The organism is Pseudomonas sp. Irchel s3a18 (assembly GCF_900187535.1).
In the GTDB taxonomy this organism is placed as follows: Bacteria; Pseudomonadota; Gammaproteobacteria; order Pseudomonadales; family Pseudomonadaceae; genus Aquipseudomonas.
Map to the genome: position 1 here is coordinate 576,148 of NZ_FYDV01000001.1, position 57,449 is coordinate 633,596.

Genomic DNA, 57,449 nt, shown 5'->3' on the forward strand with positions numbered 1-57,449 from the left:
GATGAAAGCGCATTAGGTAGGAGCGAGCACGCTCGCGATGGACGTTAACGATTACGCGTATTTTCTGAATAAGCGCGTAGATCTTGAGTTCATCGCGAGCGCGCTCGCTCCTACAGAGGTCGCGTTCGTTTAATTGAGCCGCACGCCGATAGCCGGTGGTTGTCCCGTCGGGTATCGGCACGGGCGGCGTGACTCAGCCCTGGTCGCCGCCGCCGACCGGCATCACCAGCCCGGTGATGTAGGCTGCGTCGTCGGAGGCCAGGAACAGGATCGCCCCGACTTGTTCATCGATGGTGCCGTAGCGCTTCATCAGCGTGCTGTCGACGGTCTGGTCGACAATCTGCTGGTACCAGACCTTCTCCTGCGGACTCTGCTCGGCGCTGTTGCGCGGAATCCGCCGGGGGGGGGCTTCAGTGCCGCCAGGCGCCGTGGCGTTGACCCGCACCCCGCGCTCGGCGGTTTCGAACGCCAGGCACGCCGTCAGCGCATTGACCCCGCCCTTGGCCGCGCCATACGGCACGCGGTTGATGCTGCGGGTGGCAATCGAGGAGACATTGACGATGGCGCCGCTGCCCTGCTCCAGCATGTACGGCAGCGCGGCATGGCAGCACCACAGCGTGGGGAACAGCGAGCGGCGGACTTCGGCTTCGATCTGCTGCGCTTCATAGTGTTCGAACGGCTTGGCCCAAATGGTCCCGCCGACGTTGTTGACCAGGATGTCCAGTCGGCCGAAACGCTCGATGGCTGCCTGCATCACCCGGTTGCACTCGGCGAACTGCTCGAGGTCGGCGGTGAGGGTCAGCACTTCATGGTGCTGGCCTAGTTGTTCCTGCAGCTCGAACACCAGTTCGGAACGGTCGACCAGCACCAGTCGCGCGCCCTCGGCCGCCATGCGTTCGGCAACCCGGCGCCCGATGCCTTGGGCAGCACCGGTGATCAGCGCGACTTTTTCGTGAAACCTGTTCATGCCGATCTCCTGTGCCTACGCCGCGCTGGCGGCGAATTTTTCGTAGTAGAAGTTTTTCGGGGCAATACCCTGCTCACGGATGTACTGGCTGACCGCCTCGACCATCGGCGGCGGGCCGCAGAGGTAGACGTCGACGTCACCGTCGTTCAAATGGCGGGGCTCGATGTGCTGGGTCACGTAGCCCTTGAGCGGGTGGACGCTCTGCGGGTTGGCCACGCAAGCACTGAAGCTGAAGTTGGGGATCCGCGCCGCAAAGCCTTGCAGACGGTCCAGTTCCACCAGGTCGAAGTCGTTGGTCACGCCATAGATCAGGTGCAAAGGATGCGCGCTGCCCTGATCGGCGATTTTCTCCAGCATCGCGGTGAACGGCGCCAGCCCGGTGCCGCCAGCCAGCAGCAGCAAGGGGCGCTGAATGTCCCGCAGGTAGAAGCTGCCCAGGGGTCCGGCCAGGCTCATGCTGTCGCCCGCCTTGGCGATACCGGTGAGGAAACTGCTCATCAGGCCGCCGGGGACGTTGCGGATCAGGAAGCTGACCTCGCCGTCACGCTGCAACGAGCTGAACGAGTAGGCGCGTGTCTGCTCGCTGCCAGGAATGCCCAGGTTGACGTACTGGCCCGGCAGAAAGGCCAGCTTGCTCAAGGCCTCGCCCTTGATCGACAGCGCGATGGTGCTGTCCGACAACTGGCGCACCTGGCTGATCGCCGCGCTGTAGCTGGCCTGCTGGGTCCGGCACACGTCCGAAGACACCGGCACCCGTACCACGCAATCGCTGAGGGCGCGCATCTGGCAGGTCAGCACAAAGCCGGCGTCGGCCTCTTCGCTGCTCAGGGCGTCCTCGATGTACTCCTCGCCCAGCTCGTAACGGCCGGCTTCGGCAAAGCATTTGCAGGTGCCGCACGCGCCGTCGCGGCAATCCAGGGGGATGTTGATGCCCTGGCGGTACGCCGCATCGGCCACGGTCTCACCGGGATTGGCGTCAACGAACCGAGTGACGCCGTCTTCAAAATTCAGTGCAATGGAATGAGCCATGGCGAGCGCCTCACAAATGGTAGACATCGATGACCTGGCGAACGTAGTCGTTCTTCAGGATCACTTTCTTGGCCTTGATCAGCGGGCTGTCGCCGCGCACGTCGAGGGTGTAGAAGCTGCTGCCGAAGTAGCTGTCGACGGTCTTGTAGCGAAAGCTCAGGGTGTGCCAGTTGAAGCGCACCTTGCACAGGCCGTCGACCTGTTCGAGCAGCTCGATGTTGCTGATGTTGTGAGAGGTGCGGGTGTCCGGCACGCTGGCACTGGAACGCTCGGTCTTGATCCGGAAGATCCGGTCTTCAAGCCCCATGCGGTTGCCGTACCAGATCAGCGAGATTTCCCGTTGCGGATCGCAGGTCAATTCGTCGTTATCGTCCCAGGACGGCATCCAGAAGCTGGCGTCGGCGGCATACAGCTCCAGCCAGTTGTCCCAGTCCTTGTCGTCGAGGTAGCGCGCTTCGCGGTAGAGAAAATCGCGCACGGCGTCGTAGGTCATGTTCATGCCAGTTCCTCCACCTTGATCAGCGCCGACTGCTCTTCGCTCAAGGCCTTGAGCATGGTTTCCTGCCAGTACTTGTGTTGCAGCACGAACAGGCCCTCGTCTTCGGTGCGCACGCCGCTGAGCAGCGGATGCAGGTCGATTTCCCTGGCCGCCTCGTCGGCGCCCTCGATCCAGTGCTCGGCGCCACGGGACATATCGTTCCAGGCGCTGGCACTGCCCTGATAACCCATCTGGCAGGATCGGAATTCTTCCAGGTCGTCCGGGGTGGCCATGCCGCTGACGTTGAAGAAGTCTTCGTACTGACGAATCCGGCTCGAACGCGCCGAGTCGCTTTCACCTTTGGGGGCGATGCAGTAGATGGTGATCTCGGTGCGGTTGACCGAGATCGGTCGGGCAATGCGGATCTGCGAGCTGAACTGGTCCATCAGGTACACGTTGGGGTACAGGCACAGATTGCGCGAATTCTCGATCATCCAGTCGGCGCGGGCCTGGCCGAAGTCCTTGGCCAGTTCGTCGCGGCGCTCGTACAACGGACGGTCCTCGGGGTTGGACCAACGGGTCCAGAGCAGCATGTGGCCCTTGTCGAAGGAGTAGAAACCACCGCCCTGCTTGGCCCAGGTGCCGGCGCTCATGGTCGGGTTCTCGTCACCGCATTCGCGCTGCTTGCGCTGGTTCTGGGTGGCGGCATAGTTCCAGTGCACGGAACTGACATGGTAGCCGTCGGCGCCATTTTCAGCGGTGAGTTTCCAGTTGCCTTCGTAGATGTAGCTGCTGGAGCCGCGCAACACTTCCAGACCATCGGCAGACTGGTCGACGATCATGTCGATGATCTTCGCCGACTCACCCAAGTGCTCGACCAACGGCACCACGTCGGCCTTGAGGCTGCCGAACAGGAAGCCGCGATAGGACTCGAAGCGAGCCACCTTGGTCAGGTCGTGGGAGCCTTCGCAGTTGAAGCTGGCCGGATAGCCCGCCGCAGCCGGGTCCTTGACCTTGAGCAGTTTGCCGGAGTTGTTGAACGTCCAGCCGTGGAATGGGCAGGTATAGGAAGATTTGTTGCCGGTCTTGTGTCGGCACAGCATCGCACCGCGGTGACTGCAGGCGTTGATGAAGGCATTGAGCTCGCCGTCTTTGTTGCGCGCAATGAAGATCGACTGGCGGCCCATGGTGGTGGTGTAGAAATCGTTTTTGTTCGGAATCTGGCTCTCGTGGGCGAGGTACAGCCAGTTGCCTTCGAAGATGTGCTGCATCTCGAGATCGAACAAGCGCGGGTCGGTAAACATCTCCCGCTTGCAGCGGAAGAGGCCCTGTTCTTTGTCGTCTTCGAGCAGGGAGTGAAGGTATTCGGGTCGCAGGGACATGGCCGCCGCCTCCATTGTTTTTATTCAGGCAGGCTCATGCTAGGGCGGGGGGCGGCGCGGCAATATCCGCTGGGTGCAGATCGTTATCCGTTTTGTGCAAGGCGCACGAATGGCTTGGCAAGTGTCGGGCCGATCGTTCCCATGCTCCCTGCGTGGGAACGATCAATCAACGAGGACGCGATCAATGCCGGCGCTTGAGGGTGTCGGAGGGCAGTTCGCCGAACTGCTTGCGGTAGCTGTCGGAGAACCGCCCCAGGTGCAGGAAGCCATAATCCATGGCCAGTTCGGTGACGTTGCGCACGGTGCAGGTCGGGTCGCTGAGGCAAGCCTGGACCCGCTCGAGCTTCTTCTGGCGGATGTAGTTTTTCGGCGTGGTGGCGGCGTTGCGCTCAAACAGGCCGTACAGCGAGCGCAGGCTCATCTGCGCCTGGCGAGCCAGCTCCTCGCTGCAGATGTCCTGCTTGAGGTTACGTTCGATATAGTCGGCAATCCGCTCGAAACTGGCCGACTGCGAACCCAGGCCGGCGCGGCTGACGTTGGTTTTCATCAGGCTGAGCATCTTGCTCACGATGATGTGCGCGTAATGCTCCTGGACCCGCGGCATGCTCTCGGCCGCCTCGGCCTCCTGACAGACCATGCCCAGCAAGTTGACGAACCCTTCAAGCTCGTCCAGCTGGTAGCGATTCTCCAGGAACCGCACGCCCTGCCCCGGGTGAATCCAGCGTTGCTCCTGGCAGACCGACTCCAGCAGGCTGGCGGGCATTTTCAGGATGAATTTTTCGCAATCGTCGGAGTACGTCAGGTCCACCGGATCGTCCGGGTTGATCAGCAGCAGCTCGCCAGGGGCGAAGTAGTGCTCCTGGCGATGGCCGCGCCACAGGCAATGGCCCTTGAGCAGCACTTGCAGGTGAAAAATGGTTTCCAGCGCCGGCGAGGTCACCCGCACGCTGCCGCCGTAACTGATACGGCACAGGTCCAGGCTGGCGAATTTGCTGTGATTGAGACTGGCCTGCGGGCTACCGCTGCGGGGCAGGCGGATGCAATGGCTGCCCACGTGCTGATTGACATAGCCCGACACCGCGTAGGGGTCGGCCTGGACAAACACGCTGCTGCGCTCACTCAATAGATGCGCTTGCATAACCGGTCACTCTCATTGTTTTTATAGGCTGTGGCGGGTCGCGAGTGGCGCCCGCCCAGTACATCGGGCCCGATCATTCTATGGGTGTCATTCCATAACGCAAAGCCACGAGATAAACGGTGGGTTATCTCGTGGCCAGGACCTCAGCGACTTCAGGCCTCCAGTGCGCGAACCCGCTCGCTGCGCTGTTGTTCTTGCGGCTGTGCCGTCGACTGCAAGGTGAAATCGAAGTCGATCTCGGCGAAACGCCCGCTGACGCCATGCTCGGCCGCACGCTGCTGATCGTCGCTGAAGGTGATCCTGGCGATCAGTTCGTCACGGGTGGCGTAGGCGAAGTCATCGTGCAGGTACTGGTCACCGTCCAGGTTGATCTGGGTGGTCAGGTGGCGATGATCGTCCGCCGAGATGAAGAAGTGAATGTGCGCCGGGCGCTGGCCATGACGGCCCAGTTGATCGAGCAGTTGCTGGGTCGGACCGTCCGGCGGGCAGCCATAACCCGACGGCACGATGCTCTGGAGGCGGTAGCGGCCTTCGGCATCGGTGACGATCCGGCGACGCAGGTTGAATTCCGACTGGCTGCCATCGAAGTACGAATAGGTGCCGCCGGTGTTGGCGTGCCAGACATCCACCACGGCGCCGGCCAGCGGCGTGCCATCGGTGTTCTTGACCTGGCCCTGCATGAACAGCACCACGCCCGGATCGACCCCGTCGTCCAGTCGCGCAAAACCTTCGGCCAACGGCGCGCCGGCCACGTACAGCGGGCCTTCGATGGTGCGCGGGGTGCCACCGGCCTTGCCGGCCTGCTCGTCTTCGGCGTCCATCAACAGGTCCAGGTAGTGTTCCAGGCCAAGGCCTGCAACCAGTAGACCGGCTTCCTGGCGTGCGCCCAGCTCGTTGAGGTAGTTGACGGCTTTCCAGAACTCTTGCGGGGTCACCTGCAGGTCTTCAATGATGTTCACCGAATCGCGCAGGATGCGGTAGATCAACGCCTTGGCCCGTGGATTGCCCTGGTCGTTGAGCAGGCCGCTGGCGTCTTCGAGGAACTTCTGGGCGCTGGCAGTGTGGGAAATTCTGACGTTCATGATTAATCCTCATCTTGTATTTATTAGAGTACAGAACAGGCAAACAACGAATCAGCGATCATCCTCATGAATAGAGGAAGGATGCCTGCACATCGCGTTCACTTCGATAGCCATGTAGGGATACAGCGGCAGTTGCATCAGCAGGTCGTGCAGCTCCTGCACGCTGTCGACGTCGAACACGCTGTAGTTGGCGTACAACCCGGCGATACGCCACAGGTGCCGCCACTTGCCCTGTTGCTGCAGGCGCTGGGCCAGGGCCTTTTCATCGGCCTTGAGCTGGGCGGCCTGCTCGGGATTCATGTCGACCGGCAGGTTCACGGTCATCTTTACGTGGAACAACATGCGCATCTCCTCAGGCGGAATGAATGGCAGTGGAGGTTTTGTCGCGGCGGAAGAACGCCAGGCGCTCCTCGTCCAGAGTCAGGCCAAGGCCAGGCGCCCTGGAAACATGCAGGTGGAAATCGCGGTACACCGGCGCTTCGCTGAGGATGTCCTCAGTCAGCAACAGCGGGCCGAACAACTCGGTGTCCCACGCCAGCTTATTCAAGGTCAGAAAGGCATGGGCCGAGGCCAGGGTGCCGATCCCGCCTTCGAGCATGGTGCCGCCGTACAGGCCGATCCCCGCCGCCTCGGCAATTGCCGCTGTGCGCAACACCGCGCGCGGGCCACCGTTCTTGGCGATCTTCAGGGCGAACACCGACGCCGCGCCTTCACGGGCCAGGTTGAACGCATCTTCGACGCACTCGATCGACTCGTCCGCCATGATCGGTGCCGGGCTGATGGCATTGAGGCGCGCCATACCGGCGCGGTTGTTGCGGGAAATCGGTTGTTCGATCAGGTCGATGCCGTTGCCACCCAGGATCCGGCAGGCCCGCAGCGCCACCGCTTCGTCCCAGGCCTGGTTGACGTCGACCCGCACGCTGGCACGGTCGCCCAGGGCTTTCTTGATGGCAATCACGTGCGCCAGGTCGCGGTCGACTTCGCCAGCCCCGATCTTCAACTTGAAGATCCGGTGGCGCCGCAGGTCGAGCATCTGCTCGGCTTCGGCGATGTCCTTGGCGGTATCGCCGCTGGCCAGGGTCCAGGCCACTGGCAGCGAATCACGTACCCGCCCACCCAGCAACTCGCTGACCGGCAGCCCCAGGCGTTTGCCCTGGGCGTCGAGCAAGGCAGTTTCGATACCGGACCTGGCGAAGGTATTACCGCGAATGCTGCGGTCCAGGCGCAGCATGGCCGCGTTGATGTTGCACGCATCCTGGCCCAGCAGCAGCGGCGCGAAGTGGCGATCGATGTTGGTCTTGATGCTGTCCGGGCTTTCATTGCCGTAGGCCAGGCCGCCGATGGTGGTCGCCTCGCCGATGCCTTCGATGCCGTCGGCACAGCGCACACGGATGATCACCAGGGTCTGGTTCTGCATGGTGTGCATGGCCAGCTTGTGCGGGCGGATGGTCGGCAGATCGACGATGATCGTTTCGATCGATTCAATGGCAGAAGAAAGCATGTCCATACCCGTCAGGTTCTTGAAGTTCTGGGATGGATTCTCGTACGGCTTTTTTCCGGGTTCCAATATAGAATTGGTCTTGATCGATACCTTAAAGGTATACACCACCCTCGACGAGTGAGAACCCATGGAACTGCGTCATCTGCGGTATTTCCAGGTGCTGGGGCAAACCCTGAATTTCACCCGCGCCGCCGAGCGCCTGCACATCGCCCAACCGCCGCTGAGCCGGCAGATCCAGCAGTTGGAAGACGAACTCGGCGTGGTGCTGCTTGAGCGTGGGCGGCCATTGCGCCTGACCGAGGCCGGGCGGTTTTTCCTTGAACACTCCACAGCACTGCTGGAACAGCTGAACAAGGTCTGCGACAGCACCCGTCGCATCGGCCTGGGCGAAAAGACCTGGCTGGGCATCGGCTTTGCGCCTTCGACCTTGTATGGCGTGCTGCCGGAGCTGATCCGTCGCCTGCGCAGCAATGACGCCATGGAGCTGGAACTGGGGCTGTCGGAAATGACCACCCTGCAACAGGTGCAGGCCCTCAAGGCAGGCCGGATCGACGTCGGTTTCGGGCGGATTCGCATCGATGACCCGGCGATCATCCAGACCGTATTGAACGAAGACCGGCTGGTGGCGGCCCTGCCCGCTGGACATCCACTGCTGGCTGGCCCCATCAGCCTCACCGAGCTGGCCGATGAGCCGTTTGTGCTCTACCCCGGCAATCCCCGTCCCAGCTATGCCGACCATGTGATCGCGCTGTTCGAGTCCTACGGTGTGAGCATCAAGGTCGCGCAGTGGACCAACGAACTGCAAACCGCCATCGGCCTGGTGGGCGCCGGGATCGGCGTCACCCTGGTGCCGGCCTCGGTGCAGTTGTTGCACCGCGACGACATCGGTTTCACTCCAGTGCTGGAAACCAATGCCACCTCGCCGATCATCCTGAGTCGGCGCGTCGGCGATGTGTCACCGGGGTTGAGTCATTGCCTGAGAATGATCGAGGAATTGCGTATGCGTCCCCGACTGTGACGACCCTGCGCAGTTTTTAACATTCAGTAGCAAACCTCACGCTGTAAAAACACCTGAATTGACGGCCTGCTGCTTCGTTCATGCATCATGGGCAATGAATACTCCGATTTCGCCATGCCTGAGGTGAGTAAGCCCTGATGACCACGCAACGAATTTTTTGTCTGCTGATTGCAGCGGTGCTCGGCACCGGTTGCTCCTCGCGGCCGAACACCGCGCCCGACGCTCGCCTGGTCGAGCATCTGCCCTTGATCGTCGCTCACCGGGCGGGTACAGCGGACTATCCAGAAAACACCTTGCTGGCCATCGAAGCCGCGCTGCGCAATCACGCCGACATGATCTGGCTCACCGTGCAGCTGAGCCGCGACGGCGTACCCGTGCTGTATCGCCCGGCGGACTTGAGCGCCAATACGCAGGGTTCCGGTCCCGTGGCGCAAAAAACCTTTGCAGAGTTGCAACAGCTCAATGCCGGATGGAACTTCAAGCAGCCCGCTGAAAACAGTGCCTATCCCTATCGTTCACGACAGATGCCGATCCCTTCGTTGCAACAGGCCCTGAAAGCAATCCCACCGTCGACCCGGGTCATTCTCGATATGAAGGCGCTACCAGCGCCGCCTCAAGCTCATGCAGTGGCCAAAATACTGGACGCCACCAGACGCTGGGACGACGTGCTGATCTATTCGACCGACGACACCTATCAACAAGCATTTGCCAGTCACCCTCACGCCAGGCTGTTCGAGTCCAGAGACAACACCCGCGACCGACTGGCAAGCGTTGCACTCGCGCAGTCTTGCCCCGCACCACCTTCTCCCGGAACCTGGGCGGCGTTCGAATATCAGCGCAAGGTTGCCGTGGTTGAAACCTTTACCCTGGGTGAAGCCAGGTCCCAGGTAAGCGCCAAATTCTGGACACCCGATGCAATGCGTTGCTTTGCATCCCGGGGCAAAGTGAATGTGCTGGTTATCGGCGCTGAAACCGCAGAGGACTATAAAGCGGTGGCCTGTCTGGGAGTCGACGCGGTACTGGTCGACTCGCCAGAGAAAATGAAAACGCTCAAGCAGCACATGGAACAACCACTGCGTTGTCCATGACCAGGCAGCCTCACAACAGCCTCAGTCCTGCTTGTAACCCCGGACGTCATCGACGCCACGGTTGGCCAACTGGTCAGCGCGTTCGTTGCCCGGATGGCCGATGTGTCCGCGAACCCACTTCCAGGTCACGTTGTGGCGGTTGACCTGTTCGTCGAGCTGCTTCCACAGGTCGGCGTTCTTCACCGGTTCCTTGGCTGCGGTTTTCCAGCCGCGCTTTTTCCAGTTGACCATCCACTCGTTGATGCCCTTCATCACATACTGCGAGTCGGTCACCAGCAGCACGTCGCAGGAGCGCTTGAGCTCCTCCAGGCCGCGAATCGCCCCCATCAACTCCATGCGGTTGTTGGTGGTGTTGGCTTCGCCCCCCCAGAGTTCCTTTTCAACGCCCTTGCACACCAGCAGCGCGCCCCAGCCGCCAGGACCAGGGTTGCCCTTGCAGGCGCCGTCGGTGAAGAGTTCTACGCTATCGCTCATGCCAATCTATCCAGAAAATGTCTGCGGCTTGCCAATCGAGGACCGACAACGCCTGAGGCCGGGCAAGCCCGGCCGGAAAAATAAAGGGAGTGTTACGGCTTGCTGTCGCGGCGATTGACCTTGGCCATCGGCAGCGGAATCAGCTTGCCCATCGGTTCGCGGCGTGCCTGGCGAACCGGTCGCAAGCCGACGACGATCTTGCGCGCCACTAACAAATAGAAGCCGCCCCCGGACCACTGCCAGTCACCGGCCCTGCGTTCCCAACCGGCCAGGCGAGCTTGCCAGGCGGGGGATGCGAGCGGCGGACGATAGCACCCGAAGCGGCGTTTCTCCAGCGCAAAACCCAGCAGATTGAGCCAGTCGGCAACCCGCGACGGCGAAATGCAACGGGCCTTGCGCAGGGCGTCCTGGGCAAACACATGGCGTAGCCCCCAACTGCTCCAGGGGTTGATGCCGACAATCAGCAAGTGCCCACCGGGGCGCACGGCACTGGCCGCCTCGCGCAGCAAGCCATGGGGCGACAGGCAGAAATCCAGCCCGTGCTGCATCACCACCACGTCGGCGGCATGCTCGCTCAGGGGCCAAGCCTGCTCTTCGCAGACGATCTCCACCCCCGGCAGTGGTGCGCCAAGCCGCACATTGCGTTGCACCTGGGGTGCCGTGGGCGGTGCTTCGGCCGACGGGCCGTAGTGCACCAGGTAACCACCAAAGAAGCGCCCCAGTTCGTCTTCGAGCATCCGGCGCTCTTCATCCAGCAGAAATTGCCCGAGGGGACCGGACAACCACTCGCGGGCTGCGCTGATCAATGCCAACCAGTCCGGATCCGCCTGAGCGAACGCTTTATCGGTCATTGCATTCTCCAACTCGCCAAGAATTCCAGTGTCTGTAACCCAAGGAGTAACCATGGGCGGTATCCCGCGGCTAGCCACCCAACGTCAACAGCCCCTAAGATGCGCTAATGTTTACCGCTTGGCGAATCCCGCGATGATACAGATCAGTGCTCTTCCCGCCTTTACCGACAACTATATCTGGTTGTTACAGGATCACCGCAGCCAGTGCTGCGCCGTGGTCGATCCGGGTGACGCCGCCCCAGTGCAGGCCTGGCTGGCCGAACATCCGGACTGGCGCCTGAGCGATATCCTGATCACTCACCACCACCATGATCACGTCGGCGGCGTCGAACGGTTGAAAAAAGCGACGGGCGCCACGGTCTACGGCCCGGCCAGTGAAAACATCCCGGCGCGGGACGTGGCGTTGCACGACAACGACCGTGTCACCGTACTGGGCTGGGCGTTCGAGGTGTATGCGGTGCCTGGCCACACCCTGGGCCACATCGCCTACTACCATCATGGCCTGCTGTTCTGTGGCGATACCCTGTTCGCCGCCGGCTGCGGGCGTTTGTTCGAAGGCACGCCAGAACAGATGCACCACTCCCTCGGCCGGCTCGCGGCCCTGCCTGAAGACACCCTGGTGTATTGCACCCACGAGTACACCTTGAGCAACCTGCGCTTTGCCGTCGCCGTCGAGCCGGACAACGCCGCGATCGCCGAGCGTTTCGAGAAGGTCTCCCAACTGCGCGAGGCCGGACGCATGTCCCTGCCCTCCACCCTGGCCCTGGAAAAACTGACAAACCCGTTTCTGCGTACCGGAGAAACATCTGTTAAAGAAAAAGTAGACGAACGGATCGGCCGTAATAACCGGTCTCCGAGTGAGGTTTTTGCGGCCCTGAGGGCTTGGAAAGATACGTTCTAAACAGGCCGGGCATAGGCCGGAAAATTCTGAATGGTTGACCGCACCCGGTACGCTTTCTAGAATCGCCCGACATTTTTGCCCGGAACTTACTTCCAGCCAATGTCGTCATCTATTCGTAAGTCCATCAACTCAGACGCATTGACCCGCCTGGCACAAGCCATCGCGGTGGCTGTGTCCGCCACCCTGGCGGGCTGCCAAAGCACCAGTCAAGTGCCGCAAACCGACGCGGCCCACCTGGCTTCTGCCCGCGCCAAACAGAAGCCGGTCTGGCTCAGCGAGAAGCCGACGCCAGAGATTCCCCAGGACGTCTGGGAACGCATGCGCCAGGGCTACCAGTTGCAGGACGGGCTGGGCGTCAACCCACGCATCGAGCAACAGCGCCTGTGGTTTGCCAGCAACCCGTCAGTCCTGGAAAACGCCGGCGAACGCGGCAGCCTGTACATCCATTACATCGTCGAACGTCTCGATGAACGCAACATGCCGCTGGAACTGGCCCTGCTGCCGGTGATTGAAAGCTCCTACAACCCGATGGCCTATTCGCGTGCCCATGCCGTGGGCCTGTGGCAGTTCATCCCGTCCACCGGGCGCTACTTCAACCTGCGTCAAACCCGCTTCTATGACGGTCGTCGCGACATTACCGCTTCCACGACCGCGGCCCTCGACTACCTGAGCCGCCTGCACGACATGTTCAACGGCGACTGGCTGCTGGCCCTGGCGGCCTACAACGCCGGTGAAGGCACCGTCAGCCGGGCCATCGAGCGCAATGAAAGGCTCGGCCTGCCCACCGACTACTGGAACCTGACGCTGCCCTCGGAAACCCAGGCCTACGTGCCCAAGTTGCTGGCCCTGTCGCAAGTGGTGTTGACCCCGCAAGCCTACGGCGTGAACCTCAACCCGATCGCCAACGAACCCTACTTTGAAGTCGTCGAAATCAACCAGCGCATGGACCTGTCCAAGGTTGCCGCGGTGGCCAACATCGACGAAGACGAACTGTTCCAGCTCAACCCGGCCTTCAAGCAACGCACCACCATCGACGGCCCCCAGCACTTGCTGGTGCCGACGTCCAAGGCGCAACTGCTGACGGCCAGCCTGTCGACCATGAAACCCGAGGAGCTGATCAGCAAACGCTCGTTCAAACCGGTTTTCGAAGGGGCCGATGGCCCGGCGCTGGCAGGCGCCAAACGCAGCTATCGGGTCAAGCGTGGCGACAGCCTGTCGTCCATCGCCAAGGCCAACAAGGTCGAGGTCAAGGACCTGCAACGCTGGAACAACCTGACCGGCAAGCACCTCAAGGCCGGCCAGACCCTGGTCATGCAGGACACCCGACGCAGCGGCCGGACCACCACGGTGCTCGCCGCCAACACCAAGAAGCAGACCCAGTACAAGGTCAAGCAAGGCGACTCGCTGTACATGGTTGCCAAGCGCTTCAACGTCGAGATGCAGCACCTCAAGCGCTGGAACCCGCGTGTGGGCCAGGCCCTCAAGCCCGGGCAGATGCTGACGGTTTACCAGCCGCACTGATCCGGCACCTGTAGGAGCGAGCGTGCTCGCGATGGACGTTAACGATAACGCGTGTTTTCTGACTAAACGTGTTGTTTTTGCGTTCTTCGCGAGCTGGCTCGCTCCCACGAAGGTCCACGTTCGCTTAACGTTGACCCCTACCTTTTTCCTGTGCATACAAGCTGTTACTGTACGATCCACAAAGCCCAAGCCGCCTGGATCGGATCTCTGACTTGAAGCGTCCCCTCCCCCTGTTCCTGATCAGTCTGGCCTTGAGCTCCCCGGTAAGCGCCACGATCAGCGAAAGCCATGGTTATGCGCAGTTCGGCACACTCAAGTACCCGACCCGATTCACCCACTTCGACTGGGTCAACCCGCAAGCGCCCAAGGGCGGCACCTTGCGGGTCATGGCGTTTGGCACCTTCGACACGCTCAACCCCTACACCTTCAAGGGCACCAGCCCGGTTGCCACCCCGAATTTCCTGCAATACGGCATCAACGAGCTGAACGAGCCGTTGATGGTCGGCACCGGGCAGTACGCCCCCTCGGGCGATGAACCCGCCTCCAGCTATGGCTTGATCGCCCAGTCGGTCGAATACAGCGAAGACCGCAGCTGGGTGGTGTTCAACCTGCGGCCCGAAGCGCGCTTCCACGACGGCAAGCCGATCACCGCCTACGATGTGGCGTTCTCTTACCGCTTGCTGCTCAAGCAGGGCCACCCGCGATACCGCACCAACCTTCAGGAAGTACAGCGGGTCGACGTCCTCAACCCGCAGCGCATTCGCTTCGTGTTCAAGCGCGCGGGCAACCCGCTGTTGATCCTGCGCCTGGGCGAGTTGCCGGTACTGCCGCAACACTACTGGAAAGGCCGCGACTTCCAGGCCACCACCTTCGAGCCGCCCCTGGGCAGCGGGCCCTATCGCATCACCCAGGTCCAGCCGGGGCGCCGACTGGTGCTGGAACGGGTCAAGGACTACTGGGGCAAGGACCTGCCGGTCAATCGCGGCAAGTACAACTACGACCGCATGGAAGTCGAGTTCTACCGCGACAGCGCGGTAGCGTTCGAAGCGTTCAAGGCGGGCGAGTTCGATATCTACATCGAGCACCAGGCCAAGAACTGGGCCAATGCCTACAACTTCCCGGCGGTACGCCGTGGCGACGTGATCAAGGCCCAGGTCAACCACCAGATTCCGACCCAGACCCAAGGTTTGTTCATGAACACCCGGCGCGGGGCCTTCGCCGACACCAGGGTGCGTGAAGCCCTGGGCCTGATGTTCGACTTCGAATGGACCAACCGCACACTGTTCAGCGGCGCCTACAAACGGGCCACCAGCTACTACCCCAACAGCGAGTTCGCCGCCGTCGGACTCCCGGTCGGCCACGAATGGCTGATGCTCTCGCCCTACCGTGAGCAATTGCCCGCCAAACTGTTCACCGTGCCCTTCAGCCTGCCGCAAACCGAGGGCCGCGGCATTCCCCGACACACCCTGCGCCAGGCCCTGGGCCTGCTCGCGGAGGCCGGCTGGACACTCAATGGCCAGCGTTTGCAAAATGCCGCCGGCCAGCCGCTGCGCCTCGAAATTCTGCTGGTCAACCCGAACCTGGAACGCATCCTCCAGCCCTACGCCGAAAACCTGGCCAGCATCGGCGTCGATGCCCGCCTGCGCACGGTGGACCGTGCCCAGTACAAACAGCGACTGGACCAGTTCGATTTCGACATGATCCTCATGACCCTCGACCAGACCCTGAGCCCGGGCCTCGAGCAGTGGCAGTACTTCCACTCCAGCCAGGTCGGGGTCAAGGGCAGCAAGAATTACGCAGGCGTGGCCAACCCGGTGGTGGACCACCTGCTGGAACAACTGCTGGCGGCCAGGTCGCGCGACGAACAACTGGCGGCCGGCAAGGCGCTGGACCGGGTGCTGCTGTGGCAGCACTACATGATCCCCAACTGGTATATCAATTATCATCGCCTGGCGTACCGCAACCGGTTCGCCTTCGTCACCACGCCGCCCTACACCCTCGGGCTGAATGCGTGGTGGCTGAAGACTTCGGAGAAAGCCCAATGATGCCTTTGCGTACCCTGCTGGGCCTGCTGTTTGCCGGGATGTGTAGCGTTTCCCTCGCGGCCCCGCAACATGCCCTGACCCTGTACAACGAGCCACCGAAGTACCCGGCAAACTTCAAGCACTTCGACTACGTCAATCCAGACGCGCCCAAGGGCGGCACCTTTCGCCAGGCCGGCTTCGGCGGCTTCGACAGCCTCAACCCCTTTATCAGCAAAGGCGTGGCGGCCACCGACATCGACCTGATCTACGACACCCTGGCCCGGCAGAGCCTGGATGAACCTTTCACCGAATACGGCCTGATCGCCGGCAAGATCGAAAAGGCCCCGGACAACAGTTGGGTGCGTTTCTACCTGCGTCCCGAAGCCCGCTTTCATGATGGCCATCCGGTGCGTGCCGACGACGTGGTGTTCAGCTTCCAGACCCTGATGAAAAGCGGCGCCCCGCTCTACCGTGGCTACTATGGCGACGTGCAAGAAGTGATCGCCGAAGACCCGCTGCGGGTACTGTTCAGGTTCAAACACAACAACAATCGCGAACTGCCGCTGATTCTCGGCCAGCTTCCGGTCCTGCCCAAGCATTGGTGGGAAAACCGAGACTTCTCCAAGGGCAACCTGGAAATCCCCCTGGGCAGCGGCCCGTACAAGGTCAGCGAGGTCAAGGCCGGGCGCTCGGTACGCTATGAACGCGTCAAGGACTACTGGGGCAAGGACCTGCCGATCAATCGGGGGGTCTACAACTTCGACGTCATGACCACCGACTACTACCGCGACAACACCGTGGCGCTGGAAGCCCTCAAGGCCGGGCAGTTCGACTACTGGCTGGAGATGACCGCGAAGAGCTGGGCCAACGCCTACAACATCCCGGCGGTCACCGAGGGCCGGCTGATCAAGGAACAGATCCCCAACGGCAACCCGACCGGCATGCAAGGCTTCATCTTCAACTTGCGTCGTCCGGTGTTCCAGGATGTGCGCGTGCGCCAGGCCCTGAGCCTGTTGCTGGACTTCGAGTGGACCAACAAGCAACTGTTCAACGGCGCCTACGCCCGCACCCGCAGCTACTTCGAGAACTCGGAAATGGCCGCCACCGGCCTGCCGGACGCGGCACAACTGGCGATCCTCGAGCCGTTGCGCGGCAAGATCCCCGACCAGGTCTTCAGCGAAGCCTTCCAGAATCCGGTATGTGATGGCAGCGGGATGATCCGCGCCCAACAGCGCCAGGCCTATCAACTGCTGCAGGAGGCCGGCTGGCGGATCGTTGATGACAAGATGGTCGATGCCACCGGTAAACCGGTGACCATCGAGTTTCTGCTGGCCCAGACCGAGTTCGAGCGGGTGCTGCTGCCGTTCAAGCGCAACCTGAGTGACCTGGGGATCGACCTGGTGATTCGCCGGGTCGACGTATCGCAATACATCAATCGGGTCCGCTCGCGGGACTTCGACATGGTGGTGGGCAGCTTCCCGCAATCCAGTTCACCGGGTAACGAACAGCGTGAGTTCTGGAAGTCCGAAAGCGCCGACAAGCCCGGTAGCCGCAACTACATCGGCCTCAGGGACCCGGCCATCGACCAGTTGGTCGAGGAGCTGATCAATGCCGACTCGCGCAACAGCCTGGTGGCCCATGCCCGGGCGCTCGACAGGGTGCTGCAATGGGGCTATTACGTGATCCCCAACTGGCACATCAAGACTTGGCGCGTGGCCTACTGGAATCACATCGGCCATCCGCAGGTCCCGCCCACCTATGACGTGGGCATCAACACCTGGTGGATCAAACCCGACGCCAAACCTGCGATCGAAGTCCTGAGCAAAGAGCAAACGGGCGTGGAGCAATAAGATGCTGGCGTACATATTACGGCGACTGTTGCTGATCATCCCGACCCTGTTCGGCATCCTGCTGATCAACTTCTTGATCATCCAGGCCGCACCTGGCGGCCCGGTGGAGCAGATGATCGCCAAGCTCGAAGGCTTCGAGGGCGCCACCAGCCGCATTGCCGGTGGCGGCGCCGAAGTCTCGGTGGCGGGCTCCAGCTATCGGGGCGCCCAAGGCCTGGACCCGGCGCTGATCAAGGAAATCGAACACATGTACGGTTTCGACAAGTCGGCACCGGAACGCTTGTGGATCATGATCAAGAACTACGCCCGCCTGGATTTCGGCGACAGCTTCTTCCGCGACGCCAAGGTCATCGACCTGATCAAGGAAAAGCTGCCGGTGTCGATCTCCCTCGGACTGTGGAGCACCCTGATCATGTACCTGGTGTCGATACCCCTGGGGATCGCCAAGGCCACCCGGCATGGCAGCCACTTCGACATCTGGACCAGTTCGGCGATCATTGTCGGCTACGCGATCCCGGCATTCCTGTTCGCCATCCTGCTGATCGTGGTGTTTGCCGGTGGCAGTTACCTGGACTGGTTCCCCTTGCGCGGCCTGACCTCGAACGACTTCGACGAGCTGAGCCTGGGCGGCAAGGTCCTCGATTACTTCTGGCACCTGGCGCTGCCTGTGACCGCGCTGGTGATCGGTAACTTCGCCACCATGACCCTGCTGACCAAAAACAGCTTCCTGGATGAAATCAACAAGCAGTATGTGGTCACCGCCAAGGCCAAGGGCCTGACCCGACACCGCGTGCTCTATGGCCATGTGTTCCGCAACGCCATGCTGCTGGTGATCGCGGGCTTTCCTTCGGCCTTTATCGGCATTTTCTTCACCGGTTCCCTCCTGGTGGAAGTGATCTTCTCCCTCGACGGCCTCGGTCTGATGAGTTTCGAGGCGGCGATCAACCGCGACTACCCGGTGGTCTTCGGCACCCTGTTCATCTTCACCCTGCTGGGGCTGGTGGTGAAACTGATCGGCGACCTGACCTACACCCTGGTCGATCCACGTATCGACTTCGAAACACGGGAGCATTGAGATGCGCCTTTCCCCTCTCAATCGCCGACGTTTCGAGCTGTTCAAGGCCAACAAGCGTGGCTGGTGGTCGCTGTGGCTGTTCCTGGTCCTATTCGGCGCCAGCCTGGGCGCCGAACTGATCGCCAACGACAAACCGCTGGCCGTGCATTACGACGGCCAGTGGTACTTCCCGGCCCTCAAGCGCTACCCGGAAACCACCTTCGGTGGCGAATTCCCCCTGGAAGCCAACTACAAGAGCCCGTACATCCGTGAGCTGCTCAAGGCCAAGGACGCCTGGACCCTGTGGGCGCCGATCCCGTTCAGCTACCAGAGCATCAACTACGACCTGAAAGTACCGGCCCCGGGCCCGCCCTCGGCGGACAACCTGCTGGGCACCGACGACCAGGGACGCGATGTGCTGGCGCGGGTGATCTATGGGTTCCGGGTATCGGTACTGTTTGCCCTGACACTGACCCTGCTGAGCTCGATCATCGGCGTGATCGCCGGGGCCTTGCAGGGCTTCTATGGCGGCTGGGTCGACCTGGCCGGCCAGCGTTTCCTGGAAATCTGGTCCGGATTGCCGGTGCTGTACCTGCTGATCATCCTCGCCAGCTTCGTACAACCCAACTTCTGGTGGCTGCTGGGCATCATGTTGCTGTTTTCCTGGATGAGCCTGGTGGACGTGGTGCGTGCCGAGTTCCTGCGCGGGCGTAACCTGGAGTACGTGCGCGCCGCCCGGGCGCTGGGCATGCGCAATGGCGCGATCATGTTCCGGCACATCCTGCCCAATGCCATGGTTTCGACCATGACCTTCATGCCCTTCATCCTCACGGGCGCCATCGGCACCTTGACCGCGCTGGACTTCCTCGGCTTCGGCCTCCCTGCCGGCAGCGCGTCGCTGGGCGAGCTGGTGGCCCAGGGCAAGTCCAACCTGCAGGCGCCCTGGCTCGGCATCAGCGCCTTTGCGGTGCTGGCGCTGATGTTGAGTCTGCTGGTGTTTATCGGCGAGTCAGCTCGCGATGCCTTCGACCCGAGGAAGTGAAATGAATCAGGACAATCTGATCGAAGTGCGCGACCTCTGCGTCGAGTTCACCAGCGGTGAGTCTCGACAACGGGTGGTCGAAGGCGTCAGCTTCGACATCAAGCGCGGGGAAACCCTGGCGCTGGTGGGCGAAAGCGGCTCGGGAAAATCCGTGACGGCGCACTCGATCCTGCGCCTGCTGCCCTACCCCCTGGCGAGCCACCCCAGCGGCACCATCCAGTATGCCGGGCATGATCTGCTGAGCCTGAAAGAGAAAACCATCCGGCACATTCGCGGCAACCGGATTGCGATGATCTTTCAGGAGCCCATGACCTCGCTCAACCCGCTGCACTCGATCGAGAAGCAGATCAACGAGGTATTGGGCATTCACAAAGGCCTGACCGGCAAGGTGGCAACCCGGCGCACCCTCGAGCTACTGGAGCTGGTGGGCATTCCCGAACCGCATAAACGGCTCAAGGCCCTGCCCCACGAGTTGTCCGGCGGCCAGCGGCAACGGGTGATGATCGCCATGGCCCTGGCCAACGAGCCGGAGCTGTTGATCGCCGACGAGCCAACCACCGCGCTGGATGTGACCGTTCAGCTGAAAATCCTCGAACTGCTCAAGGAATTACAGGCCCGCCTGGGCATGGCCCTGCTGCTGATCAGCCACGATTTGAATCTGGTGCAAAGAATTGCGCACCGCGTATGTGTCATGCAGCGCGGTTGCATCGTCGAACAGGCATCGTGTGAACAATTGTTTCGCGCGCCGCAGCATCCGTACACGCGGGAGCTGCTGGCAGCGGAGCCCAGCGGCAACCCGGCGACCAATGAAATTGGCCCGCCGTTGCTGCAGGTCGAGGACCTGAAAGTCTGGTTCCCGATCAAGAAAGGCTTTTTGCGCAGCACCGTCGATTACGTCAAGGCAGTGGACGGTATCCACTTCAGCCTGCCCCAGGGCCAGACCCTGGGCATCGTCGGCGAGAGTGGTTCGGGCAAGTCGACGCTGGGCCTGGCGATTTTGCGCCTGATTGCCAGCAAAGGTGTGATCCGCTTTGAAGGCAAGCAGCTAGACTGCCTGTCGCAGCAACAGGTAAGGCCGCTTCGGCGGGAAATGCAGGTGGTCTTCCAGGACCCCTTCGGCAGCCTGAGCCCACGGATGTGCGTGAGCCAGATCGTCGGTGAAGGCCTGCGGATACACAAGATCGGCACGGAGGCCGAACAGGAACTGGCTATCATTGCAGCCCTTGAGGAGGTAGGCCTGGACCCGGAAACCCGGCACCGCTACCCCCATGAATTTTCCGGCGGGCAACGGCAAAGAATCGCCATTGCCCGGGCTTTAGTGCTAAAACCGGCGTTGATTTTGCTGGACGAGCCGACCTCGGCTCTGGACCGCACCGTGCAACGCCAGGTGGTTGAACTGCTGCGCAGACTGCAAAGCAAGTACAACCTGACGTATCTGTTCATCAGCCATGACCTGGCTGTGGTGAAAGCGCTGAGCCACCAATTGATGGTGGTCAAGCATGGCCAAGTGGTCGAACAAGGTGATGCGCAAGGTATCTTTGCCGCACCGCAACATCCTTATACCCAGCAGTTGCTGGAGGCCGCTTTCCTGGCCCCAGCAATAGCCGAATAACCTGAAAGAGGAGCAACACATGGGTTTTCTCGCCGGTAAGCGCGTACTGATCGTCGGTGTCGCCAGCAAGCTGTCCATCGCATCCGGCATTGCTGCCGCCATGCATCGCGAGGGCGCTGAGCTTGCCTTCACTTATCAGAACGACAAACTGAAAGGTCGTGTCGAAGAATTCGCACAAGGCTGGGGCTCGAGCCCTGAGCTGTGCTTCCCGTGTGACGTGGCCAGCGATGAAGAAATCGCCAAGGTCTTCGAAGCACTGAGCAAGAAGTGGGACGGCCTGGACTGCATCGTGCACTCCGTGGGCTTCGCCCCGGGCGACCAACTGGACGGCGACTTCACCGAAGCCACCACCCGTGAAGGCTTCCGCATCGCTCACGACATCAGCGCCTACAGCTTCGTGGCCCTGGCCAAGGCTGGCCGCGAAATGATGAAAGGCCGCAACGGCAGCCTGCTGACCCTGTCGTACCTGGGTGCCGAACGCACCATGCCGAACTACAACGTGATGGGCATGGCCAAGGCCTCCCTGGAAGCGGGCGTACGTTACCTGGCCGGCTCCCTGGGCCCGGACGGCACCCGCGTCAACTGCGTATCGGCAGGCCCGATCCGCACTCTGGCTGCTTCCGGCATCAAGAACTTCCGCAAGATGCTGGCCGCCAACGAAGCGCAAACTCCGCTGCGTCGTAACGTCACCATCGACGAAGTCGGCAACGCCGGCGCCTTCCTGTGCTCGGACCTGGCTTCCGGCATCAGCGGCGAAATCATGTACGTGGATGGCGGCTTCAACACCACCGCCATGGGCAGCATCGAAGAGTGATCTTCGCGGTGTGACAATGAACCCGCCGATTGAGGCGGGTTTATCAGAAGGTCACCCCCACACCCTGCGAGGGCCACGCTTTCGCAGGGTGTTTTGTTTTCATGAGTACTTCAGCACTGATCGGGGTCGGTCGGCGTCAGACACCCTGCAAACAACTGCTGGATGGGTTGTGTACGCTGGCTGTAACGCTGCAACAGCACGATCTCCCGGTAAAACGTCAGCTCACCCATCTCGACAACCCTGACCTTCATGCTGCGCTCAAGCCAGAGCCCGGCCAGGGGCAGCAACGACACCCCAAGCCACATTCGACCATTTTCACGATGGCCTCCAGTTCGTCCAGCTCCAGAGCCACTTTCACCTCGATCTGCTGCTCACGCAAAAACCGTGTCACCAGCCGGCCACCAAATGAATTACGGTCGTAGCGGACATGGGGATGGTCAGCCAGCAACTGCAACGGATCGTCGCCCTCAAGGTTCGACGGAACGATCAGTACAAAGGGTTCCTTGCGCACGACCTGGACCGACATCTCCTTGGGCAGATCGAAGGGTGGCTTGATCAGCAGTGCCAGGTCGACTTCGCCCGTGTCCACCTGACTCAACAGGTCAAGGGAAACCCCGGGCACCAGCTTCACCTCAAGCAATGGCGCCTGTTGTCGCAAGCGTAGCAACGCCTGAGGTAACAATCCGGTCTGCACCGTCGCCACGGCGCCGATCTTCAGTTCGCCACGAAACTCACTGACGTCGTCGCTGACCGCCATGCGCTGGAACAGCTCAAGCATCTCCCGCGCCATCGGCAATGCCCGCTGTCCGGCCGCATTGAGAATCGCCTGGCGCCCGGTACGGTCAAACAAACGGATCCCCAGCGCCTGTTCCAGATTGCGCATTTGTGCACTGACCGCCGACTGGGTCAGGCCTATGTGCATGCCGGCCGCAGCGAAAGTGCCATAGCGGGTCACCGCGATAAAGGTTTTCAGTTCACGCAGCATGAGGGTTCCGATTGATCGATATTATTTGAGCTGGACGCAAAAATTATCGTCTTTTAATCGAAATTAACACCACTAGAATCAGCTGACTCCCCTACCCCGAGGCTGATCGTCATGAGCATCTCTCCTTTCCATCTGGCTATCCCGGTCTATGACCTAAACGCTGCACGGCGGTTTTACGGCCAGGTTTTCGGCCTTGAAGAAGGCCGCTCAAGCGAGCACTGGGTGGATTTCAATTTCTTCGGCCATCAACTGGTCATCCACCAACACCCTGAAACCGCCACCCAGGAAGCCGCCCACACCAATGCGGTGGACGGCCATGACGTGCCGGTTCCGCATTTTGGTGTGGTGCTGTCGATGACGGAATGGGAGTCCCTGGCCGAACGCCTCACAACGCTGGGCACACGCTTCGTGATCGAACCCGGCATCCGCTTCAAGGGCCTGGTGGGCGAGCAGGCGACGATGTTTCTGTTCGACCCCTGTGGCAACGCGCTGGAGTTCAAGGCGTTCAAGCATATCGACCAGTTGTTCGCCAAATGAGCGTCCGTCCCTCGCCGCTCCTGGCAAACGCCGATGACCGCGATGCGCCGCTCAACCAACTGGATGCCAGCGGTATCAGTGATTCGGTGCGCAGTGGTCAAACGTCCTGCAACCGGGTTGCCGAACATTTCCTGCGGCGGATCGAAGCGCATGAGCCCTGCGTGCAGGCGTTCGCCGCTTTCGACCCACAGGGTGTGCGCGCTCAAGCCAACGGGCTTGCGCTAGAGGGCCATCAAGGGTTGCTGGCCGGCGTACCGGTGGGCATAAAAGACATCTTTGACAGCGCCGACCTGCCGACACAGTTCTATTCGCCTCTGTATGCCGGCCATCAGCCTTCCCGAGATGCCCATGTGGTCACCCTGTTGCATCAAGCCGGCGCGTTGATCATGGGTAAGACCCACACGACGGAATTCGCGTATATGCACACGGGGCCCACGCGCAACCCCCACAACCTTGCGCACACGCCCGGCAGCTCCAGTGCCGGCTCGGCCGCCGGGATGGCCGCGGGTTTCTTTGCACTGGCTCTGGGTACCCAGACAGCCGGATCATTGCTCAAGCCCGCTGCCTATTGCGGCCTCCATGCCTTCAAGCCTTCCCTTGGGCTGGTTTCCCTGGAAGGTGTCAAACCCTTGGCCCAGAGTTTTGACACGGTCGGCTGGTACGGTCGCTCGGTACGCGACCTCGAACGTGTCGCGCGCGTGCTGATTCCCGGTTTTACCGTCGTCACCGGCGAACACCGCCCGTTACGCCTGGGCCTGTGCCGGCCCCCGCACGGGGAGCAGGTCGAGCCGTCCGTTGCCGACACACTGCTGGCCGCTATCGCCCAACTGCGCGCCGCCGGGCACCAGGTGGAAGAGGTGCAACTGCCCGTGTCATTCGCGGGTGTATTCGATGATCACGCCTTGATCAATGATTGCGAAGGTGCGCGCTCACTCGCCAAGGAATTCCACGCCCGGCGCGAGCAACTCAGCGACGCCCTGTTGGCAATGTTCGAGCGTGCACAGGCCACGACCTGGGAGAAAGAGTCAGCAGCTAAAGCCCGCCTGTCCCGGCTCGCCCCACAGTTGGCCCGGCATTGCCAATCCTTCGATGCCATGCTCGACGTCAGTTGCGCCATGGTCGCGCCAGCCGGTCTGGCATCAACCGGCCCCTCGGATTTCATCAAGTTCTGGGGCGCGTTCGGCTGGCCGCAATTGAACCTCCCACTGAAGCGCGCAGAGGGTCTGCTACCGATCGGGTTGCAACTGATCGCTGGATTCAGAAACGACCGCCAACTGCTGTGGGTCGCCCGCCAGGTGGCCGCAACCTTGAACAACACCCCAGCGGCTCCAAACCTCGAAACCCGCCGCACCGAACTGCAGGGGTGAGTCGCCAGGGATATGGCAGTTCTGGCAGCGCGGGTTCTGGAAGACCTTCTGCACCGTGGCAAACGCGGTCAATGCCGCCTGGTCCTCAGCAAACAGGTCCGGGGCGTAACCGCCCATCCCGAACAGCAGCACGGTGCCCAAAAACAGGTGCCGCCGCATCTCACACCCCCGCCAGTTGCAAGGGCAGTTCACGCAGCCGTTGCCCGGTCAGGGCGAACACCGCGTTGGCCACTGCCGGCGCGGTCGGCGGCACACCGGTCTCGCCGATACCGCCCGGTTTGTCGGTGCTGGGCACGATGTGCACCTCCACCACCGACATTTCGTTCAGACGCAGCACCTGATAGTCATGGTAGTTGGACTGCTGAACCTGGCCGTCCTTGAACGTCAGCTTGCTGTGCAGGGTGAACCCCAGGCCAAAGGTGATACAGGACTCCATTTGCGCGGCAATGCTCGCAGGGTTCACCGCAATCCCGCAGTCGACCGCACAGACTACGCGGTGCACACGGATTTTCAGGTTGTCCTGCGACACCTCGGCCACCTGCGCGACGTAACTGCCAAAGGACTCGTGTACCGCCACGCCCAAGGCATGCCCCGCCGGCAACGGCGCCTTCCAGTTGGCCTTCTCCACCGCCAGGTTCAGTACGCCCAGATGCCGTGGATGCGCCTTGAGCAAGGTGCGTCGGTATGCCACCGGATCCTGGCCCGCCGCCGCGGCCAGTTCGTCGATCAGCGACTCCATGACGAAGGCCGTGTGGGTGTGCCCCACCGAACGCAACCACAACACGCTGATCCCGGTCTGCGGTGAGTGCAGGTCCACCCGGTGGTTGGCCAGCCCGGTCAGGTAAGGGCTGTCGGCCACCCCTTCGACCGAGGTCTTGTCGATGCCGTCCTTGACCATGGTCGCCTCCAGCATGGTCCCGGCCATGATCGACTGGCCGACCAGCACATGCTTCCAGGCCTGGGGCAAGCCATCGGCACCCAGGCCGATACGGGCCTGATGCACAAACGCCGAGCGGTAATAGCCACCGCGAATGTCATCCTCCCTCGACCAGACGGTTTTCACCGGCGCGCCCGCGGCCTTGGCCACCTGCACCGCTTCGCTGACAAAGTCCGAGGTCGGATTGGCCCGCCGGCCAAACCCGCCACCGAGGAACTCGGTGTGGATCACCACCTGCTCGGGTTTGAGCCCGGTGATTTTTGCCGCGATCATCTGGTCCAGGGTCTGGAACTGGGTGCCGGTCCAGATCTCGCACTGGTCCGGGGTAATCCTGACAGTGCAGTTGAGCGGCTCCATCGGGGCATGGGCCAGATAAGGCACGCTGTACTCGGCCTCGACGGTTTTCACCGCCTTACCCAGCGCTGAATTGACGTCGCCGGCCTGGCTGGCGGGCGTCCCCGGGGTGGCGGCCAGCTTGCGGAAGCTTTGCAGCAGCGCCAGGCTGTCCAGCCCCTTGTTGGGGCCAAGGTCCCAGTCGATTTTCAAGGCATCGCGACCCAGCTTCGCCGCCCAGTAATGATCGGCTACCACCGCGATCCCGGTCGGCACTTGCACTACTTTATGCACCCCCGGCAGGGCCAGCGCGGCCTGGGCATCGAATGACCTGACGCTGCCGCCAAACACCGGCGAACGGGCGACCATGGCGGTCAGCAAGCCGTCGAACTGCACATCCATGCCGAACTTCGCCTGCCCGGTGATTTTCTCCGGAGTGTCCAGGCGCTGGGTGGGTTTGCCGATAATCCTCCAGTCCCTGGCCTCCTTGAGCTTGATCGACGCCGGATCCGGTGCCGGCAGTTGCCCGGCCTCATTGGCCAGTTCGCCATAGGTGGCACGCTGGTCACCGGCGATGACCACCCCCGACTCCGTCCGGACCTGCGACAGTGCAACATTGAAGCGCTTGGCGGCCGCCTGGATCAGCATCAACCGGGCGGCGGCACCGGCCTGGCGGTAACGGTCGAACTCCATCCAGGTCGAGGTCGAGCCCCCGGTAATCTGCATGCCTCCGAAGGCCGGCAGTCCATAGTCAGCCGCCGATGCCGGCGCGTGTTCAACACGGATGCGGCTCCAATCGGCATCCAGTTCTTCGGCGATCAGCATGGTCAGACCGGTCCAGATCCCCTGGCCCATTTCCGAATGCCCCAGCAGGACCGTCACTCGGCCATCGGGAGCGATGCGAAGAAAGGCGTTGGGGGCGAACACCGCATCCGGTGCCGCTGCAGCCTGGGCAAAGCGATTGGCCCCGGGGATGAAGAACCCCACCACCAGGCCCGCACCCAGCACAGCGCTGCCTTTCAGAAAGGTGCGCCGGACGTATCCATGACAGGACCCATGTTCAAGCCTCCCCAAGGTCGGCAGCGCGTTTGACCGCGGCACGAATGCGTGGATAGGTGCCGCAACGGCAGAGATTGCCCGACAGCGCCTGGTCGATGTCGCTGTCCGTCGGTGCCGGTATTTTTGCCAGCAACGCCACGGTCGACATGATTTGCCCGGATTGACAGTAGCCGCACTGCACCACATCGATCTCGGCCCAGGCGCGCTGCACCGGGTGCGAACCGTCGCTCGACAAGCCTTCGATGGTGAGAATCTTCTGCCCGTTGGCCACCGCCGCAGCCGGCGTGATGCACGAGCGCAACGGCGCGCCATCGACGTTGACCGTGCAGGCGCCGCACTGGGCCATGCCACAGCCGAACTTGGTCCCGGTCAGGTGCGCGACATCACGCAACACCCACAACAACGGCATGTCGCCAGGCACTTCCAGGGGGTGGTCCTTACCATTGATATTGAACGTCAGCACGGCAATCTCCTCGGGGCGGTCAGGACTTTCTGTCCTTTGATCGCGTCGCTGTGGCAACGGATGCCTACGCGCGCGTCGGGTTGTTCATTGAGCTAAGCGCAATTTCCCTGAGGCTCGGGGTTGAGCGACCACCGGTCACCCAACGGCCAGCACAAAAACGGGGTCACCTCTTCAAAGCCCCATGAAGTTGTCACATCGACAGCCAACAACGCTCCACCCACACACCCGCCCGACACGCCACCCAAAAGCAAACCAATATCATTTGCATCGCCGAAGACCTTTTGTTTTAATCGCGACCAATTCCCATTTGCAGCCTTGGCGTTACGGCGCCTCCTGGACATGCGCACTCAATGATGGTCGTCGAAACCTCCCTCGTGCAGAACCTCTACACCAGCCACCATCGCTGGCTGTACGCGCTATTACGCCGACGTTTGAGCGATGCGTTCGATGCGGCCGACCTGGCACACGACACCTTTGTCCGCGTCCTCAAGCGCCCGCAGGACTTCGAGTGCGAAGTGCATGAGCGCTCCCACCTGGCGACTATTGCCCGGGGCCTGTGCATTGATCACTGGCGCCGCCGGCAGCTGGAACAGGCCTGGCTGCAGGCATTGAGCGAACGCCCCCAGGCCCTGCAGCCCTCCCCCGAGCAACGCTTGATCATCGTCGAGACCCTGCACGAAGTGGATGCCATGCTGCAGCGCCTGCCCCAGCGGGTCAGCGATGCGTTCATCCTCGCGCAACTGCATGGCATGCCCTACAAGGCCATTGGCCTTGAGATCGGGGTGTCCGAACGCATGGTCAAGAAGTACCTGGCCCAGGCCCTGATGCATTGCGCCCTGCTGGAGGCCGAGCTCGACGGCCTGCTGATCGAGTAAGCGCCCTTGCCTGGAGCCTTGAAAGCACTCAGCCACGCCAGCCTGCAACAGGCGGCCCACTGGTATGTGCAACTCAACGACCAACAGGTCGACGAACACGAGCGCCTGCGCTGGCAAGCCTGGCTGGCCCAGAGCGGCGAGCACCAGGCGGCCTGGCGCTACGTGGAGCGGGTCGGCGAGCGCTTTGCGCCGCTGCACGGCGACGGCGCATCACCCGCGGCCAGCCAGGCCTTGCGGGGTACCGGGCGTACCAGCGTCACGCGCCGCCAGACCCTCAAGTCCCTGCTGATTCTCACCTCCGGCAGCCTGCTCGGCTGGAGCGCCTGGCACCAGACATCGCTGCCGGACACCCTGGACCGCTGGACCGCCGACCTTTCCACCGGCACCGCAGAGATCCGCGAAAGCCGGCTCAGCGACGGCAGCCAGCTCTGGCTCAATGCGCTCAGCGCGCTGGATGTGCGCTTTGACGCCCGTGAACGCCTGCTGCGATTGCGCGCCGGCGAAGTGCTGATCGACACGGCCAGGGACCCGTTGCGACCGTTTCGGGTGCAGACCGCACAGGGCCTGTTACGGGCATTGGGCACGCGTTTCAGTGTGCGCCAGGACGATGAGCGGACCTTGCTCAACGTGTTCGAAGGGGCCGTTGAGGTGCGCCTGGCCAACGATCAGGTCAACGTGGTGCAGGCTGGGCGGCAAATGGCTTTCAGCCAGACGGCCTTCGAACCCGGGCGCGCCGTCTCTATGGCCCGCGAAGCCTGGCGCCGTGGCGTGCTGTTGGCGGATAACCTGCCGCTGGGCCAGTTGATCGAAGAGCTGAGCCGCTATCGCCAAGGCTATCTGGCCTGCGACCCGGCAGTGGCGCAGTTGCCGGTGATGGGTTCTTTCCCGCTCAAGGACACTGACCAGGCCCTGCGCCTGCTGGAAGCGGCGCTGCCGATCCGCGTCGAAAAGACCCTGGCCTGGTGGGTCAGCGTCGGTGCCAAAGCCTGAACCATCGCCAGAATCGTACTGCTGATCAATCAAGCGACACCGAGCTTTGTAGGAGCGAGCGCGCTCGCGATGAACTCAAGAACTACACGGTTACTCAGAAAATACGCGTAATCGTTAACGCCCATCGCGAGCACTCGAGCGTCGACCGGCTGCTCCTACAAGTGCAGTCTCATCGCCTTAACTGAACTGCATTACACCAGAACCAGATTTTTTTCAGATCGCGGTTCCCTTTTGCGTTTTTCGTTCGGTTAACCCCAAGAAGCACTTCAATTGCCGATCGACTCGATCCAAAGGGACCTCCATGCCGCACCACGTCGCCGCCCGTTTTCGTTTCGCCTTGCGCCCCTTGGCACTGGCCCTTCCCGCCGCCCTGCTGAGCCTGGCCCCTGTGGCCACCCAGGCGGCTGACACCGCCAGCCGCGAGCAGTCCAGCAGCCAGCGCCAGTACCGCATTGCCGCGGGTTCGTTGGTCAGTGCGCTCAATAGCTACGCCGAGCAATCCGGGGTGTTCCTCGCCGGGCACAACGACCTGGCCAGCGGCAAACGCAGCCCGGGGCTCAACGGCAGTTTCACTGAACAGGAAGCCTTGCAGCACCTGCTTCAGGGCAGCGGCCTGCAAGCCCAGCCGCAAGCCGATGGCAGCTACGTGCTGCAAGCGGAGCCCACGGGTGACGGCACGTTGCAACTGGGGGCCACGACCATTTCCGGCCAAGGCCTGGGGACGACCACCGAGGACACCCACTCCTACACCACCGGCTCCACGTCCTCGGCCACCGGCTTGCCGTTGTCACTGCGTGAAACGCCGCAGTCGGTCACCGTGATCACCCGTCAGCAAATGGACGATCGCGGCGCACAGGATGTCGGCGACGTGTTGCGCAATACCCCCGGCATCACGCAACAGGCCTACGACACCGACCGCATGGAGTTCTCGTCCCGCGGCTTTGCCATCACCAACTACCAGTACGATGGCGTCAACCGCGTCTACGACGGCGTTTACGGTGAAGCGGCCACTAACGTCGACGCGGCCACCCTGGACCGTATTGAAGTGGTCAAGGGCGCTACCGGCCTGATGACCGGCTCCGGCGACCCCTCTGCCACGGTCAACCTGATTCGCAAGAAGCCAACCAAGGCGTTCAAGGCTTCGGTCAGCGGTACCGTCGGCTCCTGGGACGCCTACCGCACCGAAGGCGATATCTCCGGACCGTTGAACGACAGCGGCAGCCTGCGCGGGCGCTTCGTCGGCGCCTATCAGGACAAGAACTCCTACCTCGATCATTACAGCCAGAAGAAGGATCTGTTCTACGGCATCCTGGAAGCCGACCTGACCCCGGACACCCTGCTGACCTTCGGTATCGACAAGTCCAGCGTGACCCCACGCGGGACCTCCTGGACCGGCAACCCGACCTACTTCTCCGACGGCGGCCGCACCGATTTTTCGCGCCACTTCAACCCGGGCGCCGACTGGAGTCGTCGCGACTTCGACGACATCACCTACTTCGCCTCCCTGGAGCAGGCGCTGGCCAATGACTGGAAACTCAAAGTCAGCCTCGACGAGAAAACCACCGACCACGACACCCGCCTGGCCTCGGCCAGTGGCGGCAACCCGGACCGGGCCACCGGCGAAGGCATGTTCCTGTACTGGGGCCGCTGGGAAGGCCATCGCGTCCAGGACACCGCCGACGTCAACCTCTCCGGCCCCTTCACCCTGGGCGGTCGCGAGCATGACCTGGTGGCCGGCGTCATGGCGTCCCACTCGCGCCAGACCGGCTCGACCTACGACACCAGCGCCTTCGAAACGGTGCCGGGCAGCATCTATGACTGGAACGGCGACCTGCCGTACCAGGCATTTCCGAAAAACGGCAAATACGAGCGCACCCAGAGCCAGAACGGTGTTTACCTGGCCACCCGCCTGCGACCGACCGACGACCTGTCGTTCATCCTCGGCAGCCGCTTGAGCACCTTCAAGTACAACGAAGACTACGCCTACTACCCGGGCTCAGGCCTGGACGACACCCACGCCAGCTACAAGGAACATGGCGTCGTTACCCCCTACGCCGGCGTGATCTATGACCTGGACGATACCTACTCGGTCTACGCCAGCTACACCTCGATCTACCAGCCGCAGGTCTACAAGGACACCGATGGCAAGACCCTGGCGCCGGTGGAAGGCGACAGCTATGAAACCGGCCTCAAGGCCGCGTACCTGGACGGCAGGCTGAACGCCAGCCTGGCCCTGTTCCGCATCGAGCAGGACAACGTTGCCGAATCGATCGGCACCAACCCGGTCACCGACGAAGGCATCTACAAGGCCGTCGATGGCGCCACCACCCAGGGCGTGGAGCTGGAACTGGCCGGTGAACTGCAGGAAGGCTGGAACCTGATCGCCGGCTACACCTACGCCCGCACCCGCGACCAGGACGATCAACGCGTCTACGGTTACCCGCTGTCCACCACCAAGCCGGAACACGTGATCCGCACATTCACCACCTACCGCCTGCCGGGCGCCCTGGACAAGGTCACCGTCGGTGGCGGGGTCAGTTGGCAGAGCGCGTTCTACGGCAAGGTCTACAGCCCGACCGTGGGCGATAACACCCGGATCAGCCAGGGCGGCTACAGCCTCGTCGACCTGATGACCCGCTATCAGTACAACGAGCACCTGAGCTTCACCGCCAACGCCAACAACGTCTTCGACAAGAAGTACCTGACGGGCCTGGGCAACTTCGACACCACCTTTTATGGCGAGCCGCGCAACCTGATGCTCACCACCAAGTGGGACTTCTAGGCCAACTGCCCCTCCCGCCGCTGCCGAACCGTCGGCAGCGCGCGGTTCTCCCGACGGTCGATCCACGGCATCACCCAACGACTATGCTGATAGTCCAGTGTGATGACCTGTTGAGGAGAACCGCCATGTCGCGTATCCAGAAACTCACCCCCTGCCTGTGGTTCGACGACCAGGCCGAAGACGCCGCGCACTTCTACTGCTCGGTGTTCGAGCACTCCACCGTCACCGCCATCACTCGCTACGGCAAGGCCGGCTTCGAGTTCCACGGTCGGCCCGAAGGCTCGGTGATGACCATCAGTTTCGTGCTCGACGGCCAGACCTTCACCGCTCTCAACGGCGGCCCGGTGTTTCGCTTCAACGAGGCGATCTCGTTCCAGGTCAACTGCCACTCGCAGTTTGAAATCGATCACTTCTGGTACGCTCTGTCGGCCGGGGGCGACGAGCAGGCCCAGCAATGCGGCTGGCTCAAGGACAAGTTCGGCCTGTCCTGGCAAATCGTACCGGTGGCGTTGATGGAGATGATGACCGACCAGGACTCCAGCAAGTCCCAACGCGCCATGCAGGCCATGCTCAACATGAAGAAAATCGACATCGCCACACTCGAGCGGGCCTTCAACGACCAGGGCTGAGACGCCCCGGCCACTCGGGGCTCAGCCTGCGACCACAAACACGATGATGGGGCCGCACACGGCCAGCAGCACGTTGGAGATCGCATAACACACGGTAAAGCCGATCACCGGCGTGCTACTGCCGGACTGTTCGATGATTTTGTTCATGGACGCCGCTTCGGTCTGCGCCCCGGCGAGGGCGCCAAGCAGGATCATGGGGTGCAAGCGCAACACATATCGACCGAAATACAGGGAGACCAGAGGCGGCAACAGGGTCACCACCACCCCTGAAAGCAACAGTGGCAGACCATGCTCGCGCATGGCGGTGATGGCCGCAGGCCCGGCCAGCAACCCGATCACGGCGCCAAAGGCGGTCAGGCCGAACTCGGAAAACGCCCATTGCGCGGCCGGGGGCAACGCACCCGTTTCAGGGTGACGGGAGTTGTACCAGCCAATCACCAGCCCCGTCACCAGCACGCCACCGCCGACTCCGAGCTCCACCGGGATCATGCCGACATGGGTCGACAGCAGCCCCAGCACCGAGCCGATGACCATGCCCAGGGTATGAATGGCGATATCGCTCTTGTAATCCTGCTTGCGGATCCGCCCCAGGCGCGCCGCCAGCGCTTCGACACTGCGGGTACGCCCGGTCAGGGAAATCACGTCGCCACGGCGCAGAACGGTATTGGGCAACAGCGGCAGTTCAAACGTCTGGCGGGTAATGGCGTTGACAAAACACCCCGGGCGGTCGCCGCCGGTGACCAGACGCTTGATCTGCTGCAGGGTCTTGCCCGCAAACTCAGCCGAGGTCAGGACAATGTCCGCCTGACGTGTAGCAAACGAAAGCGATAGTGGGTGATCCAGTTCCGGTCCGATCCACTCGTTCAAAGGTCCCACGGCCTCGCGCAGCGCATAGCCCCCCAGAATGTCATCCGCCCGCAGGACCAGACTGATATCCCGCTCCAGTACGTGACCGTCGCGCACCACCCGCTCCACCGTCAGGCCCGCATGCTGCTGTTCGAGCCAGGCAATGGGGTGACCGTCCGCGGGCCCGTTGGCCGCGACCCGATGGGCACGCACCACCACGCGGGTATAAGGTACGGCGATGGCGTCTTCCTCATTGTCGATGCCCAACTCCCGCTCCAGTTCCCGGGCCGAGCTTTTCAGGTCGATCCCCAGCAGACGTGGGGCAACAGTGCCGACAAACACGATCAGGCCGATGGTGCCGAACAGGTACGTCACCGCATAGGCCACGGCCATATGGCTGTTGAGCAGGTTCCGGGCCGCCGGCTCGAGGGCCAGTTCGTTGATGGCGCTGCTGGCGGTTCCCATGATCGCCGTGTCGGTCAGCGCACCCGCGCCGAGACCGGCGGTGAAGCCGGCGTCGAAATGGAAGACCGCGTTCATCAGCAGGATCGAGCCCAGTGCCGTCGCACACAGCACCACCGACAGCAACACCAGTTTCAGGGTGCCGCGGTTGAGGCTGCCAAAAAACTCCGGCCCGCTCTTGAACCCCACTGCGTAGATGAACAGTGCAAAGAACACCGATTTGAAGGCTTGTGGCACCTCAATGCCGATCTGCCCGATCAGCAACCCCATCAACAGGGCGCCGGCCACCGATCCGAGGTGAAAGCTGCCCAGCTGAATCCGACCGATGAGCACGCCTAGGGAAATCGCCAGGAACACCGCGATTTCCGGTGACGCCTGTAGCGCACCCAGCAAGAACTCAAGCATTCGAAACTCCCTTTCCGGTTTGATTGAGCACGTCGCGCACCAGGTGGCAACAGAGTCCTGTCGCCGGCCAGTGTAGTCGCTAAATCATTCCGTTCCGGGTTCAGTACTTCCAGAACACCGGCGTGAACAGCACCAGTACCGTCAGGATTTCCAGGCGCCCCAGGAGCATGCCAATGGTCAACAGCCACTTCGCGGCATCAGGCAAGGTTGAAAAATTACCTGCCGGCCCGATGATCGCCCCTGCCCCCGGGCCCACGTTACACACGGCCGTGGCGGCCCCCGTCAACGCGGTCGTCCAGTCCAGCCCGATAAGCGCCAGCCCCAGGGCAATCACGGCAATGGTGATGGTGAAAAAAAACGAGAAGGTCAACAGCGACCGGACAATCTCCTCGTCAATGGCGTGACCGTTGTACTGCTTCTGAATCACCGCCCGTGGGTGGATGAGTTGCTTGAGGTTGCTCATCAGCAGCGCGGCGGCCACCTGGAAACGAAAGATCTTCAGGCCTCCCGCCGTGGAGCCGGAACACCCCCCCACGAAGGTCAGGTAGAAGAACAGCAGCACGGAAAAGCTGCCCCACAAGGTGTAGTCGCCGACCGCGACCCCCGTGGTCGTGACCACTGACGTCACGTTGACCGCCACGATGCGAAACGCATCCCACCACCCGAAGTCGCTGTGCAGCCACAGCCAGGTACCGAACGCCAGCCAGGTCAAGACCAGGAAACCGATGAACCCCCGCACCTGCTGATCCTTGAGCACGGCACTTCGATGGCCGCGCAAGCTCGCGACGTACAACGCGAACGGCAGGCTGCCGAGGATCATGATGACCACCGCCACCCAATGAATCGCCGGTTGGGTCCAGTGCCCCAGGGACGCATCCGAGGTCGAGAAGCCGCCGGTCGAGATCAGCGACATGGCATGGTTGACTGCTTCGAACGGGGTCATCCCGGCAAGCCACAGCGCCAGCGTGCCAAGGCCAGTCAGGCCCAGGTAAATCCAGACGATGTACGTGGCACCGACATGGGAGCGTGGCGTCACTTTCTCCGACCAGTCCGACGACTCGGTCTGGAACAGCCGCATGCCGCCCACCCGCAACATGGGAAGAATCGCCACCGCCATACCGATAAAGCCTATACCCCCGAGCCAATGCAGCATCGAGCGCCAGATCAACAATCCGGGAGAGGCGGTGTCCAGGCCGGTCAGGACCGTGGAGCCGGTGGTGGTAATCCCCGACATCGTTTCAAAGAACGCGTCGGTGTAGCTGATGTGACGGATGAACACCATGGGCAGCGCCGCAAAGGTGCAGACCACGACCCAGCTCGCCGTCGTCAGCAGGTACATGTCCCGGGGGCGCAATTGCACGGTTTCCGGGCGCCCCTTTGCCACCAGCAACAGCCCGCAAACGAAGGTGATCAGGCTCGACCAGAGAAAGGCCGGCAGGTCGTCGCTGCGCTCGTGCGCCACCAGGGTCAGCATGGGGATCGCCATGCTGACAGCCAGCGTTATCAGAAACATGCCCAGGATAAAACCGATAAGCCGAATTGCCGTGCCAGACATCAAACAGACCCACCAGATAAAAGGCACGCAGTATCAGAGGTCGAACCGTGCGCCCGCGTAAAGTTTCCGTAATTTTTCCCTTGGCTGCGCAGTGCACTCATCACCTGCGCCGGACCACCGGGAGGCATCGGCACCCGCTTCTCAAACAACGATTAACAGTGTAGAAGAGGCGCATGCGTCTCGTTGCCCGCATGTCACGCACGCCACTGCCGTGATGCGCACAATGGAATCCACCCCCATGTCATACCGCAATGCCGCACAGGCCAAGGGCGTTTTTACCCCCCCTTCACCTCGACCAAAGACCCAGGCAGGGGACACGTCCCCGCGCTTCTGGCGCGATGATGCCCTGCCCTTCATCGAGGCACGCGCCATCGCCGATGGTCGAGAAGTCTGTTACGCCCGGCATTCCCACGAGCATTTCTCCATCGGTGCAATCACGGCCGGACGCAGCACCTACCTGCATGAGCGCTCGGCCTTCGAAGTTGCAGCTGGCACCGTGGTGCTGATGAACCCCGGCGACGTCCATGCCTGCAACCCCATCGACGACCAGCCATGGGCCTACCGCATGCTGTATGTCGATACGCCGTGGCTGACCGACCTCCAGCATCAGCTGGGATTCAGCGCGGAACTGGATTTTCGGCGCTTTGCCATCCCCCATTGCGACGACCGCGCCGTGTTCGACGGGCTCAATCAACTGTATGACACCCTGCTCGACGAACAGGCGCCGATCCTGCAAAAACACAGCGCCACGGTGGCGTTCTTTACCGAGGTACAGACCCTGCTCAACCCGGCCGAGGTCCTGGTTCGCGAACCCAACTTCAAGCTCGAACGGGCCGCCGAGTACATCCGCGAGCACTGCACCCAGGCGCTGAAACTGGAGGATATCTGCGAAGCGGCGCAGCTCTCGACGTCGTACCTGATCCGCGCGTTCAAGCAACAGTACGGGATGACGCCCCATGCGTTCCTGGTCAACCAGCGCATCCAGTTCGCCCGCCACCAGTTGCGCCAGGGCAAGCTGATTGCCGACGTCGCGCTGCAAGCGGGGTTCGCCGACCAGGCGCACTTTCAGCGCGCCTTCAAACAGCACCTGGCCGCGACACCCGGGCAATATCGCGGCTAAACCGCCTGAGGCAGCAGCAGATAGCCGGCGCTGAGCGCCAGCAGCAATGCCATCAAGCGGTTGAACAGACGCATGCCACCGGCATTGTTCAGGTAGTGCCGCAAATAGGTACCGGCATAGGCCCAACAGGCGACCGACAGGTAGCAGATCACCAGGTACACCGCCGCAAACTGCCAGACCAGCCGCGCATCTCCGTCAGCGACAAAGGCCCCCATGCCCGCGACACAGGCCAGCCAGGCCTTGGGGTTGAGCCACTGCATCAGCGCCCCGTAGAACATCGTCGGCGCCTTGCCCCCGTCCTTGGTGCCGAGACGGCCATCATCGGTCGCCAGTTTCCAGGCCATGAACAGTAGAAACGCCACCCCGGCCAACTGCACCACCCGGGTCAACGCCGGCCAGCGTTCCAGCAGCTCATGCAAGCCCAACCCCATCAACACCAGCAACAGCACAAACCCCAGGGTGGCCCCCGCCACGTGCCGCTGACTGGCGCGAAAGCCGTACTGCGCCCCCGAACTCAGGGCAACAATGTTCACCGGCCCCGGGGTGATCGACGCAACCAACGCAAACGCGGCCATGGAAATGATCAGACTCATTGCACACCTTCCTTCAGACAACCGGGGACATCCCGGCGCTCAAGGTAGAAGGAGGCCCAGGCAGCTGTATTGAAGAAAACACCCCTTGGCGGATGTCCGCGTTGCAGATCGAACGATCTGTGTCATACGGATGTCACTGACAGTACAACTGCCGCAACACCGATGACGAGCAAACACTGCATCACAAAGGGTAAGCAGCATGGCAAACACCGAAGAGCCCCGTGACCCGAGCCCGATGTCGCCGGGTATGGTCGTCGCCTATGCGATCGGCCTGCCGCTGGCGCTGTTGGGCCTGATCTTCCTGCCCGCCGGTACCCTCGCCTGGCGGCCCGGGTGGATATTCCTCGGCGTGCTGGTGCTGGGTTTCGGGATCTCGGCCCTGGTGCTCGCCCGGGTCAACCCGGTGATCTACCGTGCGCGCAGCCGGATTCAGGCGGGCACCAAACGCTGGGACAAAGCGCTGCTGGCGCTCCTCCTGCCGACTCTGGTGGCGATCCTGCCGGTGGCCGCCCTCGATGCCGGGCGGTTTCATGGCTCGGCCGTTCCGGCCTGGGCGGTGCTGGCGGGTTATCTCGGCGTGCTGGCGGGGATCGGTGTGACGGGCTGGGCACAGGCGGTGAATCCGTTCTTCGAACCGGGCGTACGGATCCAGTCCGAACGGCATCAGCGCGTGATTGATGGCGGTCCCTACCGCTTCGTGCGGCACCCCGGGTATGTCGGCGCACTGTTTCTGTTCTTCGGCATGGCGCTGGCGCTGGGCTCGTTCTGGGCGCTGGTGCCCGCCGCGCTCGCGGCAGCGCTACTGGTCCTGCGCACGGCCTGGGAAGACCGGTTATTGCAGGCCGAACTGCCCGGCTATGCCGACTATTCCCGTCGGGTGCGGTGGAGATTGCTCCCCGGCGTCTGGTGAATGATTCCTGCCCGCTGATAGGCTGTAGAGAACCCCTGAGTCCGTCGCTCATCCCGATGACCGATGCAGCCCACATGATTTCCAGAAGAACAGCCCATGCCCCCTACCCACCTCGACGATCGTAGCCCCTGGCAGGTCTTTCTTGTCTTCCTACGCCTGGGACTGACCTCGTTCGGTGGCCCCGTCGCCCATCTGGGCTACTTTCGAGCGGAGTTCGTGGTCCGCCGACGCTGGTTGAGTGAGCGCAGCTATGGGGATCTGGTGACGCTCTGCCAGTTTTTGCCCGGCCCCGCCAGCAGCCAGGTCGGCATGGCCCTGGGCCTGTCGCGGGCCGGCTACCGTGGCGCGCTGGCAGCCTGGCTCGGTTTTACCCTGCCCTCGGCACTGCTCCTGATCCTGCTGGCGCTGGGTATTTCCGGTTATGGGGAAGTGCTACCGTCCGGCACCCTGCACGGCCTGAAAGTCGTCGCGGTGGCCATCGTCGCCCAGGCGGTATGGGGCATGGCGCGCACCCTCTGCCCGGATGTACCCCGCATCACGTTGATGGTGGCCGCGACCTGCCTGGTGCTACTGCTGCCATCGGCCTGGGCACAGGTTGGGGTGATGGCTGGCGCGGGCATCGCGGGCCTGTTGCTGTGCAAGCCCCCGCAGGCCGGCGAGCATGAGCCGCTGCCGATCACGGTCAGTCGCCGGGCGGGGGCGCTGTGGCTGACACTCTTTCTGGCCTTGCTGGCGGGCCTGCCACTGTTGGCCGGACTGATGGCCAGTCCGACCCTGAACATGCTGGGTGCCTTCTACCGCAGCGGATCCCTGGTGTTCGGTGGCGGGCACGTCATGCTCCCGCTGCTCCAGGCCGAAGTGGTCCCCACTGGCTGGATCAGTAACGAGACCTTCCTGGCCGGCTACGGTGCGACCCAGGCCATGCCCGGTCCGTTGTTCACCTTTGCCGCCTTTCTCGGGGCCTCGATGCACGGCCCGCAGTCAGGCTGGCTCGGCGGTCTGCTGTGCCTGCTGGCGATCTTCGCACCGTCCTGGCTGCTGGTACTCGGCGTCCTGCCGTTCTGGGAGCGACTGCGGCGCAATCAAGGCGTGCAAGCGGCGATGTTCGGGATCAACGCCGCGGTGGTCGGCCTGCTGCTGGCCGCGCTCTATCGGCCGGTATGGACCAGCGCCATTGTGCAGCCGGCGGACTTCGGCCTGGCACTGGTCGCCTTGGTGGCGTTGATGTACTGGAAGCTCCCACCCTGGCTGGTGGTCGTGGGTTGCGGCATTGCCGGCGGGCTGTTGAGCCTCATGCCCTGAGCCGCGCGGGGTCTGAGACCCGCCAGGGCACGGTCGCGCTCAGTCCAGCACCGGGACCACGCGCGACGGCTTGACCGATTTGAACGAAAAGCTCGAGTAGATCTCCTTGACCGCCGGCAGGGTTTGCAGCACCTCGCGCGCGAACTCGCCGAAGGACTCCAGGTCCTTGGCCACCACTTCCAGCAGAAAGTCGTAGCGCCCGGAGACGTTGTGGCAGGCGACGATTTCCGGAATTTCCAGCAAGCGCTGTTCGAAGGTCCTGGCCATGTCCTGGTTATGGGACTCCATCATCACGCTGACAAACGCGGTGACACCGTAGCCCAGCGCCTTGGGCGAAAGCACCGCCTGATAGCCCGTGATCACCCCGCTCTCCTCGAGGAGTTTCACCCGTCGCCAGCACGGCGAGGTGGTCAGGGCAACCTGATCGGCCAACTCGGCGACCGTCAGTCGGGCATTGCCTTGCAGGGCGATGAGGAGTGCCTTGTCAGTGCGATCCAGGCCAGGGGGCATGTCTTGCCTCTCAATCTTGTTTTTAGGGATATTTATTCTAAACAACCGTTTATTCGTCGGTTATTTTGGAATTTTTCGCGTTGAGTTTGAGCATAGCATTGTAGGAAATCAGGGAGCGTTGACCATGAACAATAAAAACAATGAGCTTGGCTTTTCTACCCGCGCCATCCATCACGGCTACAACCCGCTGGACAACAACGGCGCACTGATCCCGCCGATCTACCTGACGTCCACCTTCGCCTTCCCCACCGTCGAATACGGTGCAGGGTGTTTCGCCGGCGAAGAGCCCGGGCACTTCTACACTCGCATCTCCAACCCGACCCTGGCGCTGCTGGAGTCACGCATGGCCACCCTGGAAAACGGCGAGGCCGCGGTGGCCTTCAGCTCCGGCATGGGGGCGATTGCCGCGACCTTCTGGAGCCTGCTGCGTCCCGGCGACGAGATCATCGTCAATGGCACCCTGTACGGGTGCACCTTCGCCCTGCTGCACCACGGCATCGGCGAGTTTGGCATCAAGGTGCGCCATGTCGACATGGCCAACCTGGCCGAGTTGCGCGATGCCATCGGGCCCGCGACGCGCATGATCTATTTCGAGTCGCCGGCCAACCCGAACATGCAACTGGTCGATATCGCGGCGGTGGCCGGGATCACCCGCAAGCACCCGGATGTCACCCTGGTGGTGGATAACACCTACTGCACCCCGTACCTGCAACGACCGCTGGACCTGGGCGCGGACGTAGTGGTGCATTCGGCCACCAAGTACCTCAGCGGCCATGGCGACATCACCGCCGGTATCGTGGTGAGCAGCCAGGCACTGGCGAACCGAATCCGCCTGCAAGGGCTCAAGGACCTGACCGGTGCCGTGATGTCGCCCCAGGACGCCTTCTTGCTGATGCGCGGGCTCAAGACCCTGTCGTTGCGCATGGAGCGCCATTGCAGCAACGCTCAGGTGATTGCCCGATATTTGCAGGAACACCCTGCCGTCGAGTCGGTGACGTACCCCGGCCTGCCCTCCTTTGCCCAGTACGAGTTGGCGGCCCGGCAAATGAAATTGCCGGGGGGCATGATTGCGTTCGAACTCAAGGGCGGGCTGCCCACCGGCAAGCGCTTCATGAACGCCCTGCAACTGTTCAGCCGCGCCGTCAGCCTGGGAGACGCCGAATCCCTCGCCCAGCACCCGGCCAGCATGACCCACTCCACCTACACCCCTGAAGAACGCGCCCGCCACGGTATTGCCGAGGGGCTGGTACGCTTGTCGGTAGGCTTGGAAGACTGCGCCGACTTGCTTGCCGACGTCGCCCAGGCCCTCGATGTGTGCGCGTGAGGGAGGTTGAAAATGGCCATGGCTTACCCCGACAACGATAGCGACTTCAGTGACCAGGACCCGCAGGAAACCCGGGAATGGCTCGACGCCCTGGGCTCCACCCTCGACGCCTGCGGCCCGGAGCGCGCCCGCTACCTGCTCAAGCGCCTGGAGGAATATGCCAGGGAACACGGTATCAGCCGCGAGGCCCAGGCCTTTTCCGCCTACCGCAACACCCTGTCCCTGGAGCAACAGGGCACCTACCCCGGTGATCTGCCACTGGAAGAACGCATCACCGGGTTACTGCGCTGGAACGCCCTGGCCATGGTGGTTCGCGCCAACCAGGCCTACGGCGAACTGGGTGGACATATCGCCAGTTACGCGTCGGCGGCGGAAATCTTCGAGGTGGGATTCCAGCATTTTTTTCGCGGGGATGGCGACGACGGCCAGCGCAATGCCGACCTGGTGTTCTTCCAGCCACACTCGGCGCCCGGGGTGTATGCCAGGGCGTTTCTCGAAGGGCGCCTGAGTGAAGAGCAACTGGCCAACTACCGCCAGGAAATCAACGGTCCCGGCCTGTGCTCCTACCCTCATCCGTGGCTGATGCCGGACTTCTGGCAGTTCCCTACCGGGTCCATGGGCATCGGCCCCATCAGCGCGGTGTACCAGGCGCGGTTCATGCGCTATTTGCAGCACCGAGGCCTGAAGCAGACCGATGGGCGCCACGTCTGGGGCGTGTTCGGCGATGGCGAGATGGACGAGCCGGAATCCATCGCCGGCCTGTCCCTGGCCGCCCGGGAGCAATTGGACAACCTGACCTTCATCGTCAACTGCAACCTGCAACGCCTCGACGGCCCGGTGCGCGGTAACGGCCAGATCATCCAGGAACTGGAAGCGTTGTTCGCCGGCGCCGGCTGGAACGTGATCAAAGTTCTGTGGGGCTCGGAGTGGGATGCGCTGTTCGCCCGCGATACCGAACATGTGCTACTCAAGCGCCTGGCGGCGACCCCCGATGGTGAATTCCAGACCCTCGGCGCCCATGACGGCGCGTATAACCTGGAGCACTTCTTCCAGAAGGACCCGAACGTCCGGCGCCTGGTGGAGCACATGAGCGCTGAGGAAATCAACGCCCTCAAGCGCGGCGGGCACGACTTGCGCAAACTCTACGCCGCCTTTGCCGCCGCCAAGGCCTGCAAGGGCCGACCGACCGTGATTCTGGCCAAGACCAAGAAAGGCTTTGGCATCGGCGCCGCCGGCGAGTCGCGAATGACTGCGCACCAGGCGAAAAAGCTCGATATCACTGCCCTGCTGACCTTCCGTGACCGCTTCCATCTGCCGCTGACGGATGAGGACGTCGCGCAACTGCGTTTCTATCGTCCGCCGGAAAACAGCCCGGAGATGCGCTACCTGCATGCCCGGCGCCAGGCCCTGGGCGGGCCATTGCCGGCGCGCAAGCACCAGGCGCCAACGATCCCGGTGCCGCCGCTGGACGTCACCGGCGGCTTTGCCTTGCAGGCCGAGGGCAAGGAGATGTCGACCACCATGGCCGCCGTGCGCCTGCTCACCGCCTGGCTCAAGGCCCCGCAATTGGGGCCGCGGGTGGTGCCGATCGTCGCCGATGAAGCGCGCACCTTCGGCATGGCCAGCCTGTTTCGGCAGATCGGCATTTACTCGCCCCACGGGCAGTTGTACGAGCCGGAAGACAGCGGCTCGATCCTGTCTTATCGCGAATCGCGCAATGGCCAGTTACTGGAAGAAGGCATCACCGAAGCCGGCGCCCTGTCGTCCTGGGTCGCGGCGGCCACCTCCTATTCGGTGCATGGCGAGCCGATGCTGCCGGTGTACATCTACTACTCGATGTTCGGCTTCCAACGGGTCGGCGACCTGATCTGGGCTGCCGCCGACCAGCGCTCCCGGGGCATTTTGCTGGGGGCGACCGCCGGTCGTACCACCCTGGGCGGCGAAGGCTTGCAGCACCAGGACGGTTCCAGCCTGGTGATGGCCTCGATGGTGCCCAACTGCCGCGCCTGGGACCCGTGCTTTGCCGGGGAGCTGGCGGTGATCCTCGACCACGCTGCGCGCCGCCTGCTGGAGGAACAGTGCGACGAGTTCCACTACGTGGCGGTGATGAATGAGAACTACCCCCAGCCATCGATCGATGCCGACCGGCACGACGATATCCTGCGCGGCCTGTACCGCTATTCGAGCAGCAGCACGGAGGCTTCGCGGATTCGCCTGCGGCTGCTGGGCTCCGGGACCATCCTGCGGGAGGTGATCGAAGCCAGCGCGATCCTGGCCCGGGACTGGAACATCGACAGCGAGGTGTTCAGCGCCACCAGCTTCAGCGAACTGGCACGCCAGGCCCGCGAAGTCGAGCGCGACAACCGCCTGCAGGGCGGCGCCCAACGCAGCAGCCAGCTGGATAAATACCTGGGCGGCACACAGCCGGTGATCGCCGCCACCGACTACATCCGCGCCTGGCCACAACTGATCGCCCAATACCTGGAAGCGCCCTACACCACCCTGGGCACCGACGGTTTCGGGCGCAGCGATAATCGCCACAACCTCAGGGAGTTCTTTGAGGTGGACCGGCACAGCATTGTCATTGCCGGCTTGAAAAGCCTGGTGGACCACGATGGCCTCGACCCCGGCGTACTCGCCGAGGCGATCCGGCGCTACAAACCCGACCCCGCGCGCACCGCGCCCTGGGATCGCTGAATCACCTGCAACACCTTATGAATCGTTACCCACAGGAGTGGAACCCCCATGAGTCGTATCAACAACACAACCACCCGCCTGCTCAGCGCCATGATCCTCGCTGGCCTGTCCTGCCATACGCTGGCGGCCGACAGCATCAGGATCGGCATCGCCGGCCCCAAGACCGGCCCGGTGGCGCAGTACGGTGACATGCAGTTCAGCGGTGCCCGCATGGCCATCGAGCAAATCAACGCCAAGGGTGGCGTCGACGGCAAGCAACTGGTGGCCGTGGAATACGACGATGCCTGTGACCCCAAGCAAGCGGTGGCGGTGGCCAACAAAGTGGTCAACGACGGCATCAAGTTCGTGGTCGGCCACCTGTGCTCCAGCTCGACCCAACCGGCGTCTGACATCTACGAAGACGAAGGTATCGTCATGATTACCCCCGCCGCCACCAGCCCGGAACTGACGGCACGCGGCTACCGGATGATCTTCCGCACCATTGGCCTGGACAACGCCCAGGGCCCGGCGGCGGCGCGCTACATCACGGGCCTGAAACCGGCCAGCGTCGCGGTCCTGCACGACAAGCAGCAATACGGCGAAGGCATCGCCACCTCGGTCCGCGACATCCTGGGCAAGGAAGGCATCAAGGTCGCGATGTTCGAAGGCCTCAATGTCGGCGAGCGTGACTACTCCTCGATCCTGACCCGGCTCAAGCAGGCCAATGTCGACTTCGTGTACTTCGGCGGCTACCACCCGGAAATGGGCCTGCTGCTGCGCCAGGCCAGGGAGAAAGGCCTCACCGCCCGCTTCATGGGGCCTGAAGGCGTGGGTAACGACTCCATCTCGCAAATCGCCAAGGATGCCTCGGAAGGCATGCTGGTGACCCTGCCTAAATCCTTCGATCAGGACCCGGCCAACCAGACCCTGGTGCAAGCCTTCGAAGCGAAGCAGGAAAACCCTACCGGGCCGTTTGTCCTGCCCACCTATTCGGCGGTCGAAGTGATTGCCGGCGCCATCGCGGCTGCCAAGAGCGAAGACCCGGAGAAAGTGGCCGAGGCGATCCATGGCGGCACCTTCAAGACCCCCACCGGGGACCTGAGCTTCGATGAGAAAGGCGACCTCAAGGACTTCAAGTTCGTGGTCTACGAATGGCACTACGGCAAGCCAAAGACCGTGGCCGAAGACAGCGCAGGGCTCTGACCGATCCGCTGTGCAAGCCGGCCCGCCTGGCTTGCACAGTCGTTGCACAACCTCCCGCCGCACCCGCCCTCCCATCGTCACCCTCAAGACTCCTGAGCAACAGGCGCAAGCCGTCCGTTGACGCCGGGAGAGATCTTGCCCATGCCGACCTTGCGTAATGCCTGTCGCTACGCCGGGCGTCGGGCGGGATCGAGCCAGGCTGGTATCGTTTGTCCATCGCCCCCTGATTGCCGACTGACGCCAGGCGTGATTGAAGGGTGCTATCTGCCTTCGAGCCAGGCTTCAAACTCAGTCTGCACACGGGCGTCCTGGCTGGGTGCGTAATAGACCAGCCGTAAATGCCGGTCGACGTCGATGGTCAACGTCGTATGCTCGAACGAGACTGTTCCAAATGACGGAATGCTGAGCTGCCGAATCCCCTGGCATGGGCCATGGATATCCTGTCGGCGCCACCATTCCTTGAACTGTGCGCTGACTTTTTCCAGGCCACGCACCAGATCCGCGACATCGCTCTGCTTGGAAGCGTGAACGAAGTCCCTGCGAAAACCCGAGAGCATTTGCATCGCCTGATCCTCCCAGGGGCACAGTAACGAGCGCATGTCCTCATCGGTAAACAGCATCCAGAGCAGGTTGCGCTGCTCGGGTGATGTGTCCGAAAAGTTGAATACTTTATCGCCCGCCCGATTCCAGGCGAGAACGTCCCAACGCAGATTCAGGACATACGCGGGGCGTAGCGGCATGTCTGCCAGCAGCTGGTGAATGATCTTCGGAACAACGCACCAGGTCTGTGCCTGTTCTACCGGGGCACGCTGATAGGTGAGCAAGTAGAGATGCCTGCGCTCCACGGCGTCGAGTTTCAGGACCCGACACAGATTGTCGAGAAAGGCCGGAGATACCCCGATATCGCGGCCTTGCTCGAGCCAGGTATACCAGGTCAATCCAACGCCAGCCAATGCCGCGACTTCCTCGCGACGCAACCCTGGCGTCCTGCGCCGCCCGGTAGTTGGCAATCCGGCTTGCTCGGGTGAAACGCGTTCCCGGCGGCTTCGCAGAAACGCAGCCAGCTCGCCACGCGTGCGTTCAAGAGTCCTTCCCATTACCCAGTTGCTCCGCAGTAACAGCATAAGTTGTAGATATTGTAACAATACTTAGCTTGCTAAAGAATCCAGCGCTCCGGGGCTAACCACACGTCCCACCCGATTTCGCCAAGGATGAATCTGATGTTCAAGACAATACCCCCTTCGGTCTACCTGATCGCTGTCGGCGCCTTCGCGCTGGGCATGGCCTCCTACGTAACGGCTGGCCTCATTCCGATGATTGAACAGGCATTTGGCGTGCAAGTCGCCGTGGCAGCCCAATTGGTGACCGTGTTCTCATTGGCCTATGGCATCGGTTCGCCTGTCGTCGTGGCCCTCCTCCCTCCACATCGACAGCGGTTCGGGTTGTTGTGCGCCCTGGCAATCTTCGTCCTGGCCAATGCGGCCAGCGCTGTTGTAGATGACTTCGCTGTGCTGCTGGTGTGTCGGGCGGTGGCCGGGCTGGGGGCCGGGGTTTACCTGGCGACGGGTATCACGGCGTGTGCTGCGCTCTCTGCGCCGCAGCAGCGCGGCAGGGCGATCGCCGTCATCATGGGAGGGATGGCCTGCGGAACCGTTCTGGGGGTCCCCCTCAGCCTGCTGCTTGCCAGTCAATCCGGGTGGCAGGCCGCGCTATGGCTGGTGGCGCTGCTGGGGGCCGCCGCATGGTTGGGGTTACTGGTCAAGCTCCCGGTGATCCCTGCCGGGCCGGGGATGACGCTCCATCGCAAACTCTCCTTGCTCGCTGACAGGAAGGTGATGACCATCCTTTTGGTTTCTCTGCTGGCCGCCGTATCCAGCCTGGGCATGTACACTTTCATCGCCCCATTCATGCATGATCCCGCGCATGGTGGCGTCGATAGCGTGACACCCTATCTCTGGATCTGGGGCCTTGGCGGGGTAGTGGGTAGCTTCCTGGTTGCCCCGTTGGTAGAGCGTATTCAAGGGCCATTGCTGACCCTCATCATTATGCTGGTATTGACTGCATCGCTATTGGTGTTGCCAGCGGCAGCCGCCCTGTCGCCCTGGCTGGCCATGATTCCTGTCGCTGTCTGGGGATGTGTGGGTTGGGCCCTGCAGATTCCCCAAAACAACGAACTGCTCGCGGCACGCGATCGACACGGCGATGGCAATCTGGCTGTGGCCTTGAATGAATCGGCACTGTATATGGGCAGTGCATTGGGCGCGGGCGCTGGAGGCTTACTGTTGTTGCTGGAGATGCCAAGCTGGACACTGGCGATCAGTGCCGCAGCCGTGGCATTGCTGGGCGCTGTATTGCAGATTCTGAATGTGCGCGCCAGTCGATCCCATTCGCTGGAACGTGCGTTTGGGCCTTCAGCCCGTTAACCGGTTGCGCGACGCATCAAACTGGACATCATCGACTTCAAGGAGAAATCTGCAATGCAGAGCACCGCCCGTACCATCGAGCACTACATTCTGGCCAAGGATGGCAACCGTCCCGATCTTCTGCGTCAATGCTTTGCTGCCCATGCAACCCTTGAAATGGTTGTGCGCACAGGTGCCATCTCATTCCCCCCGACGGTCGACGGCCGGGCCGGCATCGCCGACATATTGGCACGCCGCTTCGGCCAGACCTACGAAAACGTCTACACCTTCTGTCTTGGTGCCCCACCAACGACAGGCGCGACCACACATAGATGCAAATGGCTGGTCGGCATGTCAGTCAAGGCCACTGGCGAACTGCGCGTAGGCTGCGGGGACTATCTTTGGCGGTTCCTGCCGGAATCAGGGCTCGCAGAACACCTGAGCATTACGATCGAGCACATGCAGGCTTGTCCTGCACAGGACCTGGAACCGGTGATGGATTGGCTACAGCGCCTCAATTATCCATGGTGCCTGCCAGGCGACATGATGGCTGCGGCGCCGCCGCTTGGTGCCCTTGATCAGGTGATTGAATACCTTGAAGGCTGAGCGGCAATGACCGGCTGCCCAAGGTCCGCCTGAGTGTCCGGCTCCCACGGAGCCGGTATTTCAGTCAGCGGCGGGCGCTGTTGCAGCGTCCGCTCCCCATTGGGCATCGGGGTTTCAGTCCCTGCGTTTCTCGATGCATTCACGGCGCAGGGTCAGGTTGTTGATGTCCATGCAACTGACCGCGTAATCATCGTCATCGCCTTTGTTCTTGCCCTTGTTCTTGGACTTGTCGCAATTGCCGTTGGCATTGCAATTGCCTTTGCCTTTGTTGTCGTTGTCATAATCGCTGTTGTTCTTGAGACAGTTCCTGAGCTCACTCGCACTGTCCGCATCATCACAATCGGAACCTGCAAATGACATCGATGGCAACGTCAGGGACAACATGAACGTGCAGGCAAGTGCCGCTACGATTCGCATATCTGGACTCCTGGGTAGAATGCTTTAACCGGCAAAGGTTACGTTGGTCAGCGCCGTCTGACTATAGCAAACACCCGAAAACTAGCCGCACACCCCTGCCCTGCTGGCGGCAACGCCAACCCCATGCCCTGACGCGCCACGGCCCTGGGGAGCAAGGCTCGCCAAGGCCGTGTGCCTGATAGGGGCGGTCCGCGAACGGTTACACCGCTGGAATCAAACCCTCACATTACGCGCCGGTGCCGACGTACGCTGGCGTGTCTCCCAGGCATCGGCCAGCCCCACCGGTGCATCGGAGGCCGGTAACGTCTGGCGTCCGCGAATCAGGTCGCTGGCGCGCTCGGCGAGCATGATGGTGGGCGCATTGAGGTTGCCGTTGGGCTCCGTCGGGAACACCGACGAGTCGACCACCCGCAGCCCCGCGATGCCCCGTACCCGCAGGTCGGAATCGACCACCGCCATGTCGTCCTCGCCCATGCGGCACGAGCCACACGGATGGTAGGTGCTCTCCAGGTTGTCGCGTACGAACGCATCGATCTCGGCATCGGTGTTGACCAGCGGGCCGGGGGCAATCTCGCCGTCGCGGAAACTGTCCATCGCCGGCTGGCCGATGATCTCCCGGGTCAGACGGATGCAACGGCGGAAACCTTCGCGGTCCTCTTCGCGTTGCAGGTAATTGAACTGGATCAGCGGATGCTCGTACGGGTCGGCGGAGCGGACGCGCACGTAGCCGCGGCTCTTGGGTTTGTTCGGCCCGGTGAGCACCATGAAGCCGTGGCCCTTGATCGGTTTGTTGCCGTCGTAGCGCATGGCCGCGGGCAGGAAGTGGAACTGGATGTCCGGCCAGCGCAGCCCTTCCTCGGACCGGATGAAGCCACCCGCCTCGAAATGGTTGGTGGCGCCCAGGCCATCCTTGAACAACAGCCAGCGCAGGCCGATCAACAGTTTGCTCAGCGGGTCCATCTTGCTGTTGAGGGTGACCGGTTGCTTGCAGCCGAACTGGATGTAAACCTCGGCGTGATCCTGCAGGTTTTCCCCGACGCCCGGCAGGTCATGCAGCAACTCGACCCCGGCGGTACGCAGTACTTCGGCCGGGCCGATACCGGAACGTTGCAGCAGGTGCGGCGAACCGATCGGCCCGGCCGACACGAGGATTTCCCGCTTGCAGCGCACCTCATGGGTCTGGCCCTGGTGGTCGTAGAGAATGCCCACCGCGCGCTTGCCCTCGAAGACGATCCGTCGGGTCATCGCCTTGGTGATCACCGTCAGGTTCGCACGCCCCATGGCCGGGCGCAGGTAGGCGTTGGCCGTGGAGCAGCGCACGCCGTTCTTCACGGTCATGTGCATGGCGCCGAAGCCTTCCTGCATGAAGCCGTTGCAGTCGTCGGTCTTGATGTAGCCGGCCTGGGCACCGGCTTCGACCCAGGCACCATACAACGGGTTCTTCATGTTGTTGCCGTTGGTGGTGTGCAAGGGCCCGCTTTGCCCGCGATAGCTGTCGCCACCGGCTTCATAGCTCTCTGCCCGCTTGAAGTACGGCAGGCAATTGCGGTAGCCCCAGCCCTGGGCGCCGAGCGACTCCCATTCATCGAAGTCGTAGGCGTGGCCCCGGATGTACACCAGGCCATTGATCGAGGACGAGCCCCCCAGCACCTTGCCTCGCGGGCAGTGGATGCGACGCCCGTTGAGGTAAGGCTCCGGCTCGGTTTCGTAGCGCCAGTTGTACTTCTTGGTGTTCATCGGGATCGAGAAGGCACTGGGCATCTGGATCACCACACTCTTGTCGCTGCCGCCGAATTCCAGGACCAGCACCGAGGTGGCCGCATCTTCGCTCAAGCGGTTGGCCAGCACACAACCTGCCGAACCGGCGCCGATGATGATGTAGTCGTATTGTTGGATGGCCATGGTTATCTCCCGACCTTCGATTCAGTGAATGCGGACGACGTGCGCTGGGTCAGCGAGTCACCGGTGGTGTATTGCGGCGAGGTGATTTCGATGTGCTGGATCACCGCTTCTTCGCGCGTCAGGTCGATGGAGCGGCTGAACCAGTAGTACACCAGCCCCGACACGATCAGCCCGACGAGCCAGGCGATGTCGATACTGCCCAGGGCCTTGGCGAGCGGCCCGACATACACCTCGCGCTGCTCGACGCCGTCGTAGATGTAGAAGAACGGGATCATGGAGATGAAACCGATCGCGTACGCCGCGATGCCACGCAGGCCCCAGTTGCCGTAGATGTTGCCGTGGGGCATGAAGAAGTGCGGGATGGCGTAGCGGCCCTTGCGCACGAAGAAGTAGTCAGTGAGGTTGACCGAGGTCCACGGCACCAGGAAGTACAGCATCACCACCAGGTAGATACCCAGCACCGACAAGCCCTTGCCGGTACTCTGGATGCTCAGGGCCACGCCCAGTTGCAGCAGGATCACGAACGCGATGGCCAGGATCCGCGCCCTGCGGGTCGGCTCGATGTGCTTGATGGAGTCGACACAGGTCAGCGTGGTCAGCTTCGCGCTGTAGATGTTCATGGCAATCACTGGCAGGAACGCCAGGATGGTAATCACCACCACCGCGGTGCCCATCAGCGGCGATACGGTGTTGCCCACTTGGCCCAGGGCCACCAGCACGTCGGTGGAGTGCAGGTGATCGGCCAGCCAGCCACCGACCGAGATCATCCAGGCACCGGACAGCGAGGCCCCGAGAAACACCACGGCAATCAGTTTGCCGCTGGAGGTGTTCTTCGGCAGGTAGCGCGAATAGTCGGACACGTAAGGGGCATAGGCGATGTTGTAGCTGGCCGCCGCCGCGAACTGGGCGATAAAACCGGTCCAGTTGAAGCCCAGGGGGGCGGGTTCTACTTCGCCGGCCGCGAGTACCGGCAACGGCGCATCGGGCACCCACCCCATCATCACGGCCAGGGTCACCAGGCCGTACAGCGGGATCGACAGGCACAACGCCCATTTGAAGCTGCGGTGCATCCAGTCATGGCCAAGGATCGCCAGGACCGCCGCCGGGATAGTCACCGCCACGGCGACCGCTGCGGGGTTGAAACCGAAGAGCGTGTGCAGGCCCTGCATCATCAACACCAGGTTGACGATGTTGAAACCGGCGAACACGAACAGCGTCGCCAACAGCACCAGAATCACTCCGCGATAGCCGAACTGCGCGCGGGACTGGATCATCTGCGGCAGACCGAGGTGCGGGCCCTGGGAGCCGTGAAAGGCCATGAACAGCGTGCCGAACATGATGCCCAGCGTGCCGGCCAGGGTGGTCCACAAGGCGGTCAGGCCAACGCTGGGGCCGACGAAGCCGATTGTCATGGTGAAGAAGGTGAAGTTGCCGAGGAACCAGAACGGGCCCTGGCTCGACAGCTTGTCGCTGCGTTCGTTTTCGGGGATGAAGTCAATCGAATGCCCCTCGACGACTGACTTGTCGTCGAGGGTGGACACGCTCGTGGCTGACTTGGCGTTAGTGTTCATGATGGACTCTTATTGTTGGAAGATCATGACGAGAAAACCGCATTCTTTTGCAGGCCCTGTAGGAGCGAGCTTGCTCGCGAAGAACTCAAATGCGCCGCGTTTAACCAGCAAGCACGCGTTTTCGTTAACGACCTTCGCGAGCAAGCTCGCTCCTACAAGGGATTGAGTCAGCCTTGACTCAGGGAAGCGTGATCCAGACTGCCTTGGTTTCGAGCAGATAATCGAGCTGCTCTGCGCCCAGGTCTTTGCCGAACCCGGACTGCTTGTAGCCGCCGAACGGCATCGACGGATCGAGGGTGCCGTGGGCGTTGACGTAGACCGAGCCTGCCTTGAGGCGCGGGATCAGGCTGTGCACCTTGCCCAGGTCATTGGAATACAGGGCTGCCGCCAAGCCGTAAGGCGAGTCGTTGGCCAGGGCCAGGGCCTCTTCCTCATCGTCGAACGGTGCCGTGACCAGCACCGGGCCAAAGATTTCCTCCTGGACGATGCGCATGTCATTGCGGCAGTGGGCGAAGATGGTCGGTTCGACGAAGAAGCCAGGGCCATCGACCGGCTGGCCGCCATAGACCAGTTCGGCACCTTCCTGCTTGCCGGTTTCGATGTACTCGCTCACGCGCTGCTTTTGCAGGGCCGAGACCAGCGGACCGATGAAGCAGTCCGGATCCATGCCGGGGGCCATTTTCAAGGTGCGCGTATAGGCGATCAGTTCGCGCAGGAATTCGTCATAGACGCTGCTATGAATATAGGCCCGCGTGCCGGCATCGCATACCTGTCCGGAGTTGAAAAACACGCCGTTGGCGACCGCTTGAGCCGCGGCGGGAATGTCCGCATCGGCAAACACGATCACCGGTGATTTCCCACCCAGTTCCAGGGTCAGGCGCTTCATCTCGTCCAGCGCGGCGCGGCCGACGGTACGGCCGACCGGGGTCGAGCCGGTGAAGGTCAGCTTGTCGATGCCCGGGTGCGTGGCCATGGCCGCGCCGACCACGCTGCCGCGACCGGTGACAATGTTGATCACCCCGTCCGGAATGCCCGCTTCCTGCACCAGCTCGGCGAACCGCAAGGCCGACAGCGACGTCAGTTCGGCCGGCTTGACCACCACGGTGCAGCCGGTTGCCAGGGCGGCACCGAGCTTCCAGGCCATGGTCTGCAATGGGAAGTTCCAGGGCACGATGGCACCGACCACCCCCACCGCTTCCTTGCGCGTGTAGGCCAGGTAGTTGCCCGGCAGCGAAGGTTCGACGGTGCGCCCGTGCAGCTTGGTGGCCCAGCCGGCGAAGTAACGCAGGGTATCGACCGTGCCCTGGATATCGACGTCCCGGGCAAAGGCCGCTGACTTGCCCATGTCGATCGATTCGATTTCGGCAAGCTCAGCGGCGTTGGCTTCGATCAGGTCGGCCAGGCGCTGGATCATCCGCTCGCGTTCGGCGGGTTTGGCCTGGCGCCAGGCGCCACCGTCGAACTGGGCACGGGCAGCTTGCACGGCGCGATCCAGGTCCTCGGTGGTGCCCATGGGAATGCGTGTGATCAAGCCCTCGGTGGATGGCTCGATGACGTCGGAAGTCTGTCCGTCGCTGGCCTCGACCCATTGGCCTGCGATGAACATCTTCTGGACCTTGCCGAGGAAGGTCTGGGTGGCTTCGCTGACGCCGAATTTCTGCAGGTAGTGCTTGACGATCGTGTCCATTTTTATTCTCTCTGCCCGGCAGTCAGGTGCTGTCGGGTGATTGTGGTTCGATGATCGATCCGGTCCTTGATCAGGCCGGGGTGGCTTCACTCTCGGCCGCACGCACTTTGGCCCGCTCGTGGAAGATGAAACCGATGCTATTGAGCAGCAGTTGGGCAGCGAGGATCGAGGTCATGCCGCTTGGGTCGTAGACTGGGGCGACCTCCACCAGGTCCATGCCGACGATGTTGCCCTGGCTGCGCTTGGCCAGGGCCTGGATGATTTCCAGCACTTCGTAGTACAGGAAGCCGCCGTGGCTCGGGGTGCCGGTGCCGGGGGCGATGGATGGGTCGAAGCCGTCGATGTCGATGGTGATGTAGTAGTTGATGTTCTGCGGGATCAGCGCCAGCACGCCTTCGACGCCGAGGCGGCGCACATCGCGCACCGAGAGGATCTTCGAGCCGGCCTCGTGGGCCGCTTCGTAGTCATCGCGGTTGGAGGACGACACGTTGCGAATGCCCATCTGGGTCATGCCGACGATGTGGTTCATTTCCGAGGCGCGGCGCAGCGGGTTGCCATGGCCGTAGCGCACGCCGTGACGCTCGTCGACGAAGTCCAGGTGCGCATCGAAGTGGATGATGTGGATCGGCCCGCGACCTTCGAACGCCTTGATCACCGGGGCGTGTACCGAGTGATCGCCTCCGAGCACCACCGGCATCACGCCGGCATCGAGAATCTTGCGCACCGCGTATTCGGTGTTGGCGTTACTGGTGGCCATGTCGGTGTGCACGATATCGGCATCGCCAACGTCCACCATGCGCACGTCGGCGGCGGTGAGGTACATCACGTCATCTTCGTGGTCATAGGCGCCGGCGTGACCGAAGGAGAACAGCGTCGATGCCTCGCGAATCCCCCGTGGTCCGAAGCGTGCGCCGGAGCGCCACTGGGTGCCCATGTCGTTGGGCACACCAAGGACCGCCACATCGGCATCCAGCGCATCCCAATCGGTGCACACCGGGGATTTGCCAAAGGTGCAGTGCCCCACGAATGGCAGGTTCAGACGACCGGATTCATAACCATTGTTCGACATTTCTAGCCTCTCCACTTCTTGTTATCGGCCAGGCGGACTGCAAGGCGACCGCCGTTGGAGTGACTATGGGCGCAGGTTTTCGTGGAAAAAATGCTAAACATCAGATACTCATATCGGCATTGCCGATGCATCCACATGCGGGAGGTCCAAGGTGATCCAGCTGCACGATGTCGATCTGAAATTGCTCAGGGTGTTTGCCACGATTGTCAGGTGCGGGGGCTTTTCCGCCGCGCAGGCGGCGTTGAATGCTGGCCAGTCGACCATCAGCGAACAGATGACGCATCTGGAAACCCGGCTCGGGGTCAAGCTCTGCCAGCGCGGGCGCAGTGGCTTTCGCCTGACCGAGCAAGGCGTGGCCATCCATGAAGCGACCCAGCGCCTGCTCTCGGCGGTGGAAAACTTCTGCATGGACGCCGACGTGCTCAAGCAGCACATCAGCGGCAAGCTCAACCTGGGAATCATCGACACCACCATTACCGACCCGGACTCACCGATTCCGCGGACCACCCAGCGTTTCGTCTCCCGGGGTCATGACGTGCACCTGAACGTGTACGTCGGCACTCCCGCCGAACTGGAAGAGCGTGTGCTCGACGGCCGCCTGCACCTGGCCATCGGGCACTTCCCGATCCATGTGCCCGGCCTGTTGCAGGCGCCGCTGTACCAGGAAGCCCTGGGCCTGTATTGCGGACGCCGTCACCCACTCTATGGCAGCCAGGCCGAACGCGACGAACTGCTGGCCGAAATCGGCAGCAGCCGGATTGTCGCCCGGGGCTACATGCAGCAGTACGACCTGGAACACCTGGGCGTCAGCAAGGCCGCCGCCACCGTGGACAACATCGAGGCCCTGGCGATCCTGATCATTTCCGGCGCCTACCTGGGGTTTCTGCCCGTGCACTTCGCCTCCCAGTGGGTCAAGACCGGTGAGATGCAGCAACTGGCACCGGCAAGCCTGCAGTTGATGTCACCCTTCGACGTCATCACCCGGCGCGGTATTGCCCCGCCGCCGATCCTCGAGGCCTTCCTCGAGGACCTGGCCGCCTGTTCACGCAAGGCCGCCACCCCCCGGGGCAAATAATGCGCCCGGCACGCTCGCCACCCTCGAGCGTGGCCCGGCATACTGATTCACATAGATTCCCTTGCCCACCCTTGCAGGCCACCCATGCGCATCCACGTCACCTTCATCGACCGCGTCGGCATCACCCAGGAAGTGCTGGCCCTGCTCGGTCGCCGCAGTTTCAACCTGGACGCCGTCGAGATGGTGCCGCCCAACGTCTACATCGACGCCCCGACCCTCGACGCCGATGTCCTGGAGGAGTTGCGCGAAGCCTTTCTGGGCGTACAGGGCGTGCAGGCGGTGACGGTGGTCGACATGCTCCCGGGGCAACGGCGACGCCTGCAGCTCGATGCCTTGCTGGCGGCCAGCGCCGACCCGGTCATGGCGGTGGATGGCCGCGGCCATGTGCTGTTGGCCAACCCGGCCCTGATCGCACTATGCGGGCGGGAACCGGCCGGCGAGCCACTGACCGCGCTGTTCGATGACCCGTCCTTGCAAGCCACCCTGATCGAACGCGGCTTCCGCCTGCCCATGGGTGAAGTGAGCCTGGGCGGCCAGACGCTGCTGCTCGATGCCATGCCGATCAGCGACGCCGGCGAGTCAGGCAGCCCGTCGCTGGCCGGCGGCTTGCTGACCCTGTACCTGCCCGCGCGCATCTCCAAATGCGTGGCCGCCCTGCACCACGACCACGCTGCCGGGTTCGATGCACTGCTGGGCGACTCGCCTCCGGTGCGCGCCCTCAAGGCTCGGGCCCAGCGCGTGGCAACCCTGGATGCGCCGCTGCTGATCCAGGGTGAAACCGGTACCGGCAAGGAGCTGGTGGCTCGCGCCTGTCATGCCATCAGCCCACGGCGCGATGCGCCCTTCCTCGCGCTCAACTGTGCGGCCATGCCCGAGAGCCTGGCCGAAAGCGAGCTGTTCGGCTACGCCCCGGGCGCCTTCACCGGTGCCCAGCGCGGCGGCAAGCTCGGCCTGCTGGAACTGGCGGACCAGGGCACGGTGTTCCTCGACGAAGTCGGTGAAATGTCACCCTACCTGCAGGCCAAGTTGCT

At 62.6% G+C, this 57,449-nt stretch carries 48 protein-coding genes and 2 pseudogenes (1 of these 50 running past the window's edge); 26 read left to right on the top strand and 24 right to left on the bottom strand.

What is annotated here, in order from left to right:
• Positions 1 to 193: 193 nt before the first annotated feature.
• The 8 genes from CKW29_RS02365 to CKW29_RS02400 form a co-directional block, all read right to left on the bottom strand.
• Positions 194 to 967 carry a 1,6-dihydroxycyclohexa-2,4-diene-1-carboxylate dehydrogenase gene (locus tag CKW29_RS02365; protein WP_095147852.1) on the bottom strand — a complete coding sequence of 258 codons (774 nt, stop codon included), beginning with the start codon at positions 965 to 967 and terminating at the stop codon, positions 194 to 196.
• A 15-nt stretch (positions 968 to 982) separates the two neighbouring features.
• On the bottom strand, positions 983 to 1,996 hold the full coding sequence (gene benC, locus CKW29_RS02370; protein ID WP_095147853.1) for a benzoate 1,2-dioxygenase electron transfer component BenC: 1,014 nt from the start codon (positions 1,994 to 1,996) through the stop codon (positions 983 to 985).
• Positions 1,997 to 2,006: 10 nt separating this feature from the next.
• Positions 2,007 to 2,495, bottom strand: coding sequence for a benzoate 1,2-dioxygenase small subunit (benB, locus tag CKW29_RS02375; protein WP_095147854.1), 489 nt, complete (start codon positions 2,493 to 2,495; stop codon positions 2,007 to 2,009).
• Complete coding sequence (benA, locus tag CKW29_RS02380) at positions 2,492 to 3,856, bottom strand: benzoate 1,2-dioxygenase large subunit (RefSeq protein ID WP_095147927.1); 1,365 nt, start codon at positions 3,854 to 3,856, stop codon at positions 2,492 to 2,494. The genes benB and benA overlap by 4 nt, the downstream gene beginning before the upstream one ends.
• 181 nt (positions 3,857 to 4,037) lie before the next feature.
• Complete coding sequence (locus CKW29_RS02385; RefSeq protein ID WP_095146563.1) at positions 4,038 to 4,994, bottom strand: AraC family transcriptional regulator; 957 nt, start codon at positions 4,992 to 4,994, stop codon at positions 4,038 to 4,040.
• A gap of 152 nt (positions 4,995 to 5,146) precedes the next feature.
• On the bottom strand, positions 5,147 to 6,076 hold the full coding sequence (gene catA, locus CKW29_RS02390; protein WP_095146564.1) for a catechol 1,2-dioxygenase: 930 nt from the start codon (positions 6,074 to 6,076) through the stop codon (positions 5,147 to 5,149).
• Positions 6,077 to 6,127: 51 nt separating this feature from the next.
• Positions 6,128 to 6,418, bottom strand: coding sequence for a muconolactone Delta-isomerase (catC, locus tag CKW29_RS02395; protein WP_095146565.1), 291 nt, complete (start codon positions 6,416 to 6,418; stop codon positions 6,128 to 6,130).
• A 10-nt stretch (positions 6,419 to 6,428) separates the two neighbouring features.
• A complete protein-coding gene (locus CKW29_RS02400) occupies positions 6,429 to 7,577 on the bottom strand; it encodes a muconate cycloisomerase family protein (protein ID WP_177452373.1) in 1,149 nt (382 codons plus the stop codon).
• Between the two features lie 127 nt (positions 7,578 to 7,704).
• On the opposite strand from CKW29_RS02400, the gene CKW29_RS02405 reads away from it, so the two are divergent.
• Entirely contained in the window at positions 7,705 to 8,595 is an 891-nt protein-coding gene (locus CKW29_RS02405) for a LysR family transcriptional regulator (protein ID WP_095147855.1), read from the top strand.
• A gap of 137 nt (positions 8,596 to 8,732) precedes the next feature.
• Positions 8,733 to 9,683, top strand: coding sequence for a glycerophosphodiester phosphodiesterase family protein (locus CKW29_RS02410; RefSeq protein WP_256584817.1), 951 nt, complete (start codon positions 8,733 to 8,735; stop codon positions 9,681 to 9,683).
• A gap of 21 nt (positions 9,684 to 9,704) precedes the next feature.
• On the opposite strand, the gene rnhA is transcribed toward CKW29_RS02410, so the two are convergent.
• Entirely contained in the window at positions 9,705 to 10,157 is a 453-nt protein-coding gene (gene rnhA, locus CKW29_RS02415) for a ribonuclease HI (RefSeq protein ID WP_095077139.1), read from the bottom strand.
• Between the two features lie 92 nt (positions 10,158 to 10,249).
• Positions 10,250 to 11,008, bottom strand: coding sequence for a class I SAM-dependent methyltransferase (locus CKW29_RS02420; RefSeq protein WP_095077140.1), 759 nt, complete (start codon positions 11,006 to 11,008; stop codon positions 10,250 to 10,252).
• Positions 11,009 to 11,141: 133 nt separating this feature from the next.
• Here CKW29_RS02420 and gloB point away from each other — a divergent pair, with 133 nt between their 5' ends.
• From gloB to fabI, 8 genes are all read left to right on the top strand, one after another.
• Positions 11,142 to 11,909, top strand: coding sequence for a hydroxyacylglutathione hydrolase (gene gloB, locus CKW29_RS02425; protein ID WP_095146568.1), 768 nt, complete (start codon positions 11,142 to 11,144; stop codon positions 11,907 to 11,909).
• 99 nt (positions 11,910 to 12,008) lie between these two features.
• Positions 12,009 to 13,430, top strand: coding sequence for a LysM peptidoglycan-binding domain-containing protein (locus CKW29_RS02430; RefSeq protein WP_095146569.1), 1,422 nt, complete (start codon positions 12,009 to 12,011; stop codon positions 13,428 to 13,430).
• A 212-nt stretch (positions 13,431 to 13,642) separates the two neighbouring features.
• Positions 13,643 to 15,475: an extracellular solute-binding protein gene (locus CKW29_RS02435; protein WP_095147857.1), complete on the top strand. Its 1,833-nt coding sequence runs from the start codon at positions 13,643 to 13,645 to the stop codon at positions 15,473 to 15,475.
• The gene (locus CKW29_RS02440; RefSeq protein WP_095146571.1) at positions 15,472 to 17,304 is read left to right on the top strand and encodes an extracellular solute-binding protein; all 1,833 of its coding nucleotides are present in this window, start codon (positions 15,472 to 15,474) and stop codon (positions 17,302 to 17,304) included. Before CKW29_RS02435 ends, CKW29_RS02440 begins: the two co-directional genes overlap by 4 nt.
• Before the next feature lies 1 nt (position 17,305).
• Positions 17,306 to 18,379 carry a microcin C ABC transporter permease YejB gene (locus CKW29_RS02445; protein WP_095146572.1) on the top strand — a complete coding sequence of 358 codons (1,074 nt, stop codon included), beginning with the start codon at positions 17,306 to 17,308 and terminating at the stop codon, positions 18,377 to 18,379.
• Between the two features lies 1 nt (position 18,380).
• Positions 18,381 to 19,400: an ABC transporter permease gene (locus tag CKW29_RS02450; protein WP_095146573.1), complete on the top strand. Its 1,020-nt coding sequence runs from the start codon at positions 18,381 to 18,383 to the stop codon at positions 19,398 to 19,400.
• A 1-nt stretch (position 19,401) separates the two neighbouring features.
• Complete coding sequence (locus CKW29_RS02455) at positions 19,402 to 21,012, top strand: ABC transporter ATP-binding protein (RefSeq protein ID WP_095147858.1); 1,611 nt, start codon at positions 19,402 to 19,404, stop codon at positions 21,010 to 21,012.
• 19 nt (positions 21,013 to 21,031) lie between these two features.
• Entirely contained in the window at positions 21,032 to 21,826 is a 795-nt protein-coding gene (gene fabI / locus CKW29_RS02460; protein ID WP_095146575.1) for an enoyl-ACP reductase FabI, read from the top strand.
• Positions 21,827 to 21,936: 110 nt separating this feature from the next.
• Here fabI and CKW29_RS02465 read toward each other — a convergent pair.
• Positions 21,937 to 22,811 (bottom strand): annotated as a pseudogene (locus CKW29_RS02465) (LysR substrate-binding domain-containing protein).
• A gap of 111 nt (positions 22,812 to 22,922) precedes the next feature.
• Here CKW29_RS02465 and CKW29_RS02470 point away from each other — a divergent pair.
• The gene (locus tag CKW29_RS02470) at positions 22,923 to 23,348 is read left to right on the top strand and encodes a VOC family protein (protein ID WP_095147859.1); all 426 of its coding nucleotides are present in this window, start codon (positions 22,923 to 22,925) and stop codon (positions 23,346 to 23,348) included.
• Positions 23,345 to 24,715 (top strand): amidase, encoded by a 1,371-nt coding sequence (locus tag CKW29_RS02475; protein WP_095147860.1) that lies wholly within the window; start codon positions 23,345 to 23,347, stop codon positions 24,713 to 24,715. Before CKW29_RS02470 ends, CKW29_RS02475 begins: the two co-directional genes overlap by 4 nt.
• Here the strand turns inward: CKW29_RS02475 and CKW29_RS26240 are convergent.
• The 3 genes and pseudogenes from CKW29_RS26240 to CKW29_RS02485 all read right to left on the bottom strand — a co-directional run.
• Positions 24,695 to 24,874 (bottom strand): annotated as a pseudogene (locus tag CKW29_RS26240) (hypothetical protein); the annotation flags it as partial. The gene CKW29_RS02475 and the pseudogene CKW29_RS26240 overlap by 21 nt on opposite strands.
• Before the next feature lies 1 nt (position 24,875).
• Positions 24,876 to 27,059: a xanthine dehydrogenase family protein molybdopterin-binding subunit gene (locus CKW29_RS02480; protein WP_095147861.1), complete on the bottom strand. Its 2,184-nt coding sequence runs from the start codon at positions 27,057 to 27,059 to the stop codon at positions 24,876 to 24,878.
• Positions 27,046 to 27,507 (bottom strand): (2Fe-2S)-binding protein, encoded by a 462-nt coding sequence (locus tag CKW29_RS02485; RefSeq protein WP_095077151.1) that lies wholly within the window; start codon positions 27,505 to 27,507, stop codon positions 27,046 to 27,048. Before CKW29_RS02485 ends, CKW29_RS02480 begins: the two co-directional genes overlap by 14 nt.
• 350 nt (positions 27,508 to 27,857) lie before the next feature.
• On the opposite strand from CKW29_RS02485, the gene CKW29_RS02490 reads away from it, so the two are divergent.
• The 4 genes from CKW29_RS02490 (at position 27,858) to CKW29_RS02505 (ending at position 32,783) form a co-directional block, all read left to right on the top strand.
• Complete coding sequence (locus CKW29_RS02490) at positions 27,858 to 28,382, top strand: sigma-70 family RNA polymerase sigma factor (protein WP_095147862.1); 525 nt, start codon at positions 27,858 to 27,860, stop codon at positions 28,380 to 28,382.
• Positions 28,383 to 28,388: 6 nt separating this feature from the next.
• Entirely contained in the window at positions 28,389 to 29,372 is a 984-nt protein-coding gene (locus CKW29_RS02495; RefSeq protein WP_095146581.1) for a FecR domain-containing protein, read from the top strand.
• A 301-nt stretch (positions 29,373 to 29,673) separates the two neighbouring features.
• Positions 29,674 to 32,154, top strand: coding sequence for a TonB-dependent siderophore receptor (locus tag CKW29_RS02500; protein WP_177452375.1), 2,481 nt, complete (start codon positions 29,674 to 29,676; stop codon positions 32,152 to 32,154).
• A gap of 125 nt (positions 32,155 to 32,279) precedes the next feature.
• Positions 32,280 to 32,783, top strand: coding sequence for a VOC family protein (locus CKW29_RS02505; RefSeq protein ID WP_095146582.1), 504 nt, complete (start codon positions 32,280 to 32,282; stop codon positions 32,781 to 32,783).
• A 21-nt stretch (positions 32,784 to 32,804) separates the two neighbouring features.
• On the opposite strand, the gene aspT is transcribed toward CKW29_RS02505, so the two are convergent.
• Together aspT and CKW29_RS02515 are read right to left on the bottom strand one after the other, a co-directional pair.
• Positions 32,805 to 34,496, bottom strand: a complete 1,692-nt coding sequence (aspT, locus tag CKW29_RS02510) for an aspartate-alanine antiporter (protein WP_095147863.1) — start codon at positions 34,494 to 34,496, stop codon at positions 32,805 to 32,807.
• Between the two features lie 100 nt (positions 34,497 to 34,596).
• On the bottom strand, positions 34,597 to 36,051 hold the full coding sequence (locus tag CKW29_RS02515) for a TrkH family potassium uptake protein (protein WP_095147864.1): 1,455 nt from the start codon (positions 36,049 to 36,051) through the stop codon (positions 34,597 to 34,599).
• A 238-nt stretch (positions 36,052 to 36,289) separates the two neighbouring features.
• Between CKW29_RS02515 and CKW29_RS02520 the strand changes: the two genes are divergently transcribed.
• Positions 36,290 to 37,171, top strand: coding sequence for an AraC family transcriptional regulator (locus CKW29_RS02520; protein WP_095146584.1), 882 nt, complete (start codon positions 36,290 to 36,292; stop codon positions 37,169 to 37,171).
• Here the strand turns inward: CKW29_RS02520 and CKW29_RS02525 are convergent.
• Positions 37,168 to 37,764 carry a LysE family translocator gene (locus CKW29_RS02525; RefSeq protein WP_095146585.1) on the bottom strand — a complete coding sequence of 199 codons (597 nt, stop codon included), beginning with the start codon at positions 37,762 to 37,764 and terminating at the stop codon, positions 37,168 to 37,170. The genes CKW29_RS02520 and CKW29_RS02525 overlap by 4 nt on opposite strands.
• A gap of 199 nt (positions 37,765 to 37,963) precedes the next feature.
• Here CKW29_RS02525 and CKW29_RS02530 point away from each other — a divergent pair, with 199 nt between their 5' ends.
• Complete coding sequence (locus tag CKW29_RS02530; protein WP_256577071.1) at positions 37,964 to 38,674, top strand: isoprenylcysteine carboxylmethyltransferase family protein; 711 nt, start codon at positions 37,964 to 37,966, stop codon at positions 38,672 to 38,674.
• Between the two features lie 96 nt (positions 38,675 to 38,770).
• Positions 38,771 to 39,976, top strand: a complete 1,206-nt coding sequence (gene chrA / locus CKW29_RS02535; RefSeq protein ID WP_095147865.1) for a chromate efflux transporter — start codon at positions 38,771 to 38,773, stop codon at positions 39,974 to 39,976.
• Positions 39,977 to 40,015: 39 nt separating this feature from the next.
• Here chrA and CKW29_RS02540 read toward each other — a convergent pair whose 3' ends face one another.
• Complete coding sequence (locus CKW29_RS02540; protein WP_095146587.1) at positions 40,016 to 40,486, bottom strand: Lrp/AsnC family transcriptional regulator; 471 nt, start codon at positions 40,484 to 40,486, stop codon at positions 40,016 to 40,018.
• 124 nt (positions 40,487 to 40,610) lie between these two features.
• Between CKW29_RS02540 and CKW29_RS02545 the strand changes: the two genes are divergently transcribed.
• Genes CKW29_RS02545 through CKW29_RS02555 form a run of 3 tightly spaced genes read left to right on the top strand, consistent with a single transcriptional unit; the run spans position 40,611 to position 45,689 of the window.
• Complete coding sequence (locus CKW29_RS02545; protein ID WP_095146588.1) at positions 40,611 to 41,810, top strand: methionine gamma-lyase; 1,200 nt, start codon at positions 40,611 to 40,613, stop codon at positions 41,808 to 41,810.
• Positions 41,811 to 41,822: 12 nt separating this feature from the next.
• Entirely contained in the window at positions 41,823 to 44,507 is a 2,685-nt protein-coding gene (gene mdeB, locus CKW29_RS02550) for an alpha-ketoglutarate dehydrogenase (RefSeq protein WP_218192177.1), read from the top strand.
• 48 nt (positions 44,508 to 44,555) lie between these two features.
• Complete coding sequence (locus tag CKW29_RS02555; protein ID WP_095147866.1) at positions 44,556 to 45,689, top strand: branched-chain amino acid ABC transporter substrate-binding protein; 1,134 nt, start codon at positions 44,556 to 44,558, stop codon at positions 45,687 to 45,689.
• Positions 45,690 to 45,949: 260 nt separating this feature from the next.
• On the opposite strand, the gene CKW29_RS02560 is transcribed toward CKW29_RS02555, so the two are convergent.
• Entirely contained in the window at positions 45,950 to 46,786 is an 837-nt protein-coding gene (locus CKW29_RS02560) for a helix-turn-helix transcriptional regulator (RefSeq protein ID WP_095147867.1), read from the bottom strand.
• A 123-nt stretch (positions 46,787 to 46,909) separates the two neighbouring features.
• Here CKW29_RS02560 and CKW29_RS02565 point away from each other — a divergent pair, with 123 nt between their 5' ends.
• Entirely contained in the window at positions 46,910 to 48,112 is a 1,203-nt protein-coding gene (locus CKW29_RS02565; RefSeq protein ID WP_095146591.1) for an MFS transporter, read from the top strand.
• Between the two features lie 54 nt (positions 48,113 to 48,166).
• Complete coding sequence (locus CKW29_RS02570; RefSeq protein WP_095147868.1) at positions 48,167 to 48,697, top strand: hypothetical protein; 531 nt, start codon at positions 48,167 to 48,169, stop codon at positions 48,695 to 48,697.
• 114 nt (positions 48,698 to 48,811) lie between these two features.
• On the opposite strand, the gene CKW29_RS02575 is transcribed toward CKW29_RS02570, so the two are convergent.
• The 5 genes from CKW29_RS02575 to speB all read right to left on the bottom strand — a co-directional run bounded on the left by CKW29_RS02575 (position 48,812) and on the right by speB (position 55,343).
• On the bottom strand, positions 48,812 to 49,114 hold the full coding sequence (locus CKW29_RS02575; RefSeq protein WP_095146593.1) for a hypothetical protein: 303 nt from the start codon (positions 49,112 to 49,114) through the stop codon (positions 48,812 to 48,814).
• Between the two features lie 213 nt (positions 49,115 to 49,327).
• The gene (gene betA / locus CKW29_RS02580) at positions 49,328 to 51,016 is read right to left on the bottom strand and encodes a choline dehydrogenase (RefSeq protein ID WP_095147869.1); all 1,689 of its coding nucleotides are present in this window, start codon (positions 51,014 to 51,016) and stop codon (positions 49,328 to 49,330) included.
• Between the two features lie 2 nt (positions 51,017 to 51,018).
• Entirely contained in the window at positions 51,019 to 52,587 is a 1,569-nt protein-coding gene (locus tag CKW29_RS02585) for a cytosine permease (protein ID WP_095147870.1), read from the bottom strand.
• 178 nt (positions 52,588 to 52,765) lie between these two features.
• Entirely contained in the window at positions 52,766 to 54,274 is a 1,509-nt protein-coding gene (locus tag CKW29_RS02590; RefSeq protein WP_095147871.1) for an aldehyde dehydrogenase, read from the bottom strand.
• Between the two features lie 70 nt (positions 54,275 to 54,344).
• Positions 54,345 to 55,343, bottom strand: coding sequence for an agmatinase (gene speB / locus CKW29_RS02595; RefSeq protein WP_095077166.1), 999 nt, complete (start codon positions 55,341 to 55,343; stop codon positions 54,345 to 54,347).
• Between the two features lie 151 nt (positions 55,344 to 55,494).
• Here speB and CKW29_RS02600 point away from each other — a divergent pair, with 151 nt between their 5' ends.
• Together CKW29_RS02600 and CKW29_RS02605 are read left to right on the top strand one after the other, a co-directional pair.
• Positions 55,495 to 56,418: a LysR family transcriptional regulator gene (locus tag CKW29_RS02600; RefSeq protein WP_095146597.1), complete on the top strand. Its 924-nt coding sequence runs from the start codon at positions 55,495 to 55,497 to the stop codon at positions 56,416 to 56,418.
• A gap of 84 nt (positions 56,419 to 56,502) precedes the next feature.
• A protein-coding gene (locus CKW29_RS02605) for a sigma-54-dependent transcriptional regulator (RefSeq protein ID WP_095147872.1) crosses the window boundary here: on the top strand, positions 56,503 to 57,449 show its 5' portion. It continues 589 nt past the right edge of the window; only the first 947 of its 1,536 coding nucleotides appear in the window; the start codon lies at positions 56,503 to 56,505; the stop codon falls past the right edge of the window.

What these genes read in the sequence shown, in the direction of transcription:
- CKW29_RS02365 (WP_095147852.1), bottom strand. Translation starts at nt 967, where the DNA reads ATGAACAGGTTTCACGAAAAAGTCGCGCTGATCACCGGTGCTGCCCAA.
- benC (WP_095147853.1), bottom strand. Translation starts at nt 1,996, where the DNA reads ATGGCTCATTCCATTGCACTGAATTTTGAAGACGGCGTCACTCGGTTC.
- benB (WP_095147854.1), bottom strand. Translation starts at nt 2,495, where the DNA reads ATGAACATGACCTACGACGCCGTGCGCGATTTTCTCTACCGCGAAGCG.
- benA (WP_095147927.1), bottom strand. Translation starts at nt 3,856, where the DNA reads ATGTCCCTGCGACCCGAATACCTTCACTCCCTGCTCGAAGACGACAAA.
- CKW29_RS02385 (WP_095146563.1), bottom strand. Translation starts at nt 4,994, where the DNA reads ATGCAAGCGCATCTATTGAGTGAGCGCAGCAGCGTGTTTGTCCAGGCC.
- catA (WP_095146564.1), bottom strand. Translation starts at nt 6,076, where the DNA reads ATGAACGTCAGAATTTCCCACACTGCCAGCGCCCAGAAGTTCCTCGAA.
- catC (WP_095146565.1), bottom strand. Translation starts at nt 6,418, where the DNA reads ATGTTGTTCCACGTAAAGATGACCGTGAACCTGCCGGTCGACATGAAT.
- CKW29_RS02400 (WP_177452373.1), bottom strand. Translation starts at nt 7,577, where the DNA reads ATGCTTTCTTCTGCCATTGAATCGATCGAAACGATCATCGTCGATCTG.
- CKW29_RS02405 (WP_095147855.1), top strand. Translation starts at nt 7,705, where the DNA reads ATGGAACTGCGTCATCTGCGGTATTTCCAGGTGCTGGGGCAAACCCTG.
- CKW29_RS02410 (WP_256584817.1), top strand. Translation starts at nt 8,733, where the DNA reads ATGACCACGCAACGAATTTTTTGTCTGCTGATTGCAGCGGTGCTCGGC.
- rnhA (WP_095077139.1), bottom strand. Translation starts at nt 10,157, where the DNA reads ATGAGCGATAGCGTAGAACTCTTCACCGACGGCGCCTGCAAGGGCAAC.
- CKW29_RS02420 (WP_095077140.1), bottom strand. Translation starts at nt 11,008, where the DNA reads ATGACCGATAAAGCGTTCGCTCAGGCGGATCCGGACTGGTTGGCATTG.
- gloB (WP_095146568.1), top strand. Translation starts at nt 11,142, where the DNA reads ATGATACAGATCAGTGCTCTTCCCGCCTTTACCGACAACTATATCTGG.
- CKW29_RS02430 (WP_095146569.1), top strand. Translation starts at nt 12,009, where the DNA reads ATGTCGTCATCTATTCGTAAGTCCATCAACTCAGACGCATTGACCCGC.
- CKW29_RS02440 (WP_095146571.1), top strand. Translation starts at nt 15,472, where the DNA reads ATGATGCCTTTGCGTACCCTGCTGGGCCTGCTGTTTGCCGGGATGTGT.
- CKW29_RS02445 (WP_095146572.1), top strand. Translation starts at nt 17,306, where the DNA reads ATGCTGGCGTACATATTACGGCGACTGTTGCTGATCATCCCGACCCTG.
- CKW29_RS02450 (WP_095146573.1), top strand. Translation starts at nt 18,381, where the DNA reads ATGCGCCTTTCCCCTCTCAATCGCCGACGTTTCGAGCTGTTCAAGGCC.
- CKW29_RS02455 (WP_095147858.1), top strand. Translation starts at nt 19,402, where the DNA reads ATGAATCAGGACAATCTGATCGAAGTGCGCGACCTCTGCGTCGAGTTC.
- fabI (WP_095146575.1), top strand. Translation starts at nt 21,032, where the DNA reads ATGGGTTTTCTCGCCGGTAAGCGCGTACTGATCGTCGGTGTCGCCAGC.
- CKW29_RS02470 (WP_095147859.1), top strand. Translation starts at nt 22,923, where the DNA reads ATGAGCATCTCTCCTTTCCATCTGGCTATCCCGGTCTATGACCTAAAC.
- CKW29_RS02475 (WP_095147860.1), top strand. Translation starts at nt 23,345, where the DNA reads ATGAGCGTCCGTCCCTCGCCGCTCCTGGCAAACGCCGATGACCGCGAT.
- CKW29_RS02490 (WP_095147862.1), top strand. Translation starts at nt 27,858, where the DNA reads ATGATGGTCGTCGAAACCTCCCTCGTGCAGAACCTCTACACCAGCCAC.
- CKW29_RS02500 (WP_177452375.1), top strand. Translation starts at nt 29,674, where the DNA reads ATGCCGCACCACGTCGCCGCCCGTTTTCGTTTCGCCTTGCGCCCCTTG.
- CKW29_RS02505 (WP_095146582.1), top strand. Translation starts at nt 32,280, where the DNA reads ATGTCGCGTATCCAGAAACTCACCCCCTGCCTGTGGTTCGACGACCAG.
- aspT (WP_095147863.1), bottom strand. Translation starts at nt 34,496, where the DNA reads ATGCTTGAGTTCTTGCTGGGTGCGCTACAGGCGTCACCGGAAATCGCG.
- CKW29_RS02515 (WP_095147864.1), bottom strand. Translation starts at nt 36,051, where the DNA reads ATGTCTGGCACGGCAATTCGGCTTATCGGTTTTATCCTGGGCATGTTT.
- CKW29_RS02520 (WP_095146584.1), top strand. Translation starts at nt 36,290, where the DNA reads ATGTCATACCGCAATGCCGCACAGGCCAAGGGCGTTTTTACCCCCCCT.
- CKW29_RS02525 (WP_095146585.1), bottom strand. Translation starts at nt 37,764, where the DNA reads ATGAGTCTGATCATTTCCATGGCCGCGTTTGCGTTGGTTGCGTCGATC.
- CKW29_RS02530 (WP_256577071.1), top strand. Translation starts at nt 37,964, where the DNA reads ATGGCAAACACCGAAGAGCCCCGTGACCCGAGCCCGATGTCGCCGGGT.
- chrA (WP_095147865.1), top strand. Translation starts at nt 38,771, where the DNA reads ATGCCCCCTACCCACCTCGACGATCGTAGCCCCTGGCAGGTCTTTCTT.
- CKW29_RS02540 (WP_095146587.1), bottom strand. Translation starts at nt 40,486, where the DNA reads ATGCCCCCTGGCCTGGATCGCACTGACAAGGCACTCCTCATCGCCCTG.
- CKW29_RS02545 (WP_095146588.1), top strand. Translation starts at nt 40,611, where the DNA reads ATGAACAATAAAAACAATGAGCTTGGCTTTTCTACCCGCGCCATCCAT.
- mdeB (WP_218192177.1), top strand. Translation starts at nt 41,823, where the DNA reads ATGGCCATGGCTTACCCCGACAACGATAGCGACTTCAGTGACCAGGAC.
- CKW29_RS02555 (WP_095147866.1), top strand. Translation starts at nt 44,556, where the DNA reads ATGAGTCGTATCAACAACACAACCACCCGCCTGCTCAGCGCCATGATC.
- CKW29_RS02560 (WP_095147867.1), bottom strand. Translation starts at nt 46,786, where the DNA reads ATGGGAAGGACTCTTGAACGCACGCGTGGCGAGCTGGCTGCGTTTCTG.
- CKW29_RS02565 (WP_095146591.1), top strand. Translation starts at nt 46,910, where the DNA reads ATGTTCAAGACAATACCCCCTTCGGTCTACCTGATCGCTGTCGGCGCC.
- CKW29_RS02570 (WP_095147868.1), top strand. Translation starts at nt 48,167, where the DNA reads ATGCAGAGCACCGCCCGTACCATCGAGCACTACATTCTGGCCAAGGAT.
- CKW29_RS02575 (WP_095146593.1), bottom strand. Translation starts at nt 49,114, where the DNA reads ATGCGAATCGTAGCGGCACTTGCCTGCACGTTCATGTTGTCCCTGACG.
- betA (WP_095147869.1), bottom strand. Translation starts at nt 51,016, where the DNA reads ATGGCCATCCAACAATACGACTACATCATCATCGGCGCCGGTTCGGCA.
- CKW29_RS02585 (WP_095147870.1), bottom strand. Translation starts at nt 52,587, where the DNA reads ATGAACACTAACGCCAAGTCAGCCACGAGCGTGTCCACCCTCGACGAC.
- CKW29_RS02590 (WP_095147871.1), bottom strand. Translation starts at nt 54,274, where the DNA reads ATGGACACGATCGTCAAGCACTACCTGCAGAAATTCGGCGTCAGCGAA.
- speB (WP_095077166.1), bottom strand. Translation starts at nt 55,343, where the DNA reads ATGTCGAACAATGGTTATGAATCCGGTCGTCTGAACCTGCCATTCGTG.